The following is a 56,208-nucleotide window of genomic DNA, read 5'->3' as shown; positions in this document are numbered from 1 at the left end:
GATGCCGGGCGACGAGACTTCAAGATGGTAGGCCTTTTCGATCGGATCATCGACATCGAGCGCCGGCGACACCGCGCGGCTGACCTCTTCGCAATCCTCGACGGTCATGGTGCCGTCCTCGCGTTCGGCCATGATCTGCAGCGTCAGCCCGTTCTGGCCCGACAGATGCACCCGCACGAGGCGGAAGCCGATGCCGCGCAGAACCGGCTGGACGATCAGCGCGATGCGCGCATCGATGCCGCTTTCGCGGATGATGCGATCGTCGCCCTCGCTTGCCGTTGCAGTCATTGAAGCCCTGTCGTTCTCTACCAAGTTATCGGCAGGTAATAAAAAAGAGCGGGACCGGGTGGACCCACTCTTCGTCATACCGACCAAGAATTTGAGGCTGATATAGACGATCGCGGCCTGTGTTTCAAGCCCGCTATGCTGGTCGGGCAACGCTGCCATCGAGGTGGCCCCCGCCAGCGTTGCATGGAGCGCATGGCGCCCATGCGGCGGCCCCCATGGGATTGGCGCTGAAACGCACCTACTTACGCTGCGCTGCACAAAGGTGGCCGTGCGCCACACGTGCGCGAAAGGACATGATCATGAGCAATCGCAAGATATTTTCTGCAATAGGCGACTTCTTCACCGTATTCGGCAGCGCCGTGGCCGCTTCACGGGCCGTGGAAGCCGGTCGCAGGCCGCGCGCCGACGACCTGCGCAACCTCGGCGTCGAGCCTGCCGCCTTCGATCGCATCGGCCGCCGCTTCTAGCTTTGACGCAATTCCGGACGGAAAACCGTTTCACACTTTTTCTGGAATTGCTCTAAGACAGCGAGCCTATTTCCGAATGAAGGTAAGATAGGCCGGCCGCCGGCCTTCACGAATGGCCTTGGCCTCGTAACGGGTGCCCGGCCAACCATCATAGGGCCGGTGCCAGTCCGCCGCCTCGCAAGCCTGCCATGCGAACGCGCCATGCGCGCGGCAATGCAGCAAGGTCCAGTTGACATAGGTGTCGATGTCGGAGGCGAAGCGGAATTTTGAACCAGGCTTCAGCACGCGCGCGAACCGCTCGAGATTGACCGGGCTTACGAAACGTCGCTTCCAGTGTTTCTTCTTCGGCCAGGGGTCGGGATAGAGCAGATCGATGCCGCCGAGCGAGGCCTGCGGCAGCCAGTCGAGCAGCCTTGTGGCGTCGTCGTCATAAACCCGCAGATTGGCGAGCGGTTTCTCGCGCACCGCCATCATCATCTTGGCCATGCCGTTGACGAAGGGCTCGACGCCGATAAAGCCGATCGAAGGCGCCTCGGTCGCGCGGTGCAGGAGATGTTCGCCACCGCCGAAGCCAATCTCCAGGCGAACCGCGCTGACATCGGCTTGAAACAGAGTTTGCAGACCGGCCGGCGGCTCGGCCGCCAGGTCGAGCCGATATGCACCGAAGCCGCTTTCCAGCGCGGCCGCCTGTTGCGGACGCATGGTCTTGCCGCGCCGGCGACCGAAAAAGGCTTCGGTCGCGCGGCTTGGTCTGTCCTTCGGATCCATGGCGGGACTTCCGGCGCCGCTGTCAGGCGGCGACCGCGTCCTTGAGCGCCTTGGCGAGATCGGTCTTTTCCCAGGAGAAAGACCCATCACGGCCGGCCTTGCGGCCGAAATGGCCGTAGGACGACGTCTTGGCGTAGATCGGTTTGTTGAGATCGAGGTGACGGCGGATGCCCGACGGCGACAGATCCATCACCGTGCGCAGCGCGTCCTCGAGCTTTGCCTCGTCGACCTTGCCGGTACCGTGCAAGTCGACATAGACCGACAGCGGCTGGGCGACGCCGATGGCGTAGGAAAGCTGGATGGTGCAGCGGTCGGCGAGTTTCGCCGCCACCACGTTCTTGGCCAGGTAGCGCGCCGCATAGGCTGCCGAACGATCCACCTTGGTGGTGTCCTTGCCGGAGAAGGCGCCGCCGCCATGGGGTGCGGCACCACCGTAGGTGTCGACGATGATCTTGCGGCCGGTCAGGCCGGCGTCGCCGTCCGGCCCGCCGATGACGAACTTGCCGGTCGGATTGATGTACCACATGCAATCGTCGGCGATCTTGAGGTCGCCCAGCGCCTCGCGGATATAGGGTTCGACGACCTTGCGGACCTTCTTTGAATCCCAGCTCGCATCGAGATGCTGCGTGGACAGCACGATCTGCGTCGCCTCGGCGGCCTTGCCGTCGACATAGCGAACGGTGACCTGGCTCTTGGCATCCGGCCCGAGCCTGCCGGCTTCACCGCTGCCTTCGTGGCGGGCAGCAGCCAGCAGTTCGAGGATCTTGTGGCTGTAGTAGATCGGCGCCGGCATCAAATCCGGCGTCTCGCGGCAGGCATAACCGAACATGATGCCCTGGTCGCCGGCACCCTCTTCGCCCTGACGGTCGGCAGCGTTGTCGACGCCCTGGCCGATGTCAGGCGACTGGCCGTGCAGCAGAACCTCGATCTTCGCCGTTTTCCAGTGGAAGCCGGCCTGCTCGTAGCCGATTTCGCGGATCGCCTTGCGGGCGACCGATTTGAACTTGGCCGGATTGACGACCGGATGGCCGGCGGCATCCTTGAGGATGTTGCCTGCCTTGTCCTTCTTCAGCAGCGTTTCCGGGACGCGCACTTCGCCGGCGATGACGACACGGTTGGTGGTGGCCAGCGTCTCGCAGGCGACACGGACTTTCCACGGGTCCATGCCGGTCTTCTTGGCTTCGCGATAGACCAGATCGACGATCTCGTCGGAAATCCGGTCACAGACTTTGTCGGGATGGCCCTCGGCAACGGATTCCGAGGTAAAGAAGTAGTTCTGCCGCGTCACGGGTGTCCCCTCTTGAAAAACGATCGGCAGGCTGCCGATTTTGGCGCGCCACGTGTTAGCGGGGCGAAGCGCCGCTCGTCAAGCGGTGCTTCGGCTCTGGCATGAATGTCGATGCCGTTATCTTGTGCCACCGGCGGCGGGGCGCCGCCGGTCCTGGCGTGATTGAGGATCAGTCGGGATCGTCGGCGGAGAGGGACTTGACCAGGTCTATGATCCTGCGGCGCACCTTGGCGTCGGCGATCTTGACAAAGGCCCGGTTGAGCTGAAGGCCTTCAGGGCTGCCGCAGAATTCGACAGCGAAAGCCATCGAAGCGTCCTCGGCAAATCCACGGCCCGCCACAGGCTCCTGGCCGGGCGCATCCTCAAAAAAGAAAGCGACAGGCACGCCGAGTATGGACGCGATCGCCTGCAGACGGCTGGCGCCGACGCGGTTGGTGCCCTTTTCATATTTCTGAATCTGTTGAAATGTGATGCCGAGGTTTTCTCCCAGCTTTTCCTGGCTCATTCCAAGCATGTTGCGGCGAAGCCGAATGCGACTGCCAACATGGATGTCGATCGGATTCGGTTTCTTCTTGTTATCTTCTGTCATTTTTTCCTCGCCGAATTTTTTCGGCTTTCTCTATTTTTTTCCTGCCCAAACAAAGCCGGAGGCAACTGCCCCAACAGAACGATCCACCGGCTTCGAGAAATTTTCAGGCACTTACAGTATGAGTTTCTAATGTGTTGGCTGTCAATTCACCCGTAGCCTTTGCCTTACGTTCAACAGCGCTGCCCCAACGGCAAACAGCAACATGATCAGCATTCCGTTAATGCGCCGTTGGCCGGGAGATATGAGCGCCTGTCCGGAAGTCGGTATGTGGGCATCGATGGCGCCGCGCGCGTCGATAGCAAGCGCATCGACGATGCGCCCGCGCGGATCGACGACGGCCGAGATGCCGTTGTTGGCGGCACGCACCAATGGCAATCCATTTTCCACCGCACGGATCTGGGCCTGCCTGAAATGCTGATACGGACCCGGCGTGTCGCCGAACCACGCATCATTGGTAACGTTCACAATAAGCTGCGCTGACGCAGCGTCAACTGCCACAAGATCGGGAAAGATCACCTCATAACAGATAAATGGCAGCGCACGGATGCCGTCGGGCAGCGTAATGGCGTGCCGCTCATTGCCGGCCGCGAAACTCATCGGCCCGGCAACCAGTTGCTCGATGCCGAAACGCTGGAGCAGATCGGCGAAAGGCAGGTATTCGCCGAACGGCACCAGGTGAACCTTGTCGACGGCGTCGGTGATTTCACCCTTGTCGTCGATCGCCACCACGGAGTTGTAGTAGCGGCTGTCGGCATTTGCGGCCGAGCCGCCTTCCTCGCGGACGACGCCGGCAATCAGCATCTGGCCGGGTCCGAGCATATCCCCCAGCGCCGTCAATGCGTCCGGACGCTCGGTGAAGAGGAACGGCACCGAGGTTTCGGGCCACAGGATCAGTTGCGGCTTTTGATGGCCTGGATCCGGCGCCTTGCCCGAGAGCCCCATCAGGACCGCGAAGATGCGGTCGCGCACCGAGGCATCCCATTTTTCCGACAGGTCCACGGCCGGCTGGACAATGCGGACATCCAGGCTGCGTGAAGCTGGCGATTCGGGAGCGGCAAGCCTGATATAGCCGAAGCCGACATGGGCAGCGACGAGCACGACAAACAGTGCCGCGCCGAGGCGCAGGTGCCGACGTGCCGCCAGCAGTGCCGGCAGTGCGAAGACGAACACCGCGAGCGCGTTCATGCCGATCATGCCCGTCACCGAGACGCTCTGCATCAGCAGCGGCACGGGCATGGCCGCGTAGCCGACGGCATTCCAGGGAAAACCGGTGAACAGGAAATCGCGCAGCCATTCCGCCAGGCCGAAGCCGAAGGCAAGGGCGGCGATGCGGCCAATGTCGTTGCTCCACAGCAGCCGGGCAACGATTGCCGCAAAGCCATAGAAAAAGGCGAGCATGAAAGGAATGCCGACCACCGCGAAGGGAAGCGCCCAGGCAAAGCTGTCGGCCTCGACCAGCAGCGCCGAGCCGATCCACCAGAGGCCGGCGAGGAAATAGCCGAAACCGAACCACCAACCGACGGCGAAAGCCGGCCGCAGACGCCGGAACAGACTGCCTGAAGCTTCGCCGGTGGCGCCGTCGAGCAGCCAGACCAGCAGCGGGAACGAGACGAAACAGGCGGCGAAGAAGTCGTAAGGCGCCTGCCCAAGCACCGCGAGGGCGCCGGCGAGAAACGCCACGAGCGCACGCCGCCAACCCCAAAGCAGAATTATCCGGCCGGTGAGGCGCTCCATGCATACTTCCGAGTCGCGAATCAGGACACAAGATTTAACAGGCTGCGCTCCGCGCTCCAAACGGCGGATGGGCTGGCTGAGATGCACAGCTCCGGCCCTGCCTACCGGTGCCAACCCTCGATTTGAACGCCCCCCAGCCGCTCGGCCTCCTCGCGCGGAACCGAACGGATGGTCTGCGTGAACGTCCAGACATGGCCCTCGGGGTCGCGTGCACGATACTGGCGCTCACCGTAGAACTGATCCGCCGGCTCCTGGATTATATCAGCGTCGAGGGCTCGCGCTTGCTCGCAATGCGCATCCAGGCCACCCTTCAGCCTGACATAGATCGACTGCGTGTTCTTGCCCGAGATCGAAGCCGGGCTGGCGACGTAATCGCTCCATTCGGAATCGACGATGATGTAGCTGTCGCCGAACCGCATCTCTGCATGGATGAGCTTTCCCTCGGCATCGCTGACCACCATGCTGCGCTCGAAGCCGAAAGCCGCCTCGAGCCAGTCCAGCGCGGCATGCGGATCCTTGTAGAAAACACCAGAGCCCAGACTTGGATGCTTGAACGGGTCGTCGATAGTCATCGTGCGAGCGAAACGCTCACGCCTGTTCGGTGCGCGCCGTGGCACGCCGGCGACGCTCACCCTTCTGGCTCTGCACGATGCGCACGCGCTTGACGCGGCGCGGATCAGCGTCGAGGACGTGAAATTCAAAACCGGGTATGGCCTGCACCACCTCGCCGCGGGCCGGAACACGGCCAAGCGTGTTGAAAATCATGCCGCCGATGGTGTCGACATATTCGCCATGTTCACCGGCGGCGAAATCCCCGCCGATCATCTTGGCGACGTCGTCGATCTCGGCCTTGCCATCGACGATGAACACGCCGTCGCCGCTCTGGGTGATCATCGGCTCGTCGTCGTCATGCTCGTCCTCGATGTCGCCGACCACCATCTCGACGATGTCTTCCAGCGAGGCAAGGCCGTCGGTGCCGCCATATTCATCGATGACCAGCGCCATTTGCGTGCGCGTCGTCTGCATGCGAGCCATCAGGTCGGAGGCGAGCATCGACGGCGGCACGAACAGCACCGGGCGGATCAGATTGAGGTCGCCAATGGTGCGTGCGAGATCGACCTGGGCGAGATCGAGAACCGTGGCGACGGGTGTTTTCCTGGTCGAGCGGCCCTTCTTGACGCGCGCGATCTTGGTGATGTGGGCCAGCACATCACGGATATGGACCATGCCGCGCGGATCATCGAGGGTCTCTGAATAGACCGGCATGCGGGAATGGCCGGATTGCTCAAAGGTGCCCAGCAGATCGCCGAGCGTCGTCGTGATTTCGACCCCTTGAATGTCGGCGCGCGGCACCATGACGTCCTCGACGCGCACTTCGCGCAGCCGCAGGATGTTGTTGAGCATGGCGCGTTCGCCGGGCGAGAAGGCGCCGGCATCGCTCGTTGTCTCGGCAAGCGCGCCGGCGATTTCCTCCCGCAGGCTGGTTCCGTTGCGTTGCCTGAACAGGCCAAGAACGCGGTCGAACAGGGAGGGACCGGCAGGCGATGTCTCGCTGGCAGCGCTGCCGATGCTGGCAGCACCAGAGGTGCCGGCAGCAGCAGAGGTACTGCTAGCACCAGAGGCAACGGTACTCGGACTTGATCCCTCTTCCGACGTATCGGAAGCCTTGGTTGCACTGCCGGCGTCGGGGCGGGCGGCAGTCTCTGGTTTGTCGTTCATCGTCGTCCGGTCAATTGGTCAGATGTAGTTACGCGTAGGGGTCGGGAATGGCAAGCCTTGCAAGCGCCGCGCGTTCGACGGCTTCCATCGCCTCGGCCTCGGCCTCGGTCTCGTGATCGTAGCCCAGCAGATGCAGCAGGCCGTGGATGACGAGATGGGTGATATGGTTCTCGACAGGCTTGTCTTCCAGTACCGCTTCATGGGCGACCGTTTCGGCGGCCAGCACGATGTCGCCCAGCATCGGCGGCAACGGACCGCCCTGCGCAAACGGAAAAGCCGGGAAAGACAAGACGTTGGTCGGTTTGTCCTTGCCGCGCCAGCCGGCGTTGAGAACCTGGATATGGGCGTCGTCGGAAAAAACGAGACTGAGTTCGGAACGGCCCGCCACGCCGATTTCGGCAAAAGCCGCCTTAACGGCCCGATCGACCAGCCGCGTCAGGCTTGCCTCGTCGGGCCAGTTGCCCGCCTCAACCGCTATGTCGATGTCGACGGGAATATTCCCGTCGCCGGATATTATGTCCTCAGGCATGAAGCCGCATCGCCAACATCAATTCTCGGCGCCGAGGCCACGCGCCAGCTTGGCGTCCCGGTCGTAGGCCCTGACGATTTCCGCCACCAGCGGATGGCGAACCACGTCGCCGTCGTTGAAGCGCACGGTGACCGCGCCCGCCACGCCGTCCAGCACCCGCAAGGCTTCGACCAGACCCGATTTGGTGTTCGAGGGAAGGTCGATCTGGGTCGGATCGCCGGTGACGATCATGCGCGAGTTTTCGCCCAGACGCGTCAGGAACATCTTCATCTGCATCGGCGTGGTGTTCTGCGCCTCGTCGAGGATGACGGCGGCATGCGCCAGCGTGCGGCCGCGCATGAAGGCAAGCGGCGCGATTTCGATCACTTCGGCGGCAATGGCGCGCTCGACCTTGTCGGCCGGCATCATGTCGTAGAGCGCGTCATAGAGCGGCCGCAGATAGGGATCGACCTTCTCCTTCATGTCGCCGGGCAGGAAGCCCAGCCGCTCGCCGGCCTCGACCGCCGGCCGCGAGAGAATGATGCGCTCGACCATACCGCGCTCGAGCAGCATCGCCGCGTGCGCCACCGCCAGGTAGGTCTTGCCGGTGCCGGCCGGGCCGATGCCGAACACCAGTTCCGACCGTTCCAGCGCCCGCATATAGGCGTCCTGGTTGAGCGAACGGGCATAGATCGTCTTCTTGCGGGTGGCGATCTGGGCGGCGGAGACCTTGCCCTTGCGTTCCAGCGTTGGCAGGGTCAACTGATCGTCGGCGGCAATCGCCATGCGCACGGCGCCGTCAACGTCGGACTGGCCGATATCGACGCCTTTCTGGAGAATGCCGTAAAGATTGTCCAGGGCGCGGCGCGCCTGCTCGGCGGCAGAAGCGGACCCTTTGATGGTCAGCTGGTTGCCGCGTGAGCGGATGTCGACGCCAAGCTTCTGCTCGAGCCGGGCGAGGTTTTCGTCGAACTGACCATAAAGGGCGCTGGCAAGCTTGTTGTTGTCGAAAGTCAGAACGATGTGCGCCATGTCAGAAGCCCCAGATGCCGGTACCGGGGGCAGGTTCTTCAGCTCTGCTGCGCTCAACCGTCTCTCCTCATCTGCCGAGACCCTCAGGCCAATTCGGCGAACAGGCTGTTGTAGCCCGTCTTCGTGATTCGCACCTGGATAATGTCACCGATTTCGCCGGCCTTTTCATCAACAATAACCGGCTGCAGCCAAGGTGAGCGGCCTACCTTCTGGCCGGCCTGACGGCCGGGCTTCTCGATCAGCGTGTCGATGGTGCTGCCGATGAGGCTCAAGCCGAAGTCCTGCTGCTGCTTCACAAGCAGAGCCTGCAGCCGCTGCAGGCGCTCGTCCTTGACCGTTTCCGGCACATGATCGGCCATTTCGGCGCCTGGCGTGCCGGGGCGCGGCGAATATTTGAAGGAGAAGGCCGAGGCGTAATTCACCTGACGCACCAGCTCCATGGTCGCCTCGAAATCCGCTTCTGTCTCGCCGGGGAAGCCGACGATGAAGTCGCCGGAAAGCGCGATGTCAGGCCGGGCAGTGCGGATACGGTCGAGCAGCGCCAGATAATCCCTCGCCGTGTGCCGGCGATTCATCGCCTTGAGGATGCGGTCGGAGCCTGATTGCACCGGCAGATGCAGATAGGGCATCAACGACGGCAGATCGCGATGGGCCGCTATCAGCTCGTCATCCATGTCGCGCGGGTGGCTGGTGGTATAGCGCAGACGCGCCAGCCCGGGGATTTCGGCCAGCCTGAACAGCAGGCGGCCAAGGCCCCACTCGTGGCCGTTCTCGCCCTGGCCATGCCAAGCATTGACGTTCTGGCCAAGCAGCGTCACTTCGCGCACCCCGGCTTCAGCCAGGCGCTCAGCCTCCGCGACAATCTGCGCCACCGGCCGGGAAACTTCGGAGCCTCTGGTATAGGGCACGACGCAGAAGGTGCAGAACTTGTCGCAGCCTTCCTGCACGGTGAGGAAGGCGGTGACGCCGCGCTTGATGACCTCGGCGCGCTTGGGCTGCGGCAGATGCTCGAACTTGTCCTCGATGGCGTAGTCGGTCTCGACGATCTTTTCGCCGCCGCGCACCCGCGCCAGCACGTCGGGGAGCCGGTGATAGGTCTGCGGGCCGATGACCAGGTCGACGGCCGGCGAACGGCGGATGATCTCGGCGCCTTCGGCCTGCGCCACGCAGCCGGCGACGCCGACCAGCATCTCGCGGCCGGCCAGGGCACGCTCGGCTTTCATGTCGCGGATACGGCCGAGCTCGGAATAGACCTTTTCGGCCGCCTTCTCCCTGATATGACAGGTGTTCAGCAGCACCAGGTCCGCCTCGCCAATGGCATCGGTCGCGGAATAGCCGTCGGCAGCCAGCGCATCGGCCATACGCTGCGAATCATAGACGTTCATCTGGCAGCCATAGGTCTTGATGAAGACTTTTTTCGCTGCCGTGGAAAGCACTGCCGGCTGTCCAGCCATAGTGCCGATGTCGTCGCTTTCTACCGTGTTCAAGTCCATAAGGCGGCTTCTAACGCCTTTCCGTGACAAAAAACAGACGATTCTCAGCCCGCGCCAGCAAGGGCATGCCGGGGCTAGCGGCTCGGCCGCGGGTCGGCAAGCGCCGCCTGCATCATCTCACGCACCTGGCTTTCCATCAGTTTCGACGTCTCCTTGCGGTTCGAACCCTTGGAAAAGGCGATTGCCTCGCCGAAATGCACCTCGACGTCGAGCGCGCCCTCCGCCAGCAATACCTTGAGATGCGGCATCAAATCCTCATCGCCGATCCAGGCGGCAAGCGGGCGATGCCGGCGGCCGAGCGGCACGCCGTGCAGACGCGTATAGGCGATCGCCACCGGCTGGATGAACACCTGTTCCGCCGCGCCTTCCGAAATCGCCATCGAGGCGGCGCCGAACAGCGTGCTCTTGAACGGCAGGACCATATTGCCGTCGCCGGTCGAGCCCTCGGCAAACAGCACCATCGCATCGCCCTTGGCCATGCGGCTGGCAATCTCGCTTGCCTGGTCGCCCGACGAACGCTTGCGCTCGCGCTCGATGAACACGGTACGCTGCAGCTTCGACAGCATGCCGATCAGCGGCCAGCCTTCCATATCAGCCCTGGCGATGAATTTTACGTCGGCAAAAGAGCCGAGCACCATGATGTCGGTCCAGGAGATGTGATTGGACGCAACCAGCAGCGGGCGCTTGTCGGACAGTGTCCCCTTGACATGGATGCGCATGCCGAGCGCCCTGATGATCAGCCTGTGCCAGATCTTGAGGATGAAGGTTTCCGGCCACCAGCCGGTCTTCATCGACAGTATCTGTAACGGCACGAGGACCAGCGAACCGGCGACAACGAGGCCCAGTGCCAGGAAAATCCTGATTTTCTTGATCATCGCCCCATCCCGGCCGTCTCGCTAGCGAAGATCGCGGCGCATGACAAGCGCGCCGGTCGGTCCGTGTTCGGCCGACCTGTAGTAATTCGGCCGCTTGCCGACCTCGCGGAAGCCCAGCCGGCGATAAAGCGCGATCGCCGCGACATTGGTCTCGTCGACCTCGAGGAACAGCGCTTCGGCGCGCTGCGCGTGCAGTTCGCGCAACACCGCGTCCATCAATTGCCAGCCCAGCCCCTGCCGGCGATGCGATCGCGCCACCGCGACGGTCAGGATCTCGCCCTCGCCTGCCGCAAGCCGCGCCAGCACGAAGCCGACGGGCGGCTTGGAGCCCTGTCCGGTTTCGCGCGCGGCATAGCCGAACACAGTGCCCTGTTCGAGCAGGGCGGCAAATTCGCCATCGGTCCAGGGGCGGACAAAGTCCTCGCGGTGCAGCAGCGAGACCGCCGGACTGTCGGCGATCCTCAGCGGCTCGAGCGCATAGTCCCGGCGGCGTGGTTGGAGAAAAGGTATGCGCATCTAATTTTTGTTTTCTTGTTTGACCATGATCTCTGGACAAACGGGAACCGTTGTCCGTGAAAACCGGCTTCCACTTTTCGGGATCATGGTCTGATCCTTGAAAGAATGAACCCGGCCTGCGGCTTGGCGTCGGCGCCGCGCAGGTAGAGTGGTTTCGGCCGTTCGCCCGCGCCCTTGGCGGCAGCCAGGCGGGCGTAGGTGACAATGTCGGCGGTGGCCGTCCGAGGGCCGACATCGAATTCGCGCCCGGCCGATGCACTGATGAGCGCTGCAGCGGTGCCGGCAAGCACCGGAGACGTTGCCATCGCCATTGCCACCACGTCGGCCAGCGTGGCCACGGCCGGACCGTAAGTCAAGACTAACCTTTCGTCGTAAAAAGCCGCGTGGATCTCCTCACGGCCGGCATCCAGCGCCGCCAGCACGGCGCGACCGGGAAATGCCGTCGCTGCTTCGGCAGCCAGCGCCTCCAGTGTCGTCACTCCGATTGCCGGTATCTTCAGCGCCAGCGCCAGGCCACGCGCGGTCGAGACGCCGACCCGCAGACCGGTGAAGGAACCGGGGCCGACAGACACGGCAATGGCGCCAAGACCTGCATAGTCGGTTGCGCCTGCCTCCAGCGCTTCGGCGATGACCGCCATCAGCTGCTCGGCATGGCCCTTGCCGAGATCGAGCACCGAGCGGCCGAGCTCCCGCTTCGCCGTCGCGTCATAGACGCTAGCGGCGCAGAGGTTGGCGGCACAGTCGATGGCAAGCAATTTCATGAAGCAACCGGTTCGAAAGACAATTCCCTGTGCCCGCCACGGCCCGCCACCGCAAGGGGATAGTGCATAATTCGTTAAGCGGCTTCGCTTGTGGCCTATGCGGCCTGCTCGATGCGCAGCATGTGGTTGTCCCAGACATAGTCCGGTTCGGAGCGTGTCGCACCACTGCCCTCAACGATCTCGCCAGCGCCGGTGGTGGCCATGAAGCCGGTTCCATCGGGAGCCACGCCGCAGACCTCGACCAGCGCGCTGTTCGCGACGACCCGTCCGCTGGCCGCATCGAGCACGACAAGCGAGTTGCCTTCCGGCGAGGAGACCGCGACCGTGCCGGCAGCCGGATTGGCGGCGACCGAGCCTATGTAGTTGCGGAAGCCGGACAAAACGTCCTGCGGCATGTCGAGCAGTTGCAATTCCTTGCCGCGCACCGCGCGGCCGACCAGCAGCGGACGATCGGTGCCCGGGCCCCTGTACTGGCAGCCGAACCAGACCGTGCCGGATGGATCGGTGTCCATGTGGCGGATCGACAGCTGATGCAGTGCGGCCGGCAATTCGTGCTTCTCGATGAGGTCGCCGGTGACGCGGTCTATCAGCACGTAGGACGGCTTCATGGTCGCAATGTTGAGCTCGGCGCGGCCGTAATCCGGATGGGTCTCGATGCCGCCATTTGCTACCGCAATCGTCCTGCCATCGCCCAGGAGCAGAAGCTCGTGCGGACCCATTCCATAGGTCGGGAACTCGCCGACACGGCTGAATTTCGCCCGCGCATCGTAGACGCCGACGACGCCGGCGGCGTTGTCGAAGTCGTTTTCGGTGGCATAGAGCAGCGCACCGTCGGCCGAGAACACGCCGTGGCCGAAGAAATGCCGGCCGGCGATGCTGGCGATGGTCAGCGGCGCATCACGGCCCGAATGGTCGAAAACCACGGCGAAGGTGCCGGGCTGGCGCGCGAAGACCACCGAGCGTTTCGATATGGGATCGAAGGTGACATCGTGGCCGCGATCGGGCAGATCGATCGCATGCAGGACTTTGCCGGTCTCGGACAGGACGGCAGCGCCAAAGCTGCCGTCGCGTTTGACGAAAGCGGTGGCGAAGACGGCGTCGGCCGCAAGCGTCGTTGCCCAGGCCGATGGCGCCATCGCGGCCATGAAGCCAACGCCTGCAGCTCTCAGGAAATCGCGGCGATCTATCAGCGGGGTTTTCAATTCAGTCCCCATCCAGCGAGGAGAAGCCTGCGGTCAGGCCGAATTCAGCGGTCAACCTGGTCCCGATCAGGGTCGACAGGCTGGAGGTGATCAGCGCGAAATGATCGAGCTTGTCGCGCAATGCCGGATCGGCAAGCGCCTTGTCGATTGGACCGCTGACGGCCTTGGCGGTGGCGACACCGTTGACCAGCTGGATGTGGATCGATTCGGCCATCCAGCGCGCATCGGCCGGCAGGGCGTCGCCAAGTTTCGAGGCCTGGAACAGCGTATCGATGCCGGAGAGATTGCCGGCCAGTGACGCGGTGGTGTTTTGCGAGCGCCAATAGATCGCTTGTTTCGGCTTGTCCGCGTCCGGCTTGCCGCCGAAAAACCCTTTCAGGCGCACGTCACGCACCATTTCCAGCTCGTTGACGAAGACGCCGACCAGTTCGGTCACCGCTTCATTGCCGTCGCGGTAAAGCGGGTTCTGCGGCCCCGGATTGGCCCAAAGCGCTGCAAAGCCGTCTGGTTTGTTCCAGGCGGCGCTGACCTCGCCGGCCATGGTTTCGATGTTGCCGGCAACAGCAGTGCCATAGGCGCAGCGGTAGGGATCATCCTTGCCGGCCAGTGCATCGGCGCCGTCGCCGTAAAGTACGAACTCCAGCGCGCCCAGCCCCTGCATGGCGACGCTCTTGCCGGCCAGCTGTGCCGGATCTGTGGCGGTTGGATCCTTCGCCGACAGCGCCGCCTGCACCTGCTTCAGGCCAATGCTCTTGCGATCCGGCCAGAACAGCATGCGTTCCAGCCGGTTGTTCTCCTTGATCGGCCCGAAGCCGATGATTTCGGCTGACGACCAGGCATAGACGGTGGCGGAGAATTCGGCGCGTGCGGCATCGAGCTCTCCTTGCGAGGGCGTGACGCACAGCTTGCGCATGGATCCGGTCAAGGCTTCCGCATGCTCGTGCAGGCCGGCATAGGTCGGGCGGACGAAGCCATCGATCGCCCGCTGGATGATGTCGGAGGCTTTGACCGCCGCCGACGCAGGGACAACACCCAGCAGGGCCAGCGGAAGAGCGAAAAACAATGCAGAACGCTTGAACATCACAGTGACTCCAGGAATTTGAGCAATGCGTCACGCTCGGTCGCGTTAGCGGCGGCAAAACGGTCGCGCGCTTTCTGCGCCTCGCCGCCATGCCACAGGATCGCCTCAGCCAAGCTGCGCGCGCGCCCGTCATGCAGAAAGAAGGAATTGCCGTTGACTGTCTCGGTCAGGCCGATGCCCCACAGCGGCGGCGTGCGCCACTCATTGCCCGTCGCATCGCCCACGGCCTGGCCATCGGCCAGATCAGGCCCCATGTCGTGCAGCAGGAAGTCCGAATAAGGCCAGATCAACTGGAAGGCCTGCGCCTTATTGGGCGTATCGCGGCGCGTGACGAATTTCGGCGTATGGCAGGCAATGCAGCCGATCTCGTAGAATGTCTTTTTGCCCGCGAGCACGTCCGGCCGGTCGAGGTCCCGGCGCGACGGCACGGCCAGGTTCTGCGAATAGAAGGTGACGAGATCCATCACCGGCGGCGGCGCCTCGATCGGGCCAAGACGCTGCTGCACGCCGTTCGGCATGGCGAGGCATTTTGCCTCCGCAGCAGTGCAATCGCCCCAATGCCTCGGCTCTTCGAGCGTCGAGATGCCGATGTCGCCGGCAAAGGCATCCGCCGCCTGCTGGCGGATCGACGCGGTCTGCGCCTTCCAGCCGAAACGGCCAAGCGTCAGTTCCCCGTTCAGGCTATCGCGCACGATGTTCGGCCTGCCGGAAATGCCGTCGCCGTCCCTGTCGTCCGGATCGGCTTGGGCGAGAATATCAGACGGCGCGATCTGTTCGATCAGGCCCAGGCCGATCATCGGCGGTGTGAGCCGCGGCGACAGCGTGGTGCGCGGGTCAAGCGGCCCGTAGCCAAGGCCGTCAACCGAATAGCTCGGTTTGCGCAAGGAGATCACAGAGCCGTCCGTCAGCTCCACCTTACGTTCCTGGTAATCGATATGCATCCTGCCTTCACCGGGCAGGCCGGGTACGGCGAGCTCCTGCAATTGCCTGCCGTAGACCGGGTCGGGGAAGTTGAGCACCTCATGGTCGGCAAGCGCCGCCCTTTCTTGCGTGCTGCTGGCGTCGCGGGCCAGCCGCAGGAACATCGACGTGGTGCCGGCGTCGCCTTGCGGCGGGCGGCCGCGGCCGTCCTTCAGATGACAGTTCTGGCAGGCACGTTCGTTGAACAGCGGGCCGAGCCCGTCCGACGCCTGCGTCGAGGATGGCGACGAGACCCAGTTCTTGCGGAAAAGGGCATTGCCAAGCTTGAAGTCGCCCTCTTCCTCGAAGGTGAGGTTGGCCGAGGATTGCGAGAAGGAATCGCGGCTGACGTCCTTTCGGGACGTGCCGGCGCCACCTTGCATCAGTTCGAACGGCTCTGGCCTGGAAAAATCCGTGGTCGGCCTGGTGACGGCGATGGCGCGCGCCTGATCCTTCGCATTGAGGTCGGTGCGCGTGGTGGCGAAGCCGGCCGGCTGAAGATCACCCGCCATCGCCGAAGAGGTAAGCGCCAACACGAGCATGACACAGCGCCGACGCGCCAATCCGGCTGGCGTCTTCTCAGGGGGCGGCGAGCCATTGGCCCGCCGCGAGCGGCGCACGAATTCTAGCAGGCGCCGCATTCCCGCATGCCCTTACTCCGCCTCGTCTGCCGATGCGGCGTTGAGCTGGCCGTATTTCTCCTTGCCGATCGAGGCAAGCAGGTCGAGCTGCGTCTCAAGAAAGTCGATGTGACCCTCCTCGTCGGCCAGCAATTCCTCGAACAGCTTCATCGTCACGTAGTCGCCGGCGTCGTTGCAAATTTCGCGCGAACGCTTGTAGGCGGTACGTGCGTCATATTCTCCGGCAAGGTCGGATTCGAGCACTTCCTTGACGTTCTGCCCGATGCGCAGCGGCGCCACGGACTGCAGGTTCGGATGGCCTTCGAGGAAGATGATGCGGGCGACGAGCTTGTCGGCATGGTGCATCTCCTCGATCGATTCCGCCCGCTCCTTCTTTGCCAGCTTCGCGTATCCCCAGTCCTCAAGCAGACGGAAATGCACCCAGTACTGATTGACGGCCCCAAGCTCCAGAAAAAGGGCCTCGTTAAGCCGCTCGATGATCTGCGGATCGCCTTTCATGAATTCTGCTCCCGTATTGGATGCGCAGGCCTCTGACGCGATCCAGGTGTGAAACGACATCCACGCCGCTCGCCTCCGAGCGAGCGTGGTAGTTTTCGGTGACCCGAATGATCGTTTCCACCACATTTGGGAAGCAGCCGCAACAGCGACCGCGCTTTTGCATTGCATGGTAGATTTTCGCCGGCACGATCAACTGCCAGGGATCCTGGTCCAGCAGCCCGACGATCGTCTGCTCGATCTCCTTCTCGGTGATGATGTTGCAATGACAAATCAGCATTGGCTTGCTCGGCTGGCTGACGGCGTCTCCCGCGCCGTGTGGCTTGATCTTCTGGCGGAGGCCGTTGCAAAGCCGGTTGTCCGGCTCCGGGTCAGTCTCCGTCGTTTACCCTTACTTGAACACCTTGTCCGGCGCGTCGAGGCTGTCGGACCCTTCGAAGGCGATGGTGCTGAGCTTCAGGGAGCCGACGGCGCGCTCAATCGACTTGGTCTGATCGATCAGCGCATCGATCGCCGCCTGGACGGTGGCATTGCCCTCGATGTTGCCCTCGGCGATCTGCTGGTCATAGGCCTCGCCGGCCAGTGCACGCGCCTTGATCGCCTCCATCTTGGCGACCGAAACATCGAGCTTGTCAGACAGTTCCTTGTCGATCGCCGGGTCGGCCGCCTTCACCATATTGGCCACCGAAGGACCCGAAACGACGGTGCCGTCGAGACGCGTGTAGCTCGCATGATAGGCCGCGCGAATGCCGATGGCGTCGTAGAGATGCGAATTGTAGGTGTTGTCGGAGAAGCAATCGTGCTCCTCTTCCGGATCATGCAGCAGTAGGCCGAGCTTCATGCGCTCGCCGGCCAGTTCGCCGTAGGACAGCGAGCCCATGCCGGTGAAGATCGTCGAGATCGCCGTGTTCGGCTCGCCATCGACAAGAGCCTTGCGGGCGGCGCCGTCTTCCTTCCAGTTGCCGACCATCTCCTGAAGATCCGAAACCAGAAGGTCGCTGGCCGATTTCAGATACTCGGCGCGGCGGTCGCAATTACCGCCGGTGCAGTTCTTGAGGTCGTAGTCGGTGTAGGGGCGCTCGCCGGCACCCGGGCCGGTGCCATGCAGGTCCTGGCCCCAGAGCAGGAATTCGATGGCGTGATAGCCGGTGGCGACATTGGCCTCGATGCCGCCGGCTCCCTGCAGCGTGCCGGAGAGGAATTCCGGCGAAAGCTTCGATGCATCGACCTTCTTGCCGTTGATCTCGATCTCCTTGTTGGCGATCACATTGGCCGTGTAGAGCGCGTTCGCGTCCGATTCGGTGCCGTAGCTCTTGGCGACATAGTCGATCAAGCCTTCATCCAGCGGCCAGGAATTCACCTTGCCTTCCCAGTCGTCGACGATCTTGTTGCCGAAGCGGTAGACTTCGGTCTGCTGGTAGGGAACGCGCGATGCCTTCCAGGCGTCACGGGCAGCGTTGAGGGTTTCCACCGATGGCGTGGCGAGCAGCGCGTCGACCGCCTTGTCGAGCGCTTGCGCCGTGGTCAGCGAATCCTCGTATTTCGCGAGCGCGATGTCGGAATAGGTCTTGATGACCGCCTTTACATCTGTTTCCGCCTTTGCCGGCAACACGAATACCGCCGCCGTCAGCAGGGCAGTGGCGCCGATCGCCGCAAGCCTGCTGCCATATCGTGCTGTCATGATCACTCTCCAGTTTCTCGGAAATTCTGTAAACGGCGCGCGCAGCAACCGGCGCCAGGCCATCTGCGGGCCATTGGGCGCAAGAGATGCCGCGCCATCGCGCGGTTCGCGGAAGAAAGACACCAAAATGCCTCCAATCGAAAGGGTTCAAGGCCCAAACATTAAAGGGATGCGCTGACGCGCGAACTTCCATAAAGCTGCGACACCGTCGGATGTCAATGACAATCCGCAAGAAAAGTCAATCGAAACAACAGTTTAGAATTATTCTAAACTGCAACTGTCAACTTTATGCGTTTTCCTGCACCGGTCTTGCCGCTGAACTGTGCGATTGACAGCCGCCATCCCGGATGCGACCCGCAAAAGCTCGCTTGCAGCGGTGCCAGACAATTGCCATCTGGCGGAATATCCTAGGTAGAATCGGGATTGAGTGCGATGAAGAACGGTGTGGTCATTGTCGGCGCGGGTCATGCGGGCGTGCAAGCGGCCGCAAGTCTGCGCGAGGACGGTTATGACGGACCGGTAATCCTCGTCGGAGATGAGGACGAACTGCCCTACCACAAGCCGCCGCTGTCGAAGACCTTCATCAAGGATGCCGAGGCCAAGCCACAACCCTTGCGCGGCGAGGCCTTTTACACCGGCAGCGCCATCGACTACCGGCCTGGCGTCAGGATCGATCGCATCGATGCCGGACGCCGCAGTTTGGATATTGCCGGCGATGGTGCGCTTGCCTTCGACCACCTGATCCTGGCGACAGGCTCGCGCCCGCGCACGCTGCCGCTGCCCGGTGCCGATCTGTCCGGGGTGCTGTCGCTGCGCTCGCTGGCCGATGCGCGGCTGATCCGCGACCTCAGCGCGCAAACCGACGAAGTCGTCATCCTCGGCGGCGGTTTCATCGGGCTGGAGATCGCAGCCACGTTGAGGGCCGCCGGCCGCACGGTGACAGTGGTCGAGGCGGTGGACCGGCTGCTCGGCCGCGCCGTGGCGCCGGTGGTGGCGAGCCACGTCCGGCAACGGCTGGAAGCGACGGGCGTGCGCATCCTCACCGGCACCTCGATCGCCGGGCTCGAAGGCGAAAACGGTCATGTCGTGGCCGCGATCACCTCGTCAGGCGAAAGACTGCCGGCGCGCATGGTCATTGTCGGCATTGGTGCCGTGCCGAATGTCGAACTGGCGCAGGAAGCTGGCCTCGGCATCGCCAACGGCATCCGCGTCGATCACCAGATGCGGACTTCGGTGCCGGAGATTCTCGCTATTGGCGATGCTGCCTCTTACCGTCACTGGTTCACCGGCGGCGACGTGCGGCTGGAATCGGTGCAGAATGCCACCGACCAGGCGCGGCTTGCCGCGCGCACGATATCAGGCCATGCCGACGCCTATTCTGCGGTGCCATGGTTTTGGTCCGACATCGGCGACATGAAGCTGCAGATGGTCGGCCTGACCGCCGGCGGCGACAGCCATGTCGTGCTGGGCGGCCTTCCCGACAACAAATTCTCGATCTACCACTATGCTGGCGACCGGCTGCTCGGCATCGAATCGGTCAACCGTCCGGGCGACCATATGCTTGGCCGCAAGATGTTGGGCGCCGGCTTCTCGCCGACGCCGCAGACGGTGGCCGCTGGCCCCGAGGGGCTGAAAGCGGCACTGGCCGCTTTCCTCGAGAATGAGCCCGCCAGAGCGGCGGGATAATTCCGTCCCTCAGGCGCGGCACCTTACTGATCAGGCGGCGCAGACTTCGCGGATCGAGCTTTCCAGAATGTCGAGTGCTTCGTTCATGACTTCGTCCTGGATGGTGATCGGCGCCAGGAAGCGGATGACGTTGCCGTAGACGCCGCAGGTCAACAGGATCAGGCCCTTGTCGAGCGCCTTCAACCGGATCGCATTGGCGATCTCGGCTGAGGGCAGGCCCTTCTTGACGTCGTTGAACTCGACCGCGTTCATGAAGCCGAGACCTCTGATGTCGACGATCTCGGGCACGTCGTCGCGGATCGAGTGCAGCCGCTGTTTCAGCCTTGCGCCCAGCGTATTGGCGCGGTCGCACAGCTTTTCATCCTCGATCACGTCGAGCACGGCGTGCGCCGCGGCAACGCCGATCGGGCTGCCGCCATAGGTGCCGCCGAGCCCGCCGGGGCCGGGCGCATCCATGATTTCGGCGCGGCCGGTGACCGCCGCCAGAGGAAAGCCGCCGGCCAGGCTCTTGGCCATGGTGGTGATGTCGGCGGCCACCTCATGGTGATCCATCGCAAACATCTTGCCGGTGCGGGCAAAGCCGGTCTGCACTTCGTCGGCGATCAGCAGCATGCCGTGCTGGTCGCAAAGCTTGCGCAGCGCAACCAGGAAATCCCGCGGCGCGTCGTAGAAGCCGCCCTCGCCCTGAACCGGCTCGATGATGATGGCGGCGACGCGGGCCGGATCCACATCGGCCTTGAACAACCGGTCGAGCGCCGTCAGCGAGTCGGCGACCGAGACACCGTGCAGCGGCACAGGGAACGGCGCATGATAGACATCTCCCGGCATTGCACCGAAGCCGACCTTGTAGGGCACGACCTTGCCGGTCAGTGCCATGCCCATGAAGGTGCGGCCATGGAAACCGCCGGCGAAGGCGATGACCGCCTGACGGCCGGTGGCATTGCGGGCGATCTTGATGGCGTTCTCGACAGCCTCGGCCCCGGTGGTGACGAAGATCGTCTTCTTCTCGAACTTGCCGGGCAGCATGCCGTTCAGCCGTTCGGCCAGGCGCACATAGCTCTCATAGGGCACCACCTGGTGGCAGGTGTGGGTGAAGCGGTCGAGCTGTGCCTTGACCGCCTCGATCACCCTGGGATGGCGATGCCCGGTGTTGACGACGGCGATGCCCGACGAGAAATCGATATAGCGACGCCCCTCGACATCCCAGATTTCCGAATTTTCAGCCCGGTCGGCATAAATCTGCGTGGTCATGCCGACGCCGCGGGAAATCGATTGGTTCTTGCGTTCGGAAATGGCTGAATTCTTCATCGTATCCCTCACCGGGCCGGCGCCCGTCCTGTTTGATGCCGTTGAGATGTCTTCTGACCTTATTTCACGTTTTCCTCAAGTCGGCACCACCGGCAGGCGATTGGGCCTGCGGTGGGCAGATCCCGGCGCTTAGCCAGTCGGGCGATACACGTACGAGACCGGTTTCCTTTTCCCAGGGATCGACTATCCTCTGGATGGCCGCGAGGCACCGCGATCAGCGAGCGGCCCGCGGTCGGGAGAGCCCATGAGCAGGAACGTGACTTCGCCCGTCTCGCAGCCATCGGTCAAAGCTCCCGGTCTTTTGTCTTTTCCAGCCGCCCCGGCGCTTTTCGCCTGCACGGCGGCGCTGCTTCTGGCCGGCTGTCAGAAGCAGGAAGCGGCGGACAAGAAACTGCAGATCATGGTGCGCACCGAAACGGTGGCGATGGCCGACTATGCGCCAAGGACTTCGCTGACCGGGGTGATCGCGGCGCGTACGCTGAACAATCTGTCGTTCCGGGTCGGCGGTCGCGTCGCCGAACGGTTTGTCGATGTCGGCCAGCATGTCGATCAAGGCACGGTGCTCGCCCGCATCGACCCGCAGGAGCAGGAATCCGACCTGCGCTCGGCGCAGGCCGATCTTGATGCAGCCAAGGCGCAACTGACCCAGTCCGTTGCCGCCTTCGAGCGGCAGAAGACGCTGCTGGCGCAGGGCTTCACCACAAGGCGCGACTATGACGCCGCGGACCAGGCCCTGAAGGTGGCACAAGGCAGCGTCGAAGCCGCGCAGAGCGCTTTCTCCAACGCCCAGCAAAACCTGTCCTTCACCGAGCTCAAGGCCGGTGCCGCCGGCGTGATCACCGCCCGCCAAGTCGAAACCGGCCAAGTGGTGCAAGCCGCGCAAACCGTCTTCACCGTCGCCGAGGACGGCGACCGCGACGCGGTGTTCAACGTGCAGGAGACACTGATCGCCAAGACACCGGCATCGCCTGCGGTGACGATCACGCTGTTGTCCGATCCGCAGGTCAGGGCAACGGGCAAGGTCCGCGAAATCTCGCCTGCGGTCGACCCGGCTTCGGGCTCGATCCGGGTCAAGGTCGCCATTCCCGACACGCCCGCCGGCATGCCGCTGGGAGCAGCCGTCATCGGCTCGGTAAGCGCCAAGCCAGCGAAGGCGATCCTGCTGCCGTGGCAGGCGCTGACGTCCAGCGCCGGCAAGCCGGCGGTCTGGATCGTCGATCCGTCGACCAAGGCGGTGACGATGGCGCCGGTCGAAGTGCTGGCGTTCAATTCGGGCACGGTCGTGATCGCCAGGGGGCTGGACGAAGGCCAAAGCGTCGTCACCGCTGGAGGACAGCTGCTCAGCCCTGGACAGACGATCGAGATATCGGGAGCGGGCCAATGAGCCGGACGCCGCGCATCCTGCTCGGCGTGCTCATGCTCGGCGCGCTGGCATCCTGCTCCAGGTCGGAGGAAAAGCCGCCCGAGATCATCCGGCCGGTGCTGTCGATGGTGATCGAGCCGCGCACCACGCAAGTCTTCGGTTTTGCCGGATCCGTCGAACCGCAGGTCAGCGCCGACCTGGCCTTCCGCCTGCTTGGCCGGGTCGTCTCGCGCGACGTCCAGGTCGGCGACATCGTCAGCAAGGGCACGACGATAGCGGCACTCGATCCGACCGCGCTGGAGTTGTCGCTCCAGGCGGCCAAGGCGGAACTGTCCAATGCCGAGGCGCAGTTCGCCAACGCCGCCGCCAGCGAGGAACGGCAGCGCCAGTTACTCGCCTCAGCCAACGCCACGCAAGCTGTCTTCGACGCCGCGCAGCAGGCGCGCAAAGCTGCGGAGGCAGGTGTCGAGCGGGCCAAGGCCTCGCTTGCCAAATCGCAGGAACAGCTCGGCTATGCCAGGCTGTTCTCTGATTTCGACGGTGTCGTCACCGCTGTCGGCGCCGAAGTTGGCCAGACGGTCTCGCCCGGCCAGACCGTCGTCACCGTGGCGCGCTCGGACCTGCGCGAGGCGGTGGTCGACATTCCCGACCAATTGACCGGTGATCTCGCGGCCGGCACGCCCTTCCAGGTCATCCTGCAGTCGCTGCCGACGATCCAGACCGGGGCTAAGCTGCGCGAGATCGCACCGCAATCCGAGGGCTCGACCCGCACCCGGCGCGTCAGGCTGACGCTCACGGATCCGCCACAGGCCTTCCGGCTCGGCTCGACGGTGACGGCGACCCGCGTGACCAAGGTGGCACCGACGATCGAACTGCCCATGTCGGCGCTGTTCGAAAAGAACGGTTCCGCGAAAGTGTGGATCGTCGACCCGCAGACATCGAGCGTGAACGCACGCGACATAAAGGTCGCGTCGAAGAATGGCGGCACCTTCACGGTGACCGAGGGGCTGGAGGCCGGCATGCGTGTTGTCACGGCGGGCGTCCACAGCCTGAGCGAAGGCCAGAAGGTGACAGTGCCCGAGGGAGGGGCCTCATGAAAGGCTTCAATCTCTCCGACTGGGCGCTCAACCACCGCTCCATGGTCTGGTATTTCATGCTGGTCTTCGTCGTGGCTGGCGTGTTCTCCTACCTCAATCTCGGCCGTGAAGAAGATCCCAACTTCACCATCAAGACGATGATCATCCAGGCCAACTGGCCGGGCGCCTCGGTCAAGGAAACCGTGCAGCAGGTGACCGACCGGATCGAGAAGAAACTCGAGGAACTCGATAGCCTCGACTACACCAAGTCCGTCACCACGGCCGGCCAGACCGTCATCTTCGTCAACCTGAAGGACACCACCAAGGCACGCGATGTCGTGCCGAACTGGATTCAGGTGCGCAACATGGTCAATGACATCGGGGCACAGTTTCCGCAGGGTGTGCAGGGCCCGTTCTTCAACGACCGCTTCGGCGACGTCTATGGCAACATCTACGCCTTCACATCGGACGGGCTGACGCCGCGCCAGTTGCGCGACTATGTCGAGGATGCCAGAACAAAGATCCTGACCGTGCCCAACGCCGGCAAGGTCGACCTGGTCGGCGCCCAGGACGAAGCGATCTATCTCGAATTCTCAACCCGCCAGATCGCCGCCCTCGGCCTCAACCAGCAAGCGATCGTCGCCAGCCTGCAGGCGCAGAACGCGATCACGCCGTCCGGCGTCATCCAGTCCGGGCCGGAGCGCATCAGCGTGCGTGTCGGCGGGCAGTTCACCTCCGAGGAAAGCCTGCGCGCCATCAATCTGCGCGTCAACGACCGCTTCTTCCGCCTGAGCGACGTAGCGACGATCACACGCGGCTATGTCGATCCGCCGACGGCACTGTTCCGTTTCAACGGCCAGGACGCGATCGGGCTCGCCATCGGCATGAAACCCAACGCTAACCTGCTCGAATTCGGCGAGGCCCTGCACAAGGAGATGGACAAGGTGCTGGCCGACCTGCCGGTCGGCGTCGGCGTGCATCTGGTGGCCGACCAGCCGGTCATCGTCGAGGAGGCCGTCTCGGGCTTTACGCGTGCGCTGTTCGAGGCGGTCGCCATCGTGCTCGCCGTGTCGTTCATCAGTCTCGGCATGCGCGCCGGCTTCGTCGTGGCGCTGTCGATCCCGCTGGTGCTGGCCATCACCTTCACCGTCATGGCCTATCTCGGCATTTCGCTGCAGCGTATTTCCCTGGGTGCGCTGATCATCGCGCTCGGCCTTCTGGTCGACGACGCGATGATCGCGGTCGAGATGATGGTGGCGCGGCTGGAGGTCGGCGACAATCTGCGCAAGGCAGCGACCTATGTCTACACATCGACCGCCTTTCCGATGCTGACCGGTACGCTGGTGACGGTCGCCGGCTTCATCCCGATCGGCCTCAACAACAGCGCCGCCGGCGAATATACCTTCACCCTGTTCGTGGTCATCGCCGTTTCGCTGCTGGTGTCATGGATCGTGGCGGTGCTGTTTGCGCCCCTGCTCGGCGTCACCATCCTGCCGGCGACGATGAAAACCAAGCATCACGACCAGCCGGGCCGCTTCACCTCGCTGTTCCGGCGCGTGCTTGTCGGCTCGGTGCGCCATCACTGGCTGACCATCATCGCCACCGTGTTGTTGTTTGCCGGCTCGATCGCCGGCTTCGGCCTGGTGCAGCAGCAGTTCTTCCCGCCATCGGACCGGCCGGAGCTGATCGTCGACTGGAACCTGCCGCAGAATTCTTCGATCGCCGACACGCGCGACCAGATGGAGCGGTTCGAGCAGCGGGCACTGGTCGGCAATCCCGACATCGACCATTTCTCGTCCTATATCGGCCAGGGCGCGGTGCGTTTCGTGCTCGCCTATGACGTGCAGCCGGCCAACCCCTATTTCGGCCAGACCGTCATCGTCACCAAGAGCATCGAGGCCCGCAACCGGGTCAAGCCGGCGCTGGAAAAGCTGCTGCGCGAGGAGTTCGTCGGCACCGACGCCTTCGTCAAGCCGCTCGAACTCGGACCGCCGGTCGGCCGCCCCGTGCAATACCGCGTCGGCGGTCCCGACATCCAGACGGTGCGCGAACTGGCGCAGCAATTCGCCGGTGTCATCTCCGCCAATCCAAAGCTCGCCGCGCCGACCTTCGACTGGAACGAGCCGCAGCGCGTGCTGAGGGTCGACGTGCTGCAGGACAAGGCACGCCAGCTCGGCATCACCTCCTCCGACATCGCCAGCGCGCTGAACAGTACGGTCGGCGGCGCCACCATCACGCAGGTGCGCGACGCCACTTACCTGATCAATGTCGTGGCCCGCTCCCGCGGGGCCGAACGCGGCTCGATCGAGACGTTGCAGAACATGCAGTTGCCGACCAGCACCGGCGAGGCGATCCCGCTCGCGGCGGTCGCCAACTTCCGCTACGATCTGGAGCAACCGACGGTGTGGCGACGCGATCGCATCCCGACCATCACCGTGCGCGCCGGGCTGGTCGGCGACGTGCTGCCGGCCACGGTCGTCAACGAACTGAAGCCATCGGTCGATGCCTTCACCGCCAAGCTGCCGCCGGGCTATTCGATCGCCACCGCCGGCTCGGTCGAGGAGAGCGCCAAAAGTCAGGGACCGATCGCCGCCGTCGTGCCGTTGATGCTGTTCGTCATGGCAACGATCCTGATGGTGCAGTTGCAGAGCTTCCAGCGCCTGTTCCTGGTCGTGGCGGTGGCGCCGCTCGGCCTGATCGGCGTGGTGGCGGCCCTGGTGCCGAGCGGAGCGCCGCTGGGCTTCGTCGCCATCCTCGGCGTGCTGGCGCTGATCGGCATCCTCATCCGCAATTCGGTCATCCTGATCGTGCAGATCGAGGATCTGGTGCGCGAGGGCAAGGATCGCTGGGCGGCGGTCATCGAAGCGACCGAACACCGGATGCGCCCTATCGCACTGACGGCGGCGGCCGCCAGCCTGGCGCTGATCCCGATCGCGCGTGAAGTGTTCTGGGGTCCGATGGCCTATGCGATGATGGGCGGCATCATCGCGGGTACCGCAATCACGCTGCTGTTCCTGCCGGCGCTTTATGTGACGTGGTTCAGGATCAAGGAGCCGAAGGGCCGGGAAGAGCCACCCGTTCTGGAGAACGGCGAACTGGCGCAAGGCTCAGCCTAAGGCTTTGCCTGATCATTCGTTGTCGTTGGAGGGCACAGGGCGCGACCTGGCGCGTTGCCATGGCGACGATTTCGAGGTGCGCCAAGCGTGCCAGCCTTCTGGCAAGTCCGCCAACGCCTGGATGCTTTCGTCCCGCTGCACAACGTTTTGCAAGCTGACGATCATGATATCGCCTTCGTCAACAGGTCCGGTTTCGCTGTTGTGGAATTGCCAACTGCCGTCGTCATCGTCATGTGAGACGTATGCAATCCAATCGCCGCGGGTAACGACTGCCCTATCCACAAACACCGCGACATTGGGCGGATCCGCAAACTTCCATTCCTCCATGGGAATTCCCCAAGATGGTTGTTCGGCGCAAAAGAGAAAACGAATTCAAGCGGTTCTCACAAACCCGTCGCTGGCCCGCAACAGATTGCGCGTATAGTCCTTGGTCACACGGCGTTCGACAAGATCCGCCGCCGCCAGATTCTCCACCGCCTCGCCGCTTTGCATCACCATCAGCCGCTCGCACATATGGGTGATGATGGCGAGGTCGTGACTGACCATCAGGAAGGTCAGCTTGCGCCGCTTGCGTACCTCTTCCAGCAGGTTGAGCACTTCCGCCTGCACCGAGGCATCGAGCGCCGAGGTCGGCTCGTCGAGCAGCAGGATCGACGGTTCGAGAATGAGCGCACGGGCGATCGCCACGCGCTGGCGTTGGCCGCCGGACAGTTGGTGCGAATAGCGGAAGCGGAAACCGTTGCCGAGGCCGACCTCGTCCAGCGCCCGCTGGATGCGCTTTTCGCCGTCGGCAAAGCCATGGATGGCAAGCGGCTCCTGCAGCAGACGGTCGACGGTCTGGCGCGGGTGCAGCGACCCGTACGGATCCTGGAAGACCATCTGCACTTCACGGTAGAAGGCTTTGTCGCGGCGCGCGCCGAGCGTCTTGCCGTTGACGACGATGCCGCCCGATGCAACCGGCGCAAGGCCGGCGATGGCCCGCAGCAGCGTCGATTTGCCGGAGCCGGATTCGCCGACCAGGCCGAAGGATTGGCCCGGCTGCACGTCGAGGCTGACGCCCTTCAGTGCGCGAAAACGGTCGAAGATCACTTCCAGCCTGTCGACGGCAATCGCAGAAGTCATGCCGCCCACTCCGGCTTGCGGTCGAGCACCGGCAGCGGGTGGCGGTCGGCACCGATCTTGGGCATGCAATTGAGCAGGCCGCGCGTGTAGGGATGCTGGGCCTGGCCGAGTTCGGACGCCTTGAGCTGCTCGACCACCTTGCCGGCATACATGACGATGACGCGGTCGCAGAAGGACGAGACCAGGCGCAGATCGTGCGAGATGAAGATCAGCCCCATGCCGCGCTCACTGACCAGCCGGTCGAGGATGCCGAGCACATCGAGCTGCACGGTGACGTCGAGCGCCGAGGTCGGCTCGTCGGCGATCATCATTTCCGGACCGGCGATCAGCATCATGGCGATCATGGCGCGCTGGCCCATGCCGCCCGAAACTTCATGCGGATGCAAATTGAAGACGCGAGAGGGATCACGGATCTGCACCGCCTCCAGCATGGCCAATGCACGGTCGCGTGCCTCCGCCTTGCCGACCTTTTCATGGGTGCGCAGCGTCTCGACGATCTGGCGACCGATGCTCATCACCGGGTCGAGCGAATATTTCGGATCCTGCAGGATCATGGCGATGCGCTTGCCGCGCAGCGCCCGGCGTTCGCGTGGCGAGACGGTGAGCAGGTCGATGCCGTCGAAGGCGAGCTTGTTGGCCGATATCCGCGCCTGCGGTGGCGTCAGGCCCATGATGGCGCGGCCGGTCTGCGATTTTCCCGAGCCGGATTCGCCGACGATGCCGAGCCGTTCGCGGCCGAGCGAAAAGGAAACGCCGCGCACCGCCTCGATCAGCCCGGTGCGGGTCGGGAAGGTGACGCGCAGGTCGTCTACGTCGAAAAGCGTCTTCGTCTCCCCGCTCATTGGTCGCCACTCCGCGGATCGAGCGCGTCGCGCAGGCCGTCGCCAAGCAGGTTGAAGCCGAGGCTGACGATGAGAATGGCGAAGCCCGGCGCACCGGCCACCCACCATTGATCGAGCACGAAGCGGCGGCCGGAGGCGATCATCGTGCCCCATTCGGGCAGCGGCGGCTGCGCGCCGAGGCCGAGGAAACCGAGCCCGGCGGCGGTCAGGATGATGCCGGCCATGTCGAGCGTCACCCTGACGATCAGGGACGAAATGCAAAGCGGCATGATATGGCGCAGCACGATGCGGAAGGGCGAAGCGCCCATCAGTTGCACCGCCTTGATGTAGTCGGAATTGCGCACCGTCAGCGTCTCTGCCCGCGCGATGCGGGCGTAGGGCGGCCATGAGGTGATGGCGATGGCCAGCACTGCATTCTCGATGCCGGGGCCCAGTGCTGCGACGAAGGCCAGCGCCAGGATCAGCTTGGGAAAGGCGAGGAAGATGTCGGTGATGCGCATCAGGATGGCATCGGTCCAGCCGCCGGCATAGCCGGCCACCGTGCCGACCAGGAGGCCGATGGGGGCGGCGATGATGGCGACCAGGATGACCACATAAAGCGTCCAGCGCGAGCCGTAGAGGATGCGCGACAGGATATCGCGGCCGAGATCGTCGGTGCCGAACCAGTGCTCAGAGCTCGGCGCCAGCAGGCGCGCGTTCTTCAGGTCGCCGAACGTTGGCGAATAAGATGCCAGCACGCCGGCAAGGGCGGCAACGACCAGCAGGGCAATGATGATGAGCAGGCCCAGAAACGCCAACCGGTTGGCGGAAAAGCGCCGCCACGCCACATAGGCGCGGCCGAGCCTTGCCTGCATGCGCGAGGCCGGCCGCTCGCTGAGCAGCCAGTCGCGACGGCTCTGGATGGTGTCGACGCTCATGCGGACTTCGTCCTCGGATCGAGCACACGATACAGCAGGTCGGACAGAAGGTTGATGGCGATGAACACCGAGCCGATGACGATGGTGCCGCCAAGCACCGCATTCATGTCGGCGTTCTGCAGCGAATTGGTGATGTAAAGGCCGATGCCCGGCCATGAGAAGACGGTCTCGGTCAGCACCGAACCTTCCAGCAGTCCGGCATAGGACAGCGCGATCACCGTCACCATCGGCACCGCCGCGTTGCGCAGCGCGTGGCCCCAGATGATGCGGGTTTCCGACAGGCCCTTGGCGCGCGCCGCGACGATATATTCCTGCGACAATTCGTTGAGCATGAACGAGCGCGTCATGCGGCTGATATAGGCGAGCGAGAAATAGCCGAGCAGCGAGGCCGGCAGGATGATGTGGCGGAAGGCGTCGTAAAAAACGTCCCACTGCCCCTGCATTGCGGAGTCGAGGAGATAGAAGCCGGTGATCGGCGTAAAGGTGTATTCGTAGACGACGTCGAGCCTCGCCGGGAAGGCAACCCATTGCAGCTTGGCGTAAAACAGCACCAGCCCAAGCAGCCCCAGCCAGAAGATCGGCACGGAATAACCGATCAGGCCGATGACGCGCACGATCTGGTCGATGAGGCTGCCGCGCCTGACCGCGGCCAGCACACCGAGCGGCACGCCGAACAACGCGCCGATCAGCGTTCCGAGGGTCGCCAGTTCCGTCGTGGCCGGAAGCGCCCGGCGAATGTCGGTCATGACCGGATTGGTGGTCAGCACGGAGACGCCGAAATTGCCGTTCAGCGCATTCTTCACATAGATGTAGAACTGCTCGATCAACGGCAAATCGAGACCCATCTCGCGGCGCGTGCGCTCAACCACATTGGCCGGCGCCCGGTCGCCGAGCACCGCCAGCACCGGGTCGATCGGAATGACGCGGCCGATGAAGAAGGTGACCGCTAGCAGACCAAGATAGGTCGTGATCGCAATGACCAGGAAACGGCCAAGCGATGATGCAATAGCGACGGCGCGGGCGCTGCCGCGCCCCGCCGCCACTTCTTTTTCAACCGCGCTCATGCGGCGTGTCCGCGAGCACTATTCCTTGGACACCGGGCCGACGAAGTTGGTGTCGAAGCTCGGGCCGAGCGCAAAGCCCTTGAGGTTCTTGCGCAGGCCGGCCACTTCCAGCTGCTGGTGGATGACGACGAAGGGGCTGGTGTCGAGGATCTTCTTCTCGAGATCCTTGTATATGTCGGCGCGCTTGCCGGCATCCTTCTCGAGCAGTGCCGCTTCCGTCTGCTTGGTCAGGTCCGGAATGTCCCAGGCGTTGCGCCAGGCCAGCGTCTTGGTCTTGGCCGCATCCGAATTGTCCGGGTTCGAGGCAAAGGTCTGGGCGTTGGAGTTCGGGTCGAAATAATCCTGGCCCCACTGGCCGATATAGATGTCGTGGTTGCGGGCGCGGTATTTGGTGAGCGTCTGCTTGCCGTCGCCCGGGATGATCTCGAGCTTGATGCCGGCCTGTCCGAGCGTCTGCTGGATCGATTCCGCCATGCCGGTCGTCGGCTGGCCGGTGCGTACGTCCATGGTTACGCTGAAGCCGTCGGGCAGACCGGCCTTGGCCAGCAATTCCTTGGCCTTGGCGACATCGAGCTTGAACGGATTCTCATCCAATTCGCCGAGCACGCCCTTGGGCAGGAAGGTCTGATGGATTTCGCCGATGCCCTTGAGGATGGTCGAGCTCAAGGCATCATAGTCGACCAGATACTTGAACGCCTGGCGCACCTCCGGCTTGGCGAGGTTGGCGTTCTTCTGGTTGAGGCTGATGTAATAGACCGTGCCCTTGGGCGCGCTGGTGGTGGTGAGGTCGGCGTTCTTGGCGATCGCGTCGAGGTCGTTCGGTTCGAGATTGCGGGCAACGTCGATGTCGCCAGCCTCGAGCGCCAGGCGCTGGCCCGAGCTTTCCTTCATGTTGCGATAAATGACGCGGGCAAGCTTGGCTTTTTCGCCGTAGTAATTGTCGTTGCGCTCGAGAACGACGGCTTCGTTGGCCCGCCATTCGCGCAGCTTGAAGACGCCGGAGCCGGCATAGCCGGTCTTCAGCCAGGCGTTGCCGAAGTCATTGTCCCATTTGTAGTCGGCGCTCGGCGTGACCGAAGCGACATGTTCCTTGACCAGCTTGGCGTCGACCACCGAAGCCACCGTTGCCGACAGGCAGTTCAGCACGAAACTCGGCGCATAGGCCTTGTCGACGGTGAACTGGAAGGTGCCGTCGTCGACAGCCTTGGCCTTTTCGGTGACGTTGTCACCGCTGATGCCAAACTGGCCGATGATGAAGGCCGGGCTCTTGTCGAGCTTGATGACGCGCTCGAACGACCAGGCGACATCGGACGCCGTGATCGGATTGCCGGAAGCGAATTTCAGGCCGGGCTTGAGCTTGAACGTGTAGGTCAGGCCGTCATCGGAGACGGTCCAGCTTTCGGCAAGGTCGCCCTTGACCTTGGAGGTGTCGCTGAGGTCGAGACGGACAAGCAGATCATAGGTGTTGCCGGTGACCTCGGCGGTCGACAGCTCGAACGCCTCGCCCGGATCCATAGAGATGATGTCGTCGATCGCGAAACCTTCGACCAGCGTGTCGGCGGGCGTGACCGCACCGGCGGGCGCGCCGGCCAGAAGCAGCGCCGACATGGCGGCACCCGCGAGCAGGAAGCGAGAGCGTAGAGCAAACTTTTCCATCATCATTGTGATTGTTCCCTGTTTTGTTGTTTGTTGACCTGAGTTCCCGGCTCAGGGTTGCGGAATTTTTTCGGGGCCTGGAGACGGCCCCTCTGCCCACTTACCGTCGTGGTTTTTGTCCAGTTGGTCAACACCATACCCGGCGGCCCCGTGGCGGGCAACGAGCATTTATACGACGGCTCATTGGGCCAGAAAGGCCGGTGGGGTGTCGACGCATAGGCCAGCCAATCGAGGCTGCCGATCGAGAAAAATCTGCTAATTTCGGAGCTATTTCAGCACTGCGACCAGGTCGGCGTCAGGAAAGCAGGTGGCGGCGCGGCCGTTCTTGGCTTGCCATATGCCGATCGAGCGGCGGGTCTTGAAGCCGGGCAGGCCATCGGCGCTGCCGACATCATAGCCCTTGGCCTCCAGCGCCCGCTGCAGGGCGGCGATGTCCGAACGGTGCAGCCCGCCGACCGCGCCCCAGCTGCCGGCGAAGTTCTGATCGCCATGGGCGATGCGATCGGCGCCATGGCCGATGAACAGCGCGTACAGGTCGCTGGTGTTGTATTGCTTCAGCACGTAGAAATTGGGCGTGGCGACAAAGGCCGGGCCGCTGCGCCCTGCCGGCATCAGCAGAAAGCCTTCGGCCTTCAGCTCACTCACTGGAAACGGTTTGCCGCCGACGCGCTTGATGCCCATATCAGCCCATTGCGAGATTTTCTTGCCCTGGTCCGGGCCTTCCAGCGAACAGGAAACGCTTTCCGGCACCGTCACCTCGAATCCCCAGCCACGACCCTTTACCCAGCCATAGTGGACGAGATAATTGGCGATCGAGGCCAACACGTCCGGCGTCGAGTTCCAGATGTCGACGCGGCCGTCGCCGTCGAAATCGACGGCATGTTTCAGGAACGAGGTCGGCATGAATTGCGGCTGGCCGAGCGCGCCGGCCCAGGACGATTTCATCGCGCCGACCGGAGCCAGCCCGCGCTCGACGATCTCGAGTGCGGCAAGCAGTTCGGTGCGGAAGAAGTCCTTCCTGGTCGACATGAATGCCTTGGTGCCCAGCACTTCGAAGGCGTCGTAGGGCATCTTCGCCGCGCCGAATCCGGTCTCGCGGCCCCAGATCGCCAGCAGCACTTCGCCCGGCACGCCATAGCGCTTTTCGATGGCCGCAAGTGTCCTGGCATTGGCGGCTTCGCGCGCGCGCCCGCCCGCCGTCACCGCGCGAACCGTCTTCTCGGCGAAATAGGCGCCGGGTGAGCCGAATTCGGCCTGGTGCTGCTTCTGCGGCGTGGCCGCCTTCTCGCCCGGCTTGACCAGGTCCGGCAGCTTCAGATTGGGCTTGATGCCGTCGAAGGCGGCGTCGAAGGTGGTTTTGGAAATGCCTTTCGCCTTGGCCTGTGGCCAGAGGTCGTTCTGCAGCCAGGCGCGGAACTGGTCGTCGATCTTTGCGGCGGAGGCGGGGGTGGAAAAGACCGAGAGAAGAACTGCAAAAAAGGAAAACAGAGCCAATCTGAGAGGTTTGCGTTCCTTCGCACCCCTCTCCGTCCTGTCGAGGGGGGTGCTTGGCACCAGCCTGGAAGGACGCGCAAAAATCATGACCCGCATCCTCTGCCGCAACTTTGTCAAAACGCCGTCCGCGAACGCAGCGCCGCGGCCAGCGTGCCCTCGTCGAGATAGTCGAGTTCGCCGCCGACCGGCACGCCATGCGCAAGGCGCGTCACCTTGATGTCGAAGCCGGACAACTGGTCGGTGAGGTAATGCGCGGTCGTCTGGCCCTCCACCGTCGCATTGACGGCGAGGATGATCTCCTTGACCTCGCCGCCGGCGACGCGATCAACCAGCGAGCGCATGTTGAGCTGCTCGGGGCCGATGCCGTCGAGCGGCGACAGCGTGCCGCCGAGCACGTGGTAGCGCACATTCATCGCCGCCGCGCGCTCCAGCGCCCACAGGTCGGAGACGTCCTCGACGACGATGATGGTGCCGGCATCACGGCGCGGATCGGTGCAGATCATGCAAGGGTCCGATGTATCGACATTGCCGCAGGTCGAGCAGATGCGCACCTTGTCGGCCGCCTCGGCCATGGCGGCGGCAAGCGGCGACAAAAGCTGCTCTTTCTTCTTGATCAGATGAAGGGCGGCACGCCTGGCCGAACGGGGTCCCAGCCCCGGCACCTTGGCCAGGAGCTGGATCAGACGTTCGATCTCGGGACCGGCGATTCGCTTCGACATCGTTCTGATCTAGAGCAATTCCAGGAAAAGTGCGAAGCGGTTTTCCGTCCGGAATTGCGTCAAAACGAAAAGCTGGAGCGGTTCACCGTTTCCGCGAAACGGTGAACCGCTCCAGGATTTTTCAGAGCGCTTTGGAACATCTGCATCCGCATGACCGCCATATTGGGCCTTGGCGGACCGCGGGGCGCAGATCAGTTGGTCTCGAGCGGCCGGCCCTGGCTGACAATCATCGCGCCAATGGCGTCTGTGTTCTCAGGCGTCGACTGGAACCCCATCGACGCCTCTTGCGGCGCGTCTTGAACCGACGAGATGACCCTTGTGTTCAAGCTTCCGCCAAAACGCGCGGCATCCGGCTCTTCCATCGGCTCCTGCATCGCCACCACCGTCGGCTCTTGCGAGACACGCGCGGATTTCGCGGCCGGCGCGGCAGCGGCGGTCACATAGGTCTGCTGGGCGGGAGCGGATCGAACGGTTGCCGTCCTGGCTGGACGCACCGGCTCGGCGGACGCGACCATCGTCACCGGCGCGGCTGACTTGTCGGGCGCCGCCGAGGCAATAGCGACCTGCGGCTCATCCGGCAGCGGCTGCCAGTTGCGGCCGCGCTTCTCGTAGAAGGCATTGCCGCCGGCAACCATGGTGTAGTGCATGTTCTTGTAGGGGAAGCGGAGGCCGGCTGTGTGGAAGAACATGGTGTTCTTGAGCTTGGACTTGCGCTCGCCCTTCAGCACCGCGTCGGCGGCTTCCTCGACATCGGGCATTGCGCGTGAATTCATCGGCCTTGTCATGACACCAGGCGCGAACTGCCCGGGCTCGCCCACCACTTGGCAGATGGTGCTGCCATGGTTGCCGGAGCGCAGCCGGTTCATCACCACCGTGCCGACCGCGATCATGCCGTCGCGGCTCGAGCGGTTCGACTCGAAGAACATCGCCCGTTCCAGGCATTCCTTGTCCTTCGGCGTGTGGCTGTAGGCCCCTGAACTCAGGAAACCCGGCGTGATGGCGTCGGTCAGGCTGGCGACGGACATGCCGTGTGAAGTGGTCTGGCTGCAGGCAGCCAAAAACAGGGGTGAAATGACGGCGCCGAGCAACAGCGGCGTCTTCCATCGCGTGGAAATCAACAGGTAACCCTCTCACTTCGTGCCCGCCCCCAGGCTGCGGCAAGAATGAGACACTTTCGGGCAAAATGATGGCCAAAACGTTATTAACAACGTACTGTTGCCAAATTGGCACAATTTCGTGGCTTTCCAGATAGATCGAGCCGTCATTTCACAAAAGCGATGACCGCTCTCTCTTTGTTTCGCCGCAATTGCCCCAAGGGAAAGCACCACGCGATTTTTCCTGAAGCGATCTACCGCCCGGCCGCTATCGCGGCCGGCTGGCCAGGCTCAAGCTCCTCGACCTTCTCCGAAAACAGGCCGCGCCGGAGGAACAGCGTCCGCGCCTCCCTGGCCGTCGGCGCGATCTTTCCCGGCCAGTCGCTGTCTATGAACTCAGCCTTGGTGAAGTCCGGATTTGTCTCGCTTGCCGCCTCGAGGAATTCGGCGATCTCCAGCACGATCGCGCGCTCGTCCTTCGAAAGCGCCGATGTGCCGGCTTCGATCGATGGGCGATGGAGGAAATCCTCGAACAGATAGAAATAACCCTTGATGCCGACGAGATCGACGCCGTCGTCACAATCGGCCAGGATTTCCAGGATCTCGTAGATCCTGTTGCGGATACGCTGCTCGATCAGTCTTTCGGACGGCTCTTCGGCCATGGCCGCACCGAAGGCTAGAAGGGCAGTTTCATTCCCGGCGGGATCGGCAGGCCCGCGGTCAGCGCCTTGGTCTTTTCCTGCATGATCTGCTCGACCTTGGTCTTGGCGTCGTTGTGAGCGGCCAGCACCAGGTCTTCCAGGATCTCGACATCGTCTTCCTTGAACAGAGACGGATCGATCTTCAACGACTTCATCTCGAATTTTCCGGTCAGCGTCACATTGACCAGGCCGCCGCCGGCCTGGCCGGACGCTTCCTGCGTGGCGATCTCGTCCTGCATGGCCTGGAACTTGGCCTGCATTTCCTTCGCCTTGCCCATCAGGCCGAGAAGATCTTTCATGGTCGGGTCCTTTGCGGATTCGTGGCTGGATCAGGGTTCATCGTCGTCAGCCGGCGGCTCGACCGGCACTTCGGCCTCTACCGTTTCGGCTTCCGGCGCGTCCGGAATGCGCACGTCGATGATCTTGGCACCGGGAAAGCGCGCCAGGATGGCGGCCACTGTCGGGTCGCTCTTGGCATCGAGAAAAGCCGTCTCGCGTTTGGCCGATTCCATTTCGGCGAGCGTCTGGCCGCCCTCTTCCTTCGACAGCGAGACAAGCCAGCTGCGACCGGTCCAGGCGCGCAATTTCGTCGTCAGGTCGTTGAGCAGCATCTTGGGCGCATCGCTGGTCAGGCCAACGTCGATGCGGCCGGGCTCGATGCGTACAAACCGGATGCAGCTTTTGACCAGCACCTTGAAGGCGATGTCGCGCTGCGCGTCTGCCAGAGCAATGATGTCGGCCAGCGATTTCAGCGGCGCCGATTGCGCCTCCGTGACCGGCTCCGGCGGAGCGACGTAGGCAACGGGCGCAAGCGAGGCTTCGACCAGCCGCATGGTCTGCGCGCCGCCCGGGCCAGACGGCATGCGCGTCTGCGCCACCGCGCTGGCGCCGTTGCCGTTGCCTCCCCCTGCAGGCGCCCCATTTGGGCGCAGCGCGCCATTCTGCGCCGGCGCGGCGCCTTCAAGCGATCTCAACGCCTCGTCCAGCGTCGGCAGGTCGGCGGCATGCGCCAGCCGGATCAGCACCATTTCGGCGGCGCTGACGGGCCGGTTGGAGGACTGCACCTCTGGAATGCCCTTGAGCAGCATCTGCCATGTCCGCGACAGCACCCTGACCGACAGCGTCCTGGCGAAATCGGCGCCGCGCTGCCGCTCGTCCTCGGATAGCGAGGCATCCTCGATGGCCGTCGGCACGAAACGCAGCCGGGTGACGAGGTGGTTGAATTCGGCAAGGTCGGTCAGCACGGCGGCCGGATCGGCGCCGGTATCGTACTGCGCACGGAATTCGCCAAGGGCTGCCGCGACATCGCCTTTCATCACATGTTCGAACAGGTCGACGATGCGGGCGCGGTCGGCAAGCCCCAGCATCGCCCGAACCGCATCGGCGCCGACAGAGCCGGCGCCATGGGCAATCGCCTGGTCAAGGATGGATAGCGAATCACGGGCCGAGCCTTCGGCGGCGCGCGCGATCATCGCCAGCGCGTCGTCGTCGACCGAAATGCCCTCCTTGGCCGAGATCGAGGCGAGATGCCCGACCAGCGCGCCGGCGTCGATGCGCCTCAGGTCGAAGCGCTGGCAGCGCGACAGGACGGTGATCGGGACCTTGCGGATCTCGGTGGTGGCGAAGATGAATTTGACGTGCGGCGGCGGCTCTTCCAGCGTCTTCAGAAGGCCGTTGAAGGCCTGCGTCGACAGCATGTGCACTTCGTCGATGATATAGACCTTGTAGCGGGCCGAGACCGGCGCGTAGCGCACGCGCTCGATGATGTCCCTGATGTCGTCGATGCCGGTGTGCGAGGCGGCGTCCATCTCGATGACGTCGACATGGCGGCCTTCCATGATCGCCTGGCAATGTTCGCCGAGGACGGCAAGGTCGACCGACGGCTGGTCGATATCAGCGGTTTTATAGTTCAGGGCGCGCGCGAGGATGCGCGCCGTCGTCGTCTTGCCGACGCCGCGCACGCCGGTCAGCATCCAGGCCTGGGCGATACGGCCGGTGGCAAAGGCGTTGGTGAGGGTGCGCACCATCGGCTCCTGGCCGACCAGCTCGGAGAAGTTCGAAGGACGGTACTTGCGTGCCAGCACGCGATAGGCGGCGGCCTTGCCTATCTCCAGGCTTTTTGGTCCCGAATTTCCGGCTTCGCTCATACGCCCGTAAAGCTCCAAATGGCCGCGCCCGAAGGCGGCCGATTCCTGCGCATAGTCTCGCCCGCGCTGCAATGCGTCGTCAATGTCGCGAGAGGGGCCGATGAGGTGGGAGGCTGGAACAATGACCCGTTCCGGGCTCGTTAGGGCTGCTTCCTTCCGGACCTGACCCGGTTGGCGAGTGGATCGTCCACCACCAACCTCCCGCTTTCCATATCGGCAATTGCGCGACGAAATGCAAGTGCGCCGCAGAAATCGCAAAAATATGGAATTGGCGCACCAAAGCGTGAGGGGCGCAATGATTCGCTTGCAGCCCCCCTGCCGCCGCTCTAGCGTTCCTGCGTTTGAGGAAAACAAGAAAAGCAAGGGAAACGCCGATGCTGCCGGGCCTGAAGGCCGGATTCACGCTGGACGCACGGCTGGAGGCGGACAGCGAGCAGTTGATGTGGCTTGGGCTGTGCGAGCTGCGGGTGATGAACGACCGCCGCTGGCCATGGCTGCTGCTGGTGCCGCAGCGGCCGGGCGCGGAGGAAATCCACGACATGACGCCGCTTGACCAGGCGATGCTGACCTTCGAGACCAATATGGTGGCGCAGGCGCTGAAGAAAGCGACCGGCTGCACCAAGATCAACACCGGCGCGCTCGGCAACATCGTGCGCCAGTTGCACATCCATGTCATCGCGCGTTCTGAAGGCGATCCCGGCTGGCCAGGTCCTGTGTGGGGACATGGCCTGCGAGAGCCCTATCAGCGTTCCGACTTGCGACGGTTTGCCGAAACGATCAAGGCGGCGCTATAAGCGTTCCCCGTGTCCATCCCTCAACATATTCCAGAGTCCCCATGAGCTTCCGCCTGTTTGACGCGCCTTTGCGCGAGCCGAGCCAGTTCGTCGGCTTCGCCGGCAACACGATCGACCGGCAGTCCGAGAACCGCGCCGACGATTCGGTCGACAAGGCGCTGGCCGATCCGGCGACGCGGCTGCTTCTGATGCATGGCGGCCGGCTCTATCTGAAGCTCGGCGATGGCGGCGCTCTCGATCCCTGGTTCGGTGCGACCGAGAGCGAGCCCTTCAAGGTTTCCCTGGCGCAAGGCATCCTGCTCGGTTTTTCCGAACGAGGACCGGTGCTGGCCGTGCCCGCCGGCGTCGAACCCGAACAGCTTCCGGAAACAGTCAAGGCCATCGACTACCGCTCGGTCTACATGCAAGGGCTGATCGACGAGGCGGCGGCCGGCGCGATGGCGCAAGGGGCGGCTTTGCTCGCCTGGCATGCCAGCCATCGCTTCTGCAGCAAATGCGGCACGGAATCGCAGATGCGGGCCGGCGGCTACAAGCGGCATTGCCCGAATTGCGGCACCGAACATTTTCCGCGCACCGACCCGGTGGCGATCATGCTGACGGCGACGCGGGAGAAGTGCCTGCTCGGGCGCGGCCGTCATTTCGCGCCGGGCATGTATTCGGCCCTCGCCGGCTTCATCGAGCCGGGCGAGACGATCGAAGCGGCGGTGCGCCGCGAGACGCTGGAGGAGGCCGGCATCCGGCTTGGCCGCGTCGTCTACCACGCCAGCCAGCCCTGGCCGTTTCCCTATTCGCTGATGATCGGCTGCTTCGGCGAGCCGCTCAATGACGATATCCAGGCCGACCTCAACGAGCTTGAGGACTGCCGCTGGTTTTTTCGCGACGAGGTGCGCCGGATGCTGGAAAGGACGCACCAGGACAATCTGATCACGCCGCCGAAAGGCGCCATTGCGCATCACCTCATCCGCGCCTGGGTCGATTCAGAATGATGGCAGCGAACACCTAAAGACATTGCAGGAGCAGGACATGATCCGTCACACCGTCGTTTTCACGCTGAAGCATCCGCCGCATTCGCTGGAGGAAAAGCGGTTCCTGGTCGACGCCAAGAGGATTCTCACCGCGATCAGGGGCGTCACGCATTTCGAGCAATTGCGGCAGATCAGCCCCAAGAACGACTATCGTTTCGGCTTCTCGATGGAGTTCGCCGACCAGGCCGCCTACACCAGGTACAACGACCATCCAGACCATGTCGCCTTCGTGCGCGACCGCTGGGTGCCGGAGGTCGAGACGTTCATGGAGATCGACTATGTGCCGCTGGGCGCGGTGATCTAGTCCGCAACCTTCCACTGCTCACGCGACTCACTGGCCGGATAGACGCCGAGAATGCGCACTTCGCGCGAGAAGAAACGCAGCTCGTCCAGCGCCAGCTTGACCAGCGGATCGTCGGGATGGCCCTCGATGTCGGCGTAAAACAGCGTCGCCGTGAAAGCGCCCAGCTGGTAGCTCTCCAGCTTGGTCATGTTGATGCCGTTGGTGGCGAAGCCGCCCATCGCCTTGTAGAGCGCGGCCGGCACGTTGCGGACGCGGAAGATGAAGGTCGTCATCATCTTGACGTCGGGCGAAGGACGCTCGGCCCATTGCTTGTTCTTGGTCAGGACGACAAAGCGGGTGACGTTTGAGTCGGTGTCCTCGACGTTTTGCTCGATGATATCGAGCCCGTAGAGGGTCGCGGCCAGGGCCGGCGACAGCGCCGCCATGCTGCGGTCCTTGACCTCGGAGACCATTTTGGCGGCGCCGGCCGTGTCGCCGGCGACGATCGCCTTCCAACCGTTCTTGCGAACGTATTTGCGGCATTGGCCAAGCGCATGGATGTGGCTGTGCACCGTCTTGATCTCGTCGCGCTTGACGCCTGGCAGCACCATCAGCTGGAAATGGATCGGCAGGAAATATTCGCCGACGATGTGCAGCTTCGATTCCGGCAGGAGATGATGGATATCGGCGACGCGCCCGGCAATGGTGTTCTCGATCGGGATCATGGCGAGGTCGGCCTTGTTGGTCTCGACCGCGTTGAAGGCATCCTCGAAGGTCGGGCAGGGCAACGGCTCCATCGAAGGGAACATGTTGCGGCTGGCGGTGTCGGAATTGGCGCCCGGTTCGCCCTGGAAGGATATTCTGTTGGTCTTTTCAGGCATGCCGATATCTCAGGTTGAAAGGATTGTTCTGGCGCGTTCGAGGTCTTCAGGCGTGTCGACGCCGAGCGGCAGCGACTGGACGATCTCGGCGTCGATGCGCATGCCGGCTTCCAGCGCCCGCAACTGTTCCAGCCGCTCGCGCCGTTCGAGCGGCGACGGCTTCAGCGCGACGAAACGCTCGAGTGCTTCGCGGCGATAGGCGTAGAGGCCGACATGATGGTAGAGCGGCCCCTCGCCCCAAGGCGCCGTGGCACGGGTGAAATAGAGCGCCCTCAGCCTGCTGCCGGAAAGCGGCGAGCCGACGATCTTGACGACATTGGGATTGGTCTTTTCCTCATCGCGGACGATCTCGACGCCGAGCGTGGCGATATCCACCGCACTGTCCTCGAAAGGCCTGAGCGACGCGGCGATGATCCGGGGATCGATGGTCGGCAGGTCGCCCTGCACATTGACGATGGTTTCGACCTTGCGCCCGGGGTCGAGCGCGACCAGCGCCTCGTGGATGCGGTCGGAGCCGGATTCGTGATCCATGCGCGTCATCACGGCCTCGAAACCGTGCGCGCGCACCGCTTGCGCCACGCTTTGCGTGTCGGTCGCCACCATCACCCGGCCAAGGCCGGCTTCGGCGGCGCGGCGGGCGACATGGACGATCATCGGGGCGCCGGCGATGTCGGCCAGCGGCTTGCCCGGCAGGCGGGTCGAAGCCATGCGGGCCGGGATCAGGATCAGCGTGGACATTTCGGGTGCAAGGCGTCTCGAAAGAGGACAGGGAAAGTGGCAAAAGGTCTCACTGGAAGCGCCCTTATAGGTGTTGCAACGCCGCAGCAAAAGACCTAGTTTCCGCCCGATTTGACCGCCCTGGCAGGACGGGTCACGATACCGACGGACGGAGTGGACGGTTCTGTCCGCCGGAAAAGGGAGCAAGGGGCGTATGGATTCCAACGAAGTCAACAAGCTGCTCGCCGGATTGCTCGGAACCGTTTTCGTCGTCTTCTCGGTCGGCATTGTGTCCGATGCGCTGTTTGCGTCGCCGGCGCCGGAAAAGCCTGGTTTCGCCATCGAGGCCGCGGAGCCCGCCGAAGGCGGGCCGGCCGCGCCGGCTGCCGCGGCCAAGCCGATCGCCGACCTGCTGGCAACCGCCAATGTCGAGCAGGGTGCTGCCGTCTTCAAGAAGTGCCAGGCCTGCCATTCCGGCGAAAAGGGCGGCCCCAACAAGGTCGGCCCGGACCTGTGGGACCTCGTCGACCGCCCGGTCGCCGAGCATGAAGGCTTTGCCTATTCGGCCGGCATGAAGGAATTCTCCAAGGGCGGCACCGAGAAGTGGACCTACGACAACATCAACCACTTCATCACCTCGCCGAAGAAATTCGTGAAGGGCACCGCCATGGGCTTCGCCGGCCTGCCCAAGGACGAGGACCGCGCCAACGTCATCGCCTATCTGCGCACGCTGTCCGACAATCCCAAGCCGCTGCCGGCACCCGGTGCCGCCGCCGATGCAGGCGCCAAGCCTGCCGATGCAGCCGCTCCGGCAAAGCCGGCTGAGGGTGCCGCGCCGGCCGCTCCCGCCGCCCCGGCTCCGGCCGCACCGGCACCGGCGCCTGCCCAATAATTTCGATATCATCTCAACGACCTTGAAAAAGCCGGGTTCAGCCCGGCTTTTTTATTGGGAAAACCGCATAGGCGGCGACAAAGCCGCGCATGACGGTTTTCACGAGCGCCAAATCATCTAGATTGCCCATGAACGGGCATCGCGAAGAGGATAGTGCATGACGGTTGGCCGAACGCTTCTCAAGTCGTTGCTGGCGGCAGCCCTTCTGGCGGCGGGATTGCAGGCTGCCCGCGCCGACGAATGGCGCACCACCTCATCGCTGATCGGCGAGTCCAAATACGGCGCCAATTTCCAGCACTACGACTACGTCAATCCGAACGCGCCCAAGGGCGGCACGCTGAATTCGGTGGTGCCAGGCACATTCGACAGTTTCAATCCCTATGTCGTCCAGGGATCACCGGCCGCCGGCCTGGTCGGGTTCGGCGGCGGCCTGCTCTACGACACGCTGATGGAGCAGGCGACCGATGAAGGCAGCACCAGCCATCCGCTGATCGCCGATGCCTACAAATATCCTGATGACTATTCCTCCGCGACTTACCGGCTCGATCCGCGCGCCAAATGGCATGACGGCCAGCCGATCACCGTCGATGACGTGATCTGGTCGTTCCAGGTGCTCAAGGCCAACAGCCCGCAATACAGCCGCTATTTCGAGAATGTCACCGATGCGGTGGCGATTTCGGACCGCGAGGTGGAGTTCCATTTCAACCAGAAGGGCAATCGCGAACTGCCCAAGATCATCGGCGACCTCGCAGTGCTGCCGAAACATTGGTGGGAAGGCGCCGATGCCAACGGCAAGAAACGCGACGTGACCAAGCCGACCCTGGAAATCCCGCTCGGTTCGGCGGCCTACAAGATCGCCAGCTTCAAGCCGGGCTCGGAGATCATCTGGCAGCGTGTGCCGGACTACTGGGCGGCCAAGCTGCCGGTGAAGATCGGCCGCGAGAACTTCGACACCCGACGCTACACCTATATCCTCGACGACAATGCTGCCTGGCTCGCCTTCACCAAAGGCGGGCTGGAAGACATCAACCGCGAATACAGTTCGCGTAAGTGGGCGACGGCTTACAATTTCCCGGCATTCCAGGCCGGCGATGTCATCAAGAAGGATTTCCAGACCCAGGCGCCGCAACCGATGCAGGGTTTCGTCCTCAACCAGCGGCGGCCGCTGTTCCAGGACCGGCTGGTGCGTGAGGCGCTGACCATCCCATTCGATTTCGAGAGCATGAACCGCACCCTGTTCTTCGGCTTCAACACCCGTACATCGAGCTATTTCCAGGGCACAGAACTGGCGTCGAGCGGACTGCCGCATGGCAAGGAACTGGAGATCCTGGAAAAATACCGCGACAAGCTGCCGCCCGAACTTTTCACCCAGGAATTCAAGCTGCCGGTCTACGATTCGCCGCAGGCGGAACGGAAGTACCTGAAACAGGCAGTCGATCTCTTCGCCAAGGCGGGCTGGGTGATCAAGGGCGGCAAGATGGTCAATGCCAAGACCGGCGCGCCGTTCAAGTTCGAGATCCTCGGCTGGAACGACACTGACCAGGTGATCGCCAGTCCCTACATCGCCAATCTGCGCAAGATCGGTGTCGATGCCACTTTGCGCATCATCGACCAGACGCAGTACATCAACCGCGTCAACAATTTTGATTTCGATGTCGTCACAGGCATCCTCCAGCAGTCGGAATCGCCGGGCAACGAGCAACGCGACTTCTGGAGCTCGAAAGCTGCCGATTCGCCCGGTTCGCGCAATCTGATGGGCATCAAGGATCCGACCGTCGACGCGCTGGTCGATCGCATCATCTTCGCCACCGATCGCGACGATCTCGTCGCCGCCACCCATGCGCTCGACCGCATCCTGCTGTGGAACTTCTATGTCTTGCCGCAATATCACCGGTCGGCGGTGTGGCTGGCCTATTGGGACAAGTTCAAATTCCCCGACAAGCAGCCCGCCTATGTCGGTGCCGACATCGATTCCTGGTGGATCGACCCGGACAAGGAGAAGGCGCTGGCGGCCAAATACAAGGGCGGCAATTGATGGCGGCCCTGCCCCGCCGCGACTTTCTCGCCCTGGGCAGTGCCGCGGCAGCCGCTGCCCTGTTGCCCGGCCGGGCCTTCGGCGACATTGCGACCGGCATCAAGCTGCATGGCCTGTCGGCCTTCGGCGACCTCAAATACAAGCCCGATTTCGCGCATTTCGACTACGTAAATCCGGACGCGCCCAAGGGCGGCCAGATGAATTTCGCGCCGCCGAACGCAACCCTCAATCAGAGCTTCCTGACCTTCAACACGTTGAATTTCCTGGTGTTGAAGGGGGAGGCGCCGCCGCGCGCCGAACTCTGTTTCGATTCGCTGATGACAAGCGCGCTCGATGAGCCGGATGCAGTCTATGGCCTGCTTGCCGAAACCGTTGCCCTGTCGCCGGACCGCAACGGTTTCCGCTTCGTGCTGCGACCGCAAGCGCGTTTCCACGACGGCTCGCCGCTGACCGCGCAAGACGTTGTCTTTGCGCTGAAGCTCTATAAGGACAAGGGCCATCCGAACCTTTCCCAGGCGTTGCGGTACATGACCGACGTGGTTGCGGTCGATCCCACCACCGTCGATCTCACCCTCAACGGCAAGCAGTCGGCGCAAAACGTCCTTGCGATCGTGGGGATGCCGATCGTCTCCAAGGCCTTTTATACGGCCAATGATTTCGATGCTTCGACCATGACCCCGCCGCTTGGCTCGGGACCCTACAAGATCGGGCGCGTGGCGGCCGGACAGACGGTCGAATATGACCGCGTCGCCGACTATTGGGGCCGCGATCTCCCCGTGAACCGCGGCCTCTACAATTTCGACCGCATCCGCATCGACTTCTATCTTGACCGGCAGGCGGCATTCGAGGCCTTCAAGAAAGGCGACACGCATTTTCGCGAGGAATTCACCTCACGGGTATGGGCGACCGGATACGACTTTCCGGCGCTGAAGGACGGCAAGGTCCTCAAACGGGAATTTCCCGGCGAGAAGACGCCGGACATGCAGAGCGTCGCGCTGAACCAGCGTCGTCCGCAATTCCGCGATGAGCGGGTGCGGCGGGCGATCGCCAGATGTTTCGATTTCGAATGGATGAAGCGGGCCTTGTTTTACGGCTCCTACGAGCGTTCTCAATCGAACTTCGAACGATCGGATTACAAGGCCGAAGGCCTGCCCTCGCCTGACGAATTGGCCCTGCTGGAGCCATTCCGGGCCGAGTTGCCGCCAGAGGTTTTCGGTGAAGCGGTAACACAGCCCCTGTCCGACGGTTCGGGCCATGACCGCAAGCTGCTGGGCGAGGCTTCGAGACTGCTTGCGCAAGCCGGCTGGAAGCGCGACGGCAGTTTCGTCGTCAATGACAAGGGTGAGCGGCTGCGGGTCGAAATGCTGGCGGAGGACGATGGCATCGTTCGTATCTACACCCCGTGGTCGGAGAATATGAAGGCGATCGGGATCGACGCATCGATCCGGCAAATCGATTCGGCGCAGTATGAGCAGCGGCACAGCAATTACGACTTCGATCTTGCCTTGCTGCATTGGTCGATCGGGGCGACGCCGACTGACGACAGCCTGCAGATGCTCTATGATTCCCGCATGGCGAAAATCCCGGGGCAGCGCAACTATCCCGGCACCGAAAGCAAGGCCATCGACGCCCTGATCGCGGCAGCAGCCAAGGCGAAAGACCGTATAGAACTCGTCACGGCGCTCAGAGCGCTCGACCGGGTCTTGCGCGCGCGGCTGGACTGGATTCCAACATACTATCTGGCGAATCACCGCGTCGCCTATTGGGACATGTTCGGCTTTGTCGAACAGAAGCCCGATTTCGGCTTTCCGGTCGAGACGCTGTGGTGGTTCGATAAGGGCAAGGCGGCAAGAATTGGCAAAGGCTGAGATGTTCGCTCAACGAGGGCAGAAGGCCTGATGGGCGCCTATATCCTGCGCCGCATCCTTTTGATGATCCCGACGCTGTTCGGCATCATGGCGATATCCTTCGCCGTCATCCAGTTCGCCCCCGGCGGTCCGGTCGAACAGGTCATCGCCCGGCTGACCAATCAGGGCGGCAGCGACCGCCTCGGCGGTGGTGGCGGCGACGCGGGTGCCGGCGGCAATTTCGATGCCGCCGGTGACGTCAGCTCGAAATATCGCGGTGCGCAGGGGCTCGATCCGGAATTCATCAAGAAGCTGGAAAAGCAGTTCGGCTTCGACAAGCCGCCGCTCGAGCGCTTCGGCATGATGCTGTGGAACTATGCCCGCTTCGATTTCGGCGACAGCTATTTCCGCGACATTTCGGTGCTCGACCTGATCCTGGAAAAAATGCCGGTGTCGATCTCGATCGGGCTGTGGATCACGCTGTTGTCCTATTTGATCTCGATCCCGCTCGGCATCCGCAAGGCGGTCAAGGACGGCACTCCCTTCGACGTCTGGACCAGCGGCGTCGTCATTGTCGGCTATGCCATTCCGGGCTTCCTGTTCGGCATCATGCTGATGGTGCTGTTTGCCGGCGGGTCTTTCTGGGACTGGTTTCCGTTGCGCGGCCTCACCTCGGACAATTGGGATCAATTGTCGTGGTGGGGAAAGATCGTCGACTATTTCTGGCACATGACATTGCCGCTGACCGCGCTGGTGCTGTCGGCCTTCGCCACCACGACGCTGCTGACCAAGAACTCGTTCCTCGAAGAAATCCGCAAACAGTATGTGGTGACGGCGCGGGCCAAGGGTCTGTCGGAACGGCAGGTGCTCTACGGCCACGTCTTCCGCAACGCCATGCTGATCGTCATCGCCGGTTTTCCCGGCGCCTTCATCTCGGCCTTCTTCACCGGCTCGCTGCTGATCGAGAACATCTTCTCCCTCGATGGCCTCGGTCTGCTCGGCTTCCGGTCGGTGGTCGAGCGCGACTATCCGGTGGTGTTCGCCAATCTCTACATCTTCTCGCTGCTCGGGCTGTTCGTCGGGCTCTTGTCCGACCTGCTCTACACCTGGGTCGATCCGCGCATCGATTTCGAGCGGAGAGACGTCTGATGTCGGAGGCTACAGTCCCCGTCGACGCGGCACCCGCGCGGATCAAGCGGCCGTTTCTGTCGCCGCTCAACAAGCGCCGCCTGCAGAACTTCAAAGCCAACCGCCGCGGCTACTGGTCGCTGTGGATTTTCCTCGTCCTGTTCGTGCTGTCGCTGTTTTCCGAGTTCATCGCCAACGACAAGCCGATCATCGCTTCCTACAAGGGCGAAATCCTGTTTCCGGTGCTGGTCGCCTACCCCGAGGAAAAATTCGGCGGCTTCTATGCCGTCACCGATTATCGTGACCCGGTCATCCAGGACGAGATCAACGCCAATGGCTGGATGATCTGGCCGCCGGTGCGCTACTCCTATCAGACGGTCAACAACGCTATTCCCGAAGCAGCACCGGCCAAGCCGTCGTGGCAGTATGACGCCAAGACACGCTGCAATCAGTATCCGCAGGGTGCTGCCGACCCCGCCTGCATCGTCGGCAACTGGAATTGGCTCGGCACCGACGACCAGGCGCGCGACGTGCTGGCGCGCGTCATCTACGGCTTCCGCATTTCGGTGCTGTTCGGCCTGATCCTGACCGCCGGCTCCGCCTTGATCGGCGTCGCGGCCGGCGCCGTGCAAGGCTATTTCGGCGGCTGGACGGATCTCTTGTTCCAGCGTTTCATCGAGATCTGGTCCGCCATCCCGGTGCTCTATCTCCTGCTCATCGTCGCCGCCATCCTGCCGCCGGGCTTCTTCATCCTGCTCGGCCTGATGCTGCTGTTTTCCTGGGTGGCGCTGGTCGGCGTGGTGCGGGCCGAGTTCCTGCGCGCCCGCAATTTCGAATATGTCAACGCGGCCCGGGCGCTCGGCGTGCCCAACCGCACCATCATGTTCCGGCACCTGTTGCCCAACGCCATGGTGGCGACACTGACCTTCATGCCCTTCCTGCTCTCGGGCTCGATCTCGACGCTGACCTCGCTCGACTATCTCGGCTTTGGCCTGCCGCCCGGCTCCGCCTCGCTCGGCGAATTGCTCAAGCAGGCGCAGCGCAACCTCAATGCGCCGTGGCTCGGCATTTCCGGCTTCGTCGTCATCTCGCTGATGCTGTCGCTGCTGGTCTTCGTCGGCGAGGCGACGCGCGACGCCTTCGATCCGCGCAAGACGTTCCGATGAGCGAAGCCCCCTTGCTCAGCGTACAGGACCTCAGCGTCGCCTTCAGCCAGGGCGGCGGCCAGTCGACGGCTGTCGACCACATCTCGTTCGACATCGCCAAGGGCGAGACGGTGGCGCTGGTCGGCGAATCCGGCTCCGGCAAATCGGTCTCGGCGCTTTCGGTGCTGAAGCTTTTGCCCTATCCAAGCGCCAGCCACCCCTCGGGAAAGATCGTGTTCCAGGGCAACGACCTGCTGGCGATGAGCGAGAAGCAGTTGCGGCAGGTGCGCGGCAACAAGATCACCATGATCTTCCAGGAGCCGATGACCTCGCTCAATCCGCTGCACACGATCGAGCATCAAATCGTCGAGATCCTGAAGCTGCACCAAGGCATGGCCGACCGCCCCGCCAAGGAGCGCACCCTGGCCCTGCTCAACGAGGTTGGCATCCGCGATCCGCACAAGCGCCTCGATGCCTATCCACACCAGTTGTCCGGGGGCCAGCGCCAGCGCGTGATGATCGCCATGGCGCTGGCCAACGAGCCCGAACTTCTGATCGCCGACGAGCCGACGACGGCGCTCGACGTCACCGTTCAGGCGCAGATCCTCGAACTGCTGGCCGGCTTGAAGAGCCGCAAGGGCATGTCGATGCTGTTCATCACCCATGATCTCGGCATCGTGCGCAAGATTGCCGACCGCGTCTGCGTGATGACCAAGGGCAAGATCGTCGAGACCGGCCCGACCAAGGAGATCTTCGCCAATCCGCAGCATGCCTACACAAGGCATCTGCTGGCGGCCGAGCCGAAGGGCAAGCCGCCGGCCGCCAATGCCGACGCCAAGCCGGTCATGACCGGCAAGGACATAAAGGTCTGGTTCCCGATCAAGCAGGGCTTCTTCCGCCGCACCGTCGACAATGTGAAGGCAGTGGACGGCATCGATGTCACCGTGCGCGCCGGCCAGACGCTCGGCGTGGTCGGCGAATCCGGCTCCGGCAAGACGACGCTCGGCTTGGCGCTGGCGCGCATGATCTCGTCGACCGGCATGATCCAGTTCAACGGTCGCGACATCAACCAGCTGTCCTTCAATGCAATGCGGCCGCTCAGGCGCGAATTGCAGATCGTCTTCCAGGATCCGTTCGGCTCGCTCAGCCCGCGCATGTCGATCGCCGAGATCATCGAGGAAGGCCTCAAGATCCACGAGCCGAAGCTGTCGCCCGACGAGCGCGACGACAAGGTGGCCGCCGTGCTGAAGGAGGTTGGGCTCGATCCGGCGACCCGCAACCGCTACCCGCACGAGTTTTCCGGTGGCCAGCGCCAGCGCGTTGCCATCGCACGCGCCATGGTGCTCAACCCGCGCTTCGTCATGCTGGACGAGCCGACATCGGCACTCGACATGAGCGTGCAGGCGCAGGTCGTCGACCTGCTGCGCAGCCTGCAGGCCAAGCACGACCTCGCCTATCTCTTCATCAGCCATGATTTGAAAGTCATCCGCGCGCTCGCCAACGACGTCATCGTCATGCGCAATGGCAGGATCGTCGAAGCCGGCCCTTCCCAGCAGATTTTTGAAAATCCGCAAACCGACTATACTCGGGCGCTGATCTCGGCCGCCTTCAAGATCGAGACGGCGCCGGTCGGCATCGTCAGCGAGTGATTTGCGTAGAGAGGGACTAAAAGACCGCAATGGAAAAAGGCCGCATCCTGCTTGCCGTCACCGGCTTTCATCCGCAGCGCTGGCGCGACCTGCTGTCGGCCGAACGCGAGGTGGTGCTGGAGCCGGACGGCGCCAGCGACCCGTCGATCACCTATGCCGTGGTGTGGAAGCAGAAGCCGAACATCCTGGCGTCGCTGCCCAATCTGCGCGCCATCTTCTCGATCGGCGCCGGCGTCGACCATATCTTCGCCGATCCCGGCTTGCCCGACGTGCCGATCGTCAAAATCGTTGCCGACAACCTCACCCAGTACATGACCGAATATGTCGTCTGGCGGGTGCTCGACCATCACCGCCAGGGCCTGCTCTACCGGTCGCAGCAGTCGAAGAAGATCTGGCATGAGCCGCAGCAGAGGCCTGCCGGTGACATTTCGGTCGGCATCATGGGCCTCGGCAGTCTCGGCCGCGCCGCGGCCTCGGTGCTTTTATCGCTCGGCTTTGCCGTCAACGGCTGGTCGCGCAACGAGCGGCCCATGGCAGGCGTCTCCAGCTATTCCGGCGAGGCCGGGCTTATCCCCTTCCTCAAGGCGACCGACATACTGGTCGTGCTTTTGCCGCTGACGCCGGAGACCAAGGGCATCGTCAACTATGGCGTGCTGAAGGAATTGCGCAAGCGCAACGGCCTCGGCGGCTCGGTGCTGATCAATGCCGGGCGCGGCCGCCTGCAGAAGGATGCCGACATTTTGCGGGCGCTGGATGACGGCACGTTGAAGGAGGCAAGCCTCGACGTGTTCGAGGTCGAACCGCTGCCGAAGACCAGTCCGCTGTGGGGGCATCCGAAAGTGTTCGTGACGCCACATGCGGCGGCGACCTCCGATCCGGTGCATCTGGCGCCGATCATGCTGCGCCAGATGGACGCCTTCGAACGCGGCGAAAAGCTCGACAATCTGGTGGACCGCAAGGCGGGGTACTAGCTAGCCGGGCAGAGCAAGCTTCTTCTGCTTGTTTGGCTGGCCGCAGTCGCGTCGATCGATCGACCGGTTCATGGCATCGATCTCACCGCTCGCCTTGTCGGTATCGCGCTTGGCCTTCGAGCGCATGTCCGGCGTGAACGGGCCGAAGCCCATCGCCGGATTGGAGAAGGTCGGCTTGGCCTTCGTCGGCAGGTTGTATTGCTGCGCCAACCCGTTGCGCTGCGCCAGCAACTGGTCGCACGGCACGGTGTCGTATTGCAGGGAGGACTGGACGTTCGCATCCTGCTGTTCCGACATCGACGTGCCGCCGACACAGCCGGCGGTCAGCAGGCAAGAGGCCAAGATCATCATGTTCCAGCGCATCGGCTATGCTCCTCCTGATATCCCGCCCTGACGCGAGCAGATCGCAAATATCAGTCGCGCATGCAAATCGGACTTTTTCACAGCAGGAATGTTTGCGAGGCGGCGAGACTGCCCCTCCGCAGGCGCGCGGCTGACGGAGCATCAAACAAAAAACCCGCCTGTGCGGCGGGTCACTGGCGCAAATCAGCACCATGGGCGAAAATGTACCATAGCTGAGGGCAGGGTGTCAAGAAAAAATTCCTATCGCACCCGACGAAAAGCTGCCGACACCGCCGACCGGCTGTCGTCAGGTCTTTTGTTCAGCTGAGTTCGGAGCCCTGGCCACAACGACCAACCCGTTGACGTGTTCCCCGCGATCCTGCCGGATCGCGGTTGGTTCCAGTGACAGGACCGAAAGCCCGTTGGCGGCCAGCACGTCGAGCACATAGCGTTGCGCATGCGCATAGCGGCGTGACGGCAGCAGCGCGAAATCGCCATCGCCAGCCAGCGTCTCGACGGAAAACGCGAACAGGCCATCCGTGGCCAGCAGGCCGGCAATCGTCTTCACCACGCCGCCCAGCGCACCGACATAGATGAAAACATCGGCCACCGTCACCAGATCGGCTTTCGGACCGGCATAGGGAAAATCCCGCAGATCGGCCTTGTCGAGGAAATCGTAGACGCCCTTGGCCCGCGCCTTTCTCAGCATTTTGGCCGAAATGTCATACCCCTCCAGCCGGTCGGCGATCGGCCGCAGCCTCTGCCCCATCAGGCCTGTGCCGCAGCCGAGATCGAGCGCCAGCGCGAAGCGGCCCGGCCTTGCCGCTCGAATGGCCTGGTCGAGCATCCCAGGCAGGCGGTAACCCAGCCTGCCGACCAGGGACTCGTCGAAGCTCTCGGCATAATGGTCGAACAAGGTCTCGACGAAGGCGCTGGGGAGCGCATCGACCGCCGGCGCCTTGCCGATCAATTGCAGGTTCAGTGCAGCGCCTTGACGATCCGATGGATCGAGTTGCAGCGACATCGTCCACGCCTGCGCGGCCAGATCCGCCGCGCCCGCCGCCTGCTGCATCTCGCCGAGGCGAAACCAGCCCATCGCCCATTGCGGCGTTATTTCCAGCGCACCGAGCAGCAATTCCGCCGCCGCCGCATGATCGCCATCAGCGTGCAGCATCTCGGCATAGTCGGCGCGGCGATCGGCGTTCAAGTCGCCGGACGAAGCCTGAAGCGGTTTCATGGCGATGGGTCCTGCCGGCGGATCGAGCCGGCGGTGCTCTATGCGGGAGTCAGCAGTGACTTACAACAGGCTTCCCGCCGCGGAATTATATCCTATCTTGGAGACCATGCGCACCAGTGTTCTGCTTCACCCCCGGCCCGAGGGCCTCTATTGCCCGCCGGGCGATTTCTTCATCGACCCGGTGCGGCCGGTCAACCGCGCACTGATCACGCATGGCCATTCCGACCACGCGCGTTCCGGCCACCGCTCGGTGCTGGCGACGCAGCAGACGCTCGACATTATGGGGCTGCGCTACGGCGAGGATTTCGCTGGCACGACGCAAGCGGCACAACTGGGTGAGACGATTGCCCTCGATGGCGTCAGCGTCAGCTTCCATCCGGCCGGCCATGTGCTGGGCTCGGCGCAGATAGCGGTCGAGCATCAGGGCACGCGCATCGTCGCTTCCGGCGACTACAAGCGGCAGAGGGACGCGACCTGCGCGCCATTCGAGCCGATCCCGTGCGATGTGTTCATCACCGAAGCGACGTTCGGCCTGCCGGTGTTTCGCCATCCCCCGGACACCGAAGAAATCGCCCGCCTGCTGAAATCGGCCGCGCAGTTCCCTGAACGCTCGCATCTGGTCGGCGCCTATGCGCTGGGCAAGGCGCAACGGGTGATGCGGCTGTTGCGCGACGCCGGCTACGACAGGCCGCTCTACATCCATGGCGCGCTGGCCAAACTCAGTGAGTACTACCAGAGCCAAGGCATCGATCTCGGCACCCTCGAACCGGCGACCGTCGAAAGCGGCGGCAAGGATGATTTTGCCGGCGCCATCGTCGTCGGCCCGCCTTCGGCCTTCGCGGATCGCTGGGCGCGGCGGTTTCCCGATCCGATCTCGTGCTTTGCGTCAGGCTGGATGCGCATCCGCCAGCGCGCCAAGCAGGGCGGCGTCGAACTGCCGCTGATCATCTCGGACCATGCCGACTGGGATGAGCTGACCGCCACCATCAAGGAGACCGGAGCCGAAGAGGTCTGGGTGACGCATGGCCGCGAGGAGGCGCTGGTCCGCTGGTGCGAGCTCAAAGGCATCGCGGCGCGGCCGCTGCACCTGGTGGGCTACGAGGACGAGGGCGATTGAAGCCATGAACCGCTTCGCCGAACTTCTCGACCGTCTGGTGCTGACGCCGTCGCGCAACGGCAAGCTGACCTTGCTGACCGACTATTTCCGCAGCGTCGAGGATCCCGATCGCGGCCTGGCGCTGGCTGCCATCACTGGCGATCTCCACATCGCCGCGGTCAAGCCGGCGATGCTGCGCATGCTCGTCACCGAGCGCATGGATCCGGTGCTGTTCGGCTATTCCTACGACTATGTCGGCGATCTCGCCGAAACGGTGTCGCTGGTCTGGCCGCAAACGCCCGGAAACATCCCGAACCGCGAGCCGACGCTTGGCGAGGTTGTCGCCAAGCTGCAGGCGGCAAGCCGCTCCGACGGACCGAAGGTGCTGGCAGGGCTGCTCGACAGCGCCGGCATCTCGGCACGCTTTGCCATCATCAAGCTGGTCACCGGCGGCCTGCGCATCGGCGTGTCGGCGCGTCTGGCCAAACAGGCGCTGGCGGATTTCGGCAAGGTCGAGGTCGCCGAGATCGAGGAGCTCTGGCACGGGCTGTCACCGCCTTACACAGCGCTGTTCGCCTGGCTGGAAGGCAAGGCCGAAAAGCCCAGGAGCACGGCGTTGGCATTGTTTCGCCCGGTGATGCTGTCGAATCCGGTCGGCGACGGCGATCTCGAAAAGCTCGATCCGGCCGATTATGCCGCCGAATGGAAATGGGACGGCATCCGTGTCCAGGCGGTGGCGGAGGGCGGCATCCGCCGGCTCTATTCGCGCACCGGCGATGACGTTTCGGGCGCCTTTCCGGACCTCGCCGAGGCCATGCATTTTTCCGCGACGCTGGACGGCGAACTGCTTGTCGGCGATCCCCGGGAGGCGACGGGAACCTTCTCCGATCTGCAGCAACGGCTGAATCGCAAGACGGTGGCACCGAAGATGCAGCAGCAATACCCGGCCTTCATGCGCTGCTACGATCTGCTCCAGGTCGGCGGCGAGGATTTGCGCGCGCTGCCGTTTCGCGAACGGCGCGGCCGGCTGGAAAGCTTTGTCGCGACACTCGACCCGAGCCGTTTCGATCTGTCGCCATTCGTGGACTTCACGGACTGGCAAACGCTGGAGGAACTGCGCCGGGCGCCGCCGCATCCGATCATCGAAGGCGTCATGCTGAAGCGCTGGGACTCAGCCTATGTCGCCGGCCGGCCGAAAGGTCCGTGGTTCAAGTGGAAACGCGATCCGCACACAGTGGACGCGGTGCTGATGTATGCGCAGCGCGGCCACGGCAAACGGTCGAGCTTCTATTCCGACTATACGTTCGGTGTCTGGACAGGTGCCGAAGGCGAAGAAGAACTGGTACCGGTCGGCAAGGCCTATTTCGGCTTCACCGACGAGGAGTTGAAGCAGATCGACAAATATGTCCGCGACAACACGATCGAGCGTTTCGGGCCGGTGCGCTCGGTGCGGGCCGACCGCGACAACGGCCTGGTGCTGGAAGTCGCCTTCGAAGGACTGAACCGCTCGACCCGGCACAAATCCGGCGTCGCCATGCGCTTTCCCCGCATTTCGCGATTGCGCTGGGACAAGCCGGCCAACGAGGCCGACCGCATCGAAACGCTGCAGGCGCTGCTCGACCGCTAATTTCGCGCGTGCAGGGTTCGCTACGGCTCGATCGAAACGCGGATTTCGTAGATGTCGGCGGCCTTGCCCTGCTTGTCGAAGTCGGAATTGATGGCAATGGTGCCGGCCGAGCCCGGATGCTTGTCGGGAAACTGCA

General features: G+C 63.4%; 54 protein-coding genes and 1 other RNA gene (2 of these 55 running past the window's edge). 17 read left to right on the top strand and 38 right to left on the bottom strand.

The genetic code is table 11. The features are described 5' to 3' along the window. A protein-coding gene (gene rimP / locus P3C39_RS19260; protein ID WP_013527897.1) for a ribosome maturation factor RimP crosses the window boundary here: on the bottom strand, positions 1-288 show its 5' portion. Its footprint begins 357 nt before the window's first position; the window shows 288 of its 645 coding nt (coding positions 1-288); the start codon lies at positions 286-288; the stop codon falls past the left edge of the window. 299 nt (positions 289-587) lie between these two features. On the opposite strand from rimP, the gene P3C39_RS19255 reads away from it, so the two are divergent. Beyond that, positions 588-755 (top strand): hypothetical protein, encoded by a 168-nt coding sequence (locus P3C39_RS19255; protein ID WP_013527898.1) that lies wholly within the window; start codon positions 588-590, stop codon positions 753-755. Between the two features lie 66 nt (positions 756-821). Here P3C39_RS19255 and P3C39_RS19250 read toward each other — a convergent pair whose 3' ends face one another. The 18 genes from P3C39_RS19250 to P3C39_RS19165 form a co-directional block, all read right to left on the bottom strand. Continuing rightward, on the bottom strand, positions 822-1,523 hold the full coding sequence (locus tag P3C39_RS19250) for a tRNA (guanosine(46)-N(7))-methyltransferase TrmB (RefSeq protein ID WP_275954071.1): 702 nt from the start codon (positions 1,521-1,523) through the stop codon (positions 822-824). A gap of 22 nt (positions 1,524-1,545) precedes the next feature. Then, complete coding sequence (gene metK, locus P3C39_RS19245; RefSeq protein ID WP_024503461.1) at positions 1,546-2,811, bottom strand: methionine adenosyltransferase; 1,266 nt, start codon at positions 2,809-2,811, stop codon at positions 1,546-1,548. 169 nt (positions 2,812-2,980) lie between these two features. Next, a complete protein-coding gene (locus P3C39_RS19240) occupies positions 2,981-3,400 on the bottom strand; it encodes a helix-turn-helix domain-containing protein (protein WP_013527901.1) in 420 nt (139 codons plus the stop codon). Between the two features lie 141 nt (positions 3,401-3,541). Next, positions 3,542-5,134, bottom strand: coding sequence for an apolipoprotein N-acyltransferase (gene lnt / locus P3C39_RS19235; RefSeq protein WP_027161763.1), 1,593 nt, complete (start codon positions 5,132-5,134; stop codon positions 3,542-3,544). Positions 5,135-5,235: 101 nt separating this feature from the next. After that, complete coding sequence (locus tag P3C39_RS19230; protein ID WP_127369986.1) at positions 5,236-5,706, bottom strand: VOC family protein; 471 nt, start codon at positions 5,704-5,706, stop codon at positions 5,236-5,238. Positions 5,707-5,722: 16 nt separating this feature from the next. Then, positions 5,723-6,853 (bottom strand): hemolysin family protein, encoded by a 1,131-nt coding sequence (locus P3C39_RS19225; protein ID WP_027161765.1) that lies wholly within the window; start codon positions 6,851-6,853, stop codon positions 5,723-5,725. A 28-nt stretch (positions 6,854-6,881) separates the two neighbouring features. Further along, positions 6,882-7,382: an rRNA maturation RNase YbeY gene (gene ybeY / locus P3C39_RS19220; RefSeq protein WP_032808361.1), complete on the bottom strand. Its 501-nt coding sequence runs from the start codon at positions 7,380-7,382 to the stop codon at positions 6,882-6,884. Positions 7,383-7,400: 18 nt separating this feature from the next. Then, the gene (locus tag P3C39_RS19215) at positions 7,401-8,393 is read right to left on the bottom strand and encodes a PhoH family protein (RefSeq protein WP_023758127.1); all 993 of its coding nucleotides are present in this window, start codon (positions 8,391-8,393) and stop codon (positions 7,401-7,403) included. An 83-nt stretch (positions 8,394-8,476) separates the two neighbouring features. Next, on the bottom strand, positions 8,477-9,847 hold the full coding sequence (gene miaB / locus P3C39_RS19210; protein ID WP_275954208.1) for a tRNA (N6-isopentenyl adenosine(37)-C2)-methylthiotransferase MiaB: 1,371 nt from the start codon (positions 9,845-9,847) through the stop codon (positions 8,477-8,479). 113 nt (positions 9,848-9,960) lie between these two features. Next, positions 9,961-10,761 (bottom strand): 1-acyl-sn-glycerol-3-phosphate acyltransferase, encoded by an 801-nt coding sequence (locus P3C39_RS19205; RefSeq protein ID WP_063169990.1) that lies wholly within the window; start codon positions 10,759-10,761, stop codon positions 9,961-9,963. A gap of 21 nt (positions 10,762-10,782) precedes the next feature. Beyond that, a complete protein-coding gene (rimI, locus tag P3C39_RS19200; protein ID WP_064995721.1) occupies positions 10,783-11,277 on the bottom strand; it encodes a ribosomal protein S18-alanine N-acetyltransferase in 495 nt (164 codons plus the stop codon). Positions 11,278-11,360: 83 nt separating this feature from the next. Beyond that, the gene (gene tsaB, locus P3C39_RS19195) at positions 11,361-12,038 is read right to left on the bottom strand and encodes a tRNA (adenosine(37)-N6)-threonylcarbamoyltransferase complex dimerization subunit type 1 TsaB (protein WP_013527910.1); all 678 of its coding nucleotides are present in this window, start codon (positions 12,036-12,038) and stop codon (positions 11,361-11,363) included. Positions 12,039-12,133: 95 nt separating this feature from the next. Next, positions 12,134-13,240, bottom strand: a complete 1,107-nt coding sequence (locus tag P3C39_RS19190) for a DUF1513 domain-containing protein (protein WP_275954072.1) — start codon at positions 13,238-13,240, stop codon at positions 12,134-12,136. Position 13,241: 1 nt separating this feature from the next. Beyond that, on the bottom strand, positions 13,242-14,321 hold the full coding sequence (locus P3C39_RS19185; RefSeq protein WP_275954073.1) for an imelysin family protein: 1,080 nt from the start codon (positions 14,319-14,321) through the stop codon (positions 13,242-13,244). Beyond that, positions 14,321-15,922, bottom strand: a complete 1,602-nt coding sequence (locus tag P3C39_RS19180) for a di-heme oxidoredictase family protein (RefSeq protein ID WP_275954074.1) — start codon at positions 15,920-15,922, stop codon at positions 14,321-14,323. Before P3C39_RS19180 ends, P3C39_RS19185 begins: the two co-directional genes overlap by 1 nt. 12 nt (positions 15,923-15,934) lie before the next feature. Continuing rightward, on the bottom strand, positions 15,935-16,420 hold the full coding sequence (gene bfr, locus P3C39_RS19175) for a bacterioferritin (protein ID WP_275954075.1): 486 nt from the start codon (positions 16,418-16,420) through the stop codon (positions 15,935-15,937). Beyond that, complete coding sequence (locus P3C39_RS19170; RefSeq protein ID WP_013527915.1) at positions 16,386-16,697, bottom strand: (2Fe-2S)-binding protein; 312 nt, start codon at positions 16,695-16,697, stop codon at positions 16,386-16,388. The genes bfr and P3C39_RS19170 overlap by 35 nt, the downstream gene beginning before the upstream one ends. A gap of 111 nt (positions 16,698-16,808) precedes the next feature. Further along, positions 16,809-18,098 (bottom strand): imelysin family protein, encoded by a 1,290-nt coding sequence (locus P3C39_RS19165; RefSeq protein ID WP_275954076.1) that lies wholly within the window; start codon positions 18,096-18,098, stop codon positions 16,809-16,811. Positions 18,099-18,530: 432 nt separating this feature from the next. Here P3C39_RS19165 and P3C39_RS19160 point away from each other — a divergent pair, with 432 nt between their 5' ends. After that, entirely contained in the window at positions 18,531-19,784 is a 1,254-nt protein-coding gene (locus P3C39_RS19160) for an FAD-dependent oxidoreductase (RefSeq protein ID WP_275954077.1), read from the top strand. A gap of 30 nt (positions 19,785-19,814) precedes the next feature. Here the strand turns inward: P3C39_RS19160 and P3C39_RS19155 are convergent, their stop codons facing one another. Next, positions 19,815-21,092, bottom strand: coding sequence for a 4-aminobutyrate--2-oxoglutarate transaminase (locus P3C39_RS19155; RefSeq protein ID WP_275954078.1), 1,278 nt, complete (start codon positions 21,090-21,092; stop codon positions 19,815-19,817). A gap of 244 nt (positions 21,093-21,336) precedes the next feature. Between P3C39_RS19155 and P3C39_RS19150 the strand changes: the two genes are divergently transcribed. The 3 genes from P3C39_RS19150 to P3C39_RS19140 are packed head-to-tail and all read left to right on the top strand — an operon-like array spanning position 21,337 to position 26,647. Continuing rightward, a complete protein-coding gene (locus P3C39_RS19150) occupies positions 21,337-22,476 on the top strand; it encodes an efflux RND transporter periplasmic adaptor subunit (RefSeq protein ID WP_275954079.1) in 1,140 nt (379 codons plus the stop codon). Continuing rightward, positions 22,473-23,552, top strand: coding sequence for an efflux RND transporter periplasmic adaptor subunit (locus P3C39_RS19145; RefSeq protein ID WP_024503446.1), 1,080 nt, complete (start codon positions 22,473-22,475; stop codon positions 23,550-23,552). The genes P3C39_RS19150 and P3C39_RS19145 overlap by 4 nt, the downstream gene beginning before the upstream one ends. Beyond that, complete coding sequence (locus P3C39_RS19140; RefSeq protein WP_127368030.1) at positions 23,549-26,647, top strand: efflux RND transporter permease subunit; 3,099 nt, start codon at positions 23,549-23,551, stop codon at positions 26,645-26,647. Before P3C39_RS19145 ends, P3C39_RS19140 begins: the two co-directional genes overlap by 4 nt. Positions 26,648-26,659: 12 nt before the next feature. Here P3C39_RS19140 and P3C39_RS19135 read toward each other — a convergent pair whose 3' ends face one another. The 13 genes from P3C39_RS19135 to ffs all read right to left on the bottom strand — a co-directional run bounded on the left by P3C39_RS19135 (position 26,660) and on the right by ffs (position 38,605). Continuing rightward, positions 26,660-26,974, bottom strand: coding sequence for a hypothetical protein (locus tag P3C39_RS19135; RefSeq protein WP_206519134.1), 315 nt, complete (start codon positions 26,972-26,974; stop codon positions 26,660-26,662). Between the two features lie 45 nt (positions 26,975-27,019). Further along, complete coding sequence (locus P3C39_RS19130; protein ID WP_275954080.1) at positions 27,020-27,769, bottom strand: ABC transporter ATP-binding protein; 750 nt, start codon at positions 27,767-27,769, stop codon at positions 27,020-27,022. After that, the gene (locus P3C39_RS19125) at positions 27,766-28,611 is read right to left on the bottom strand and encodes an ABC transporter ATP-binding protein (protein ID WP_275954081.1); all 846 of its coding nucleotides are present in this window, start codon (positions 28,609-28,611) and stop codon (positions 27,766-27,768) included. Before P3C39_RS19125 ends, P3C39_RS19130 begins: the two co-directional genes overlap by 4 nt. Continuing rightward, positions 28,608-29,528, bottom strand: a complete 921-nt coding sequence (gene nikC, locus P3C39_RS19120) for a nickel transporter permease (RefSeq protein WP_275954082.1) — start codon at positions 29,526-29,528, stop codon at positions 28,608-28,610. Before nikC ends, P3C39_RS19125 begins: the two co-directional genes overlap by 4 nt. Continuing rightward, the gene (locus P3C39_RS19115; protein WP_024503440.1) at positions 29,525-30,592 is read right to left on the bottom strand and encodes an ABC transporter permease; all 1,068 of its coding nucleotides are present in this window, start codon (positions 30,590-30,592) and stop codon (positions 29,525-29,527) included. The genes nikC and P3C39_RS19115 overlap by 4 nt, the downstream gene beginning before the upstream one ends. An 18-nt stretch (positions 30,593-30,610) precedes the next feature. Beyond that, entirely contained in the window at positions 30,611-32,254 is a 1,644-nt protein-coding gene (locus tag P3C39_RS19110) for an ABC transporter substrate-binding protein (protein ID WP_275954083.1), read from the bottom strand. 261 nt (positions 32,255-32,515) lie between these two features. Beyond that, complete coding sequence (locus P3C39_RS19105; RefSeq protein ID WP_275954084.1) at positions 32,516-33,829, bottom strand: lytic murein transglycosylase; 1,314 nt, start codon at positions 33,827-33,829, stop codon at positions 32,516-32,518. 26 nt (positions 33,830-33,855) lie between these two features. Continuing rightward, entirely contained in the window at positions 33,856-34,461 is a 606-nt protein-coding gene (recR, locus tag P3C39_RS19100; RefSeq protein WP_013527928.1) for a recombination mediator RecR, read from the bottom strand. Between the two features lie 191 nt (positions 34,462-34,652). Beyond that, a complete protein-coding gene (locus P3C39_RS19095; protein ID WP_013527929.1) occupies positions 34,653-35,579 on the bottom strand; it encodes a cell wall hydrolase in 927 nt (308 codons plus the stop codon). Positions 35,580-35,809: 230 nt separating this feature from the next. Continuing rightward, entirely contained in the window at positions 35,810-36,217 is a 408-nt protein-coding gene (locus tag P3C39_RS19090) for a hypothetical protein (protein ID WP_013527930.1), read from the bottom strand. A gap of 14 nt (positions 36,218-36,231) precedes the next feature. Then, entirely contained in the window at positions 36,232-36,555 is a 324-nt protein-coding gene (locus tag P3C39_RS19085; RefSeq protein WP_275954085.1) for a YbaB/EbfC family nucleoid-associated protein, read from the bottom strand. A gap of 30 nt (positions 36,556-36,585) precedes the next feature. Next, positions 36,586-38,403: a DNA polymerase III subunit gamma/tau gene (locus P3C39_RS19080; RefSeq protein ID WP_275954086.1), complete on the bottom strand. Its 1,818-nt coding sequence runs from the start codon at positions 38,401-38,403 to the stop codon at positions 36,586-36,588. A gap of 105 nt (positions 38,404-38,508) precedes the next feature. Further along, positions 38,509-38,605: signal recognition particle sRNA small type (gene ffs, locus P3C39_RS19075), an RNA gene on the bottom strand. A 172-nt stretch (positions 38,606-38,777) separates the two neighbouring features. Between ffs and P3C39_RS19070 the strand changes: the two genes are divergently transcribed. From P3C39_RS19070 to P3C39_RS19060, 3 genes are read left to right on the top strand one after another with little or no spacing between them, the layout of a single operon-like run. After that, positions 38,778-39,197 carry an HIT family protein gene (locus P3C39_RS19070; protein WP_013527933.1) on the top strand — a complete coding sequence of 140 codons (420 nt, stop codon included), beginning with the start codon at positions 38,778-38,780 and terminating at the stop codon, positions 39,195-39,197. 41 nt (positions 39,198-39,238) lie between these two features. Continuing rightward, positions 39,239-40,183: an NAD(+) diphosphatase gene (gene nudC / locus P3C39_RS19065; RefSeq protein ID WP_013527934.1), complete on the top strand. Its 945-nt coding sequence runs from the start codon at positions 39,239-39,241 to the stop codon at positions 40,181-40,183. A 37-nt stretch (positions 40,184-40,220) separates the two neighbouring features. Next, a complete protein-coding gene (locus P3C39_RS19060; protein ID WP_027161785.1) occupies positions 40,221-40,526 on the top strand; it encodes a Dabb family protein in 306 nt (101 codons plus the stop codon). Here P3C39_RS19060 and P3C39_RS19055 read toward each other — a convergent pair. Both P3C39_RS19055 and P3C39_RS19050 read right to left on the bottom strand, forming a co-directional pair. Beyond that, complete coding sequence (locus P3C39_RS19055) at positions 40,523-41,386, bottom strand: prephenate dehydratase (RefSeq protein ID WP_013527936.1); 864 nt, start codon at positions 41,384-41,386, stop codon at positions 40,523-40,525. The genes P3C39_RS19060 and P3C39_RS19055 overlap by 4 nt on opposite strands. 9 nt (positions 41,387-41,395) lie before the next feature. After that, positions 41,396-42,124 (bottom strand): 3-deoxy-manno-octulosonate cytidylyltransferase, encoded by a 729-nt coding sequence (locus tag P3C39_RS19050; RefSeq protein WP_275954087.1) that lies wholly within the window; start codon positions 42,122-42,124, stop codon positions 41,396-41,398. Positions 42,125-42,317: 193 nt separating this feature from the next. On the opposite strand from P3C39_RS19050, the gene P3C39_RS19045 reads away from it, so the two are divergent. From P3C39_RS19045 to P3C39_RS19015, 7 genes are all read left to right on the top strand, one after another. Then, positions 42,318-42,995, top strand: a complete 678-nt coding sequence (locus P3C39_RS19045; RefSeq protein WP_013527938.1) for a cytochrome c family protein — start codon at positions 42,318-42,320, stop codon at positions 42,993-42,995. A gap of 157 nt (positions 42,996-43,152) precedes the next feature. Then, positions 43,153-45,030, top strand: a complete 1,878-nt coding sequence (locus P3C39_RS19040) for an extracellular solute-binding protein (RefSeq protein ID WP_275954088.1) — start codon at positions 43,153-43,155, stop codon at positions 45,028-45,030. Beyond that, on the top strand, positions 45,030-46,898 hold the full coding sequence (locus P3C39_RS19035; protein ID WP_275954089.1) for an extracellular solute-binding protein: 1,869 nt from the start codon (positions 45,030-45,032) through the stop codon (positions 46,896-46,898). Before P3C39_RS19040 ends, P3C39_RS19035 begins: the two co-directional genes overlap by 1 nt. Positions 46,899-46,928: 30 nt before the next feature. Next, positions 46,929-48,026, top strand: a complete 1,098-nt coding sequence (locus P3C39_RS19030) for a microcin C ABC transporter permease YejB (RefSeq protein ID WP_013527941.1) — start codon at positions 46,929-46,931, stop codon at positions 48,024-48,026. Then, on the top strand, positions 48,026-49,171 hold the full coding sequence (locus P3C39_RS19025; RefSeq protein ID WP_027161790.1) for an ABC transporter permease: 1,146 nt from the start codon (positions 48,026-48,028) through the stop codon (positions 49,169-49,171). The genes P3C39_RS19030 and P3C39_RS19025 overlap by 1 nt, the downstream gene beginning before the upstream one ends. Further along, the gene (locus P3C39_RS19020) at positions 49,168-50,799 is read left to right on the top strand and encodes an ABC transporter ATP-binding protein (RefSeq protein ID WP_063169973.1); all 1,632 of its coding nucleotides are present in this window, start codon (positions 49,168-49,170) and stop codon (positions 50,797-50,799) included. Before P3C39_RS19025 ends, P3C39_RS19020 begins: the two co-directional genes overlap by 4 nt. Positions 50,800-50,828: 29 nt before the next feature. Beyond that, positions 50,829-51,770: a glyoxylate/hydroxypyruvate reductase A gene (locus P3C39_RS19015; RefSeq protein ID WP_275954090.1), complete on the top strand. Its 942-nt coding sequence runs from the start codon at positions 50,829-50,831 to the stop codon at positions 51,768-51,770. Here P3C39_RS19015 and P3C39_RS19010 read toward each other — a convergent pair whose 3' ends face one another. Further along, positions 51,771-52,133: a hypothetical protein gene (locus tag P3C39_RS19010; RefSeq protein ID WP_275954091.1), complete on the bottom strand. Its 363-nt coding sequence runs from the start codon at positions 52,131-52,133 to the stop codon at positions 51,771-51,773. Between the two features lie 286 nt (positions 52,134-52,419). Beyond that, a complete protein-coding gene (locus P3C39_RS19005) occupies positions 52,420-53,349 on the bottom strand; it encodes a methyltransferase domain-containing protein (protein ID WP_063169969.1) in 930 nt (309 codons plus the stop codon). Between the two features lie 106 nt (positions 53,350-53,455). On the opposite strand from P3C39_RS19005, the gene P3C39_RS19000 reads away from it, so the two are divergent. Together P3C39_RS19000 and P3C39_RS18995 are read left to right on the top strand one after the other, a co-directional pair. Then, positions 53,456-54,466, top strand: coding sequence for a ligase-associated DNA damage response exonuclease (locus tag P3C39_RS19000; protein ID WP_275954092.1), 1,011 nt, complete (start codon positions 53,456-53,458; stop codon positions 54,464-54,466). A gap of 4 nt (positions 54,467-54,470) precedes the next feature. Beyond that, positions 54,471-56,072 carry a cisplatin damage response ATP-dependent DNA ligase gene (locus P3C39_RS18995; protein WP_275954093.1) on the top strand — a complete coding sequence of 534 codons (1,602 nt, stop codon included), beginning with the start codon at positions 54,471-54,473 and terminating at the stop codon, positions 56,070-56,072. A 20-nt stretch (positions 56,073-56,092) separates the two neighbouring features. Here P3C39_RS18995 and P3C39_RS18990 read toward each other — a convergent pair whose 3' ends face one another. After that, positions 56,093-56,208: the 3' portion of a hypothetical protein gene (locus P3C39_RS18990; RefSeq protein ID WP_275954094.1), read on the bottom strand. It continues 1,024 nt past the right edge of the window; the window shows 116 of its 1,140 coding nt (coding positions 1,025-1,140); its start codon lies beyond the right edge, outside the window — the gene reads right to left on this strand; it ends in the stop codon at positions 56,093-56,095.

The organism is Mesorhizobium sp. XAP4 (assembly GCF_029269325.1).
GTDB lineage: Bacteria > Pseudomonadota > Alphaproteobacteria > Rhizobiales > Rhizobiaceae > Mesorhizobium > Mesorhizobium ciceri.
Note: the sequence above shows the minus strand (reverse complement) of the source record. Positions and strands in the feature narration are given on the sequence as shown.

Bases quoted from the DNA above. Each gene is read 5' to 3' on its own strand.
- P3C39_RS19255 (WP_013527898.1), top strand. From the start codon at position 588: ATGAGCAATCGCAAGATATTTTCTGCAATAGGCGACTTCTTCACCGTA.
- P3C39_RS19250 (WP_275954071.1), bottom strand. From the start codon at position 1,523: ATGGATCCGAAGGACAGACCAAGCCGCGCGACCGAAGCCTTTTTCGGT.
- P3C39_RS19240 (WP_013527901.1), bottom strand. From the start codon at position 3,400: ATGACAGAAGATAACAAGAAGAAACCGAATCCGATCGACATCCATGTT.
- lnt (WP_027161763.1), bottom strand. From the start codon at position 5,134: ATGGAGCGCCTCACCGGCCGGATAATTCTGCTTTGGGGTTGGCGGCGT.
- P3C39_RS19230 (WP_127369986.1), bottom strand. From the start codon at position 5,706: ATGACTATCGACGACCCGTTCAAGCATCCAAGTCTGGGCTCTGGTGTT.
- P3C39_RS19225 (WP_027161765.1), bottom strand. From the start codon at position 6,853: ATGAACGACAAACCAGAGACTGCCGCCCGCCCCGACGCCGGCAGTGCA.
- ybeY (WP_032808361.1), bottom strand. From the start codon at position 7,382: ATGCCTGAGGACATAATATCCGGCGACGGGAATATTCCCGTCGACATC.
- P3C39_RS19215 (WP_023758127.1), bottom strand. From the start codon at position 8,393: ATGGCGCACATCGTTCTGACTTTCGACAACAACAAGCTTGCCAGCGCC.
- miaB (WP_275954208.1), bottom strand. From the start codon at position 9,847: ATGGCTGGACAGCCGGCAGTGCTTTCCACGGCAGCGAAAAAAGTCTTC.
- P3C39_RS19205 (WP_063169990.1), bottom strand. From the start codon at position 10,761: ATGATCAAGAAAATCAGGATTTTCCTGGCACTGGGCCTCGTTGTCGCC.
- rimI (WP_064995721.1), bottom strand. From the start codon at position 11,277: ATGCGCATACCTTTTCTCCAACCACGCCGCCGGGACTATGCGCTCGAG.
- tsaB (WP_013527910.1), bottom strand. From the start codon at position 12,038: ATGAAATTGCTTGCCATCGACTGTGCCGCCAACCTCTGCGCCGCTAGC.
- P3C39_RS19185 (WP_275954073.1), bottom strand. From the start codon at position 14,321: ATGTTCAAGCGTTCTGCATTGTTTTTCGCTCTTCCGCTGGCCCTGCTG.
- P3C39_RS19180 (WP_275954074.1), bottom strand. From the start codon at position 15,922: ATGCGGCGCCTGCTAGAATTCGTGCGCCGCTCGCGGCGGGCCAATGGC.
- bfr (WP_275954075.1), bottom strand. From the start codon at position 16,420: ATGAAAGGCGATCCGCAGATCATCGAGCGGCTTAACGAGGCCCTTTTT.
- P3C39_RS19170 (WP_013527915.1), bottom strand. From the start codon at position 16,697: ATGCTGATTTGTCATTGCAACATCATCACCGAGAAGGAGATCGAGCAG.
- P3C39_RS19165 (WP_275954076.1), bottom strand. From the start codon at position 18,098: ATGACAGCACGATATGGCAGCAGGCTTGCGGCGATCGGCGCCACTGCC.
- P3C39_RS19160 (WP_275954077.1), top strand. From the start codon at position 18,531: ATGAAGAACGGTGTGGTCATTGTCGGCGCGGGTCATGCGGGCGTGCAA.
- P3C39_RS19155 (WP_275954078.1), bottom strand. From the start codon at position 21,092: ATGAAGAATTCAGCCATTTCCGAACGCAAGAACCAATCGATTTCCCGC.
- P3C39_RS19150 (WP_275954079.1), top strand. From the start codon at position 21,337: ATGAGCAGGAACGTGACTTCGCCCGTCTCGCAGCCATCGGTCAAAGCT.
- P3C39_RS19145 (WP_024503446.1), top strand. From the start codon at position 22,473: ATGAGCCGGACGCCGCGCATCCTGCTCGGCGTGCTCATGCTCGGCGCG.
- P3C39_RS19140 (WP_127368030.1), top strand. From the start codon at position 23,549: ATGAAAGGCTTCAATCTCTCCGACTGGGCGCTCAACCACCGCTCCATG.
- P3C39_RS19135 (WP_206519134.1), bottom strand. From the start codon at position 26,974: ATGGAGGAATGGAAGTTTGCGGATCCGCCCAATGTCGCGGTGTTTGTG.
- P3C39_RS19130 (WP_275954080.1), bottom strand. From the start codon at position 27,769: ATGACTTCTGCGATTGCCGTCGACAGGCTGGAAGTGATCTTCGACCGT.
- P3C39_RS19125 (WP_275954081.1), bottom strand. From the start codon at position 28,611: ATGAGCGGGGAGACGAAGACGCTTTTCGACGTAGACGACCTGCGCGTC.
- nikC (WP_275954082.1), bottom strand. From the start codon at position 29,528: ATGAGCGTCGACACCATCCAGAGCCGTCGCGACTGGCTGCTCAGCGAG.
- P3C39_RS19115 (WP_024503440.1), bottom strand. From the start codon at position 30,592: ATGAGCGCGGTTGAAAAAGAAGTGGCGGCGGGGCGCGGCAGCGCCCGC.
- P3C39_RS19110 (WP_275954083.1), bottom strand. From the start codon at position 32,254: ATGATGATGGAAAAGTTTGCTCTACGCTCTCGCTTCCTGCTCGCGGGT.
- P3C39_RS19105 (WP_275954084.1), bottom strand. From the start codon at position 33,829: ATGATTTTTGCGCGTCCTTCCAGGCTGGTGCCAAGCACCCCCCTCGAC.
- recR (WP_013527928.1), bottom strand. From the start codon at position 34,461: ATGTCGAAGCGAATCGCCGGTCCCGAGATCGAACGTCTGATCCAGCTC.
- P3C39_RS19090 (WP_013527930.1), bottom strand. From the start codon at position 36,217: ATGGCCGAAGAGCCGTCCGAAAGACTGATCGAGCAGCGTATCCGCAAC.
- P3C39_RS19085 (WP_275954085.1), bottom strand. From the start codon at position 36,555: ATGAAAGATCTTCTCGGCCTGATGGGCAAGGCGAAGGAAATGCAGGCC.
- P3C39_RS19080 (WP_275954086.1), bottom strand. From the start codon at position 38,403: ATGAGCGAAGCCGGAAATTCGGGACCAAAAAGCCTGGAGATAGGCAAG.
- P3C39_RS19070 (WP_013527933.1), top strand. From the start codon at position 38,778: ATGCTGCCGGGCCTGAAGGCCGGATTCACGCTGGACGCACGGCTGGAG.
- nudC (WP_013527934.1), top strand. From the start codon at position 39,239: ATGAGCTTCCGCCTGTTTGACGCGCCTTTGCGCGAGCCGAGCCAGTTC.
- P3C39_RS19060 (WP_027161785.1), top strand. From the start codon at position 40,221: ATGATCCGTCACACCGTCGTTTTCACGCTGAAGCATCCGCCGCATTCG.
- P3C39_RS19055 (WP_013527936.1), bottom strand. From the start codon at position 41,386: ATGCCTGAAAAGACCAACAGAATATCCTTCCAGGGCGAACCGGGCGCC.
- P3C39_RS19050 (WP_275954087.1), bottom strand. From the start codon at position 42,124: ATGTCCACGCTGATCCTGATCCCGGCCCGCATGGCTTCGACCCGCCTG.
- P3C39_RS19045 (WP_013527938.1), top strand. From the start codon at position 42,318: ATGGATTCCAACGAAGTCAACAAGCTGCTCGCCGGATTGCTCGGAACC.
- P3C39_RS19040 (WP_275954088.1), top strand. From the start codon at position 43,153: ATGACGGTTGGCCGAACGCTTCTCAAGTCGTTGCTGGCGGCAGCCCTT.
- P3C39_RS19035 (WP_275954089.1), top strand. From the start codon at position 45,030: ATGGCGGCCCTGCCCCGCCGCGACTTTCTCGCCCTGGGCAGTGCCGCG.
- P3C39_RS19030 (WP_013527941.1), top strand. From the start codon at position 46,929: ATGGGCGCCTATATCCTGCGCCGCATCCTTTTGATGATCCCGACGCTG.
- P3C39_RS19025 (WP_027161790.1), top strand. From the start codon at position 48,026: ATGTCGGAGGCTACAGTCCCCGTCGACGCGGCACCCGCGCGGATCAAG.
- P3C39_RS19020 (WP_063169973.1), top strand. From the start codon at position 49,168: ATGAGCGAAGCCCCCTTGCTCAGCGTACAGGACCTCAGCGTCGCCTTC.
- P3C39_RS19015 (WP_275954090.1), top strand. From the start codon at position 50,829: ATGGAAAAAGGCCGCATCCTGCTTGCCGTCACCGGCTTTCATCCGCAG.
- P3C39_RS19010 (WP_275954091.1), bottom strand. From the start codon at position 52,133: ATGCGCTGGAACATGATGATCTTGGCCTCTTGCCTGCTGACCGCCGGC.
- P3C39_RS19005 (WP_063169969.1), bottom strand. From the start codon at position 53,349: ATGAAACCGCTTCAGGCTTCGTCCGGCGACTTGAACGCCGATCGCCGC.
- P3C39_RS19000 (WP_275954092.1), top strand. From the start codon at position 53,456: ATGCGCACCAGTGTTCTGCTTCACCCCCGGCCCGAGGGCCTCTATTGC.
- P3C39_RS18995 (WP_275954093.1), top strand. From the start codon at position 54,471: ATGAACCGCTTCGCCGAACTTCTCGACCGTCTGGTGCTGACGCCGTCG.